The sequence below is a fragment of the Acinetobacter venetianus RAG-1 = CIP 110063 genome (assembly GCF_000368585.1).
In the GTDB taxonomy this organism is placed as follows: domain Bacteria; phylum Pseudomonadota; class Gammaproteobacteria; order Pseudomonadales; family Moraxellaceae; genus Acinetobacter; species Acinetobacter venetianus.
In genome coordinates this window covers 415615-471583 of record NZ_KB849557.1, presented here as the reverse complement: position 1 = coordinate 471583, position 55969 = coordinate 415615, and the positions used below count along the sequence as shown (strand labels likewise).

Below are 55969 nucleotides of genomic sequence, written 5' to 3'. Positions count from 1 at the left end.
GTGGAAAGTGCGCAATATCAATGTGTCAGGTATTGATTTAGGTTTACAGTTCCGTAATCAGTTTGCGGCGACAGTGCAACGTAATGGTGGTGACATCAACAAAGCGATTGCAACGTTTAAACCAGATGCAGACTCTGCTGTTAGCAAAAAATAAGGTAACGATGGATGATTCAGTATATTGATCAGCAACTCGTCGTTTCTAAAACGATTAACTTTGTAAATGCAGAAGAGATTTACCAAGCAGGCTTAAAGCATATCCAACAACATAAGACATTTCCTTTAGTTGTTGATCTAGGTCAGCTTGAGCAAGGAAATACGCTATCTTTGGCTGTTTTGGTGCAATGGTTGCGCCAAACACCTGAGAGTAAAGGTCTACATTTCAAAAATGTTTCTGAGAAAATGTTAAAAATCATTCAAGCTTGCCATCTACAGGATGATTTGAAATTGATTTAAATGATTCTTGTAGATAAAAAAGAGAGCTATTTATAGCTCTTTTTTTATTCCTATAGTTTGGGGAACGCAGAAAAAAGCGCGTCACAGGTTGGATATTTTTGATGTAGCTTTTTTAGATAATAGGTTTGATCATGTTCTAAAAAAACATCTAATAGTTTCATCGGTATGCTTTGATTATTGCATCGTTGGGTTTTTCTATTCCATGCGCTAAAAGGTGAAATTGGATGATCAATTGTTATGATGTTTTTATCGCAGTGTAATAATGCCAATGAACTGATTTGATAATTTTGAGGTGTCGTCTTATCTGGTGGATACGCTAGACCAATGACTAAATCATTACTTTTTATTGTTTTGATTGAAAAATCACTATGCCATTGTTTAGGCTTGGACGAGAAAATCTTTGTTAGCAAACTTTGAAAGATAAAGTGAGGGTGCTGAAAGGTGAGCTGCTTATGGTTGCTTGAAGATAGTTGCTGAACAGATTGAAGCCGTGCAATAAACACATCATTTGGGGAGTGCGGTGCGCAGGCAAAAGCTAGGTTTATCGAAAGGGTTATATTCAAAACTAGAAAGAACCCTTTCATTTTAGATCCATTTCTTCCATCTAAAGTAGATCATTGGTAATACTAAAAATGCCATTAAAATTGCGGTAACGATCCAAAAGCTCAAACTACCGTGTGCAAAAGGGAGTTCTTCCGTATTCATACCATAAATGCTGGCAATCAACATAGGTGGCGCAAGCATACTTGGTAGGATCGAGAATCGACGAATCGTATCATTCTGTTCAGTGTTAATGAATCCAGACGTAGTATCCAATAAGAATCGTACTTTCTGGAATAAAAAGGCATCATGTTCGACCAGCGAGCGTACATCTTCACTCAGTTCTCGAATATCAGCATCATAAATATGACTGCCCAAAGCACGCGGGCGTGATAAAAACGTTAATACACGACGTAAATCGATTAAACAGAGTTGTGCCTTTCCAAGCATGTCTTCTTGCTGAGCGAGTCGGGTAATCATGTCGTCCAGATCTAAAATCTTTTCTCGATGATGATTATTTAGGACTTCTGTAGAATATCTTTCTAAGTCCTTGTGGATATCTTCTAAGATATCCGCAAGTTCATCTAACTTTGCTTCGAGCAATCCGAGTAAGATCCAAGTGGGATCTTTATAGTCCATATCGTAGTCATTGCGGCGCGCTCGTGCACGAAAAGCACGGAACGCAACAAGCTTTTCACCACGCATGGTAAATAAACGGTCTTTATGCAAAATAAAGGCAACGGTTTGCACCATAGCAAGCATATGAGACGTGTCTTCAGTGTCGCCATCGACCTGATAATTTTTATTCTTTGTTAAAAAATATGTACTGATATGCAAAATTCCATCATCATCACGATAGAAGCGAGCGGATGAGGAAATGTCTTCAAGTGATTTTAATGTGGGTAAATTTCGATCATAGGCATCGAGAACCCATTGTTGTTCTTCTTGAGATGGAGCGATCAAATCAATCCATACGAGTTCAGGGTGTAGATCAAAGCCCCCATTGATCGTTGCATCTTCTAGACTACCGCGCTCAGTGGCATAAAAGGCTTCAAGCATGTCTTTTTTCCTCGCGCAGTTGATGTAAAGCTTTCATCATTTTGAGGAAAGCCAGCGTGTATTTTAGACAAGGATCGAATGAAAAACACTTGCCTAAACGATATTTTCTAAAAAATCTTGTTTCTTAGCCTACTTTAACAGCATGACAGTTATATAAAACGGTTTTAATTGTATGAATTCTATATGTGTTTTCTGCGGCTCCTCCCTTGGTAACGATCCTATTTACAAACAAATCGCACAAGCGACAGGCCAAGCAATAGCAGAACAGGGTCTCACTTTGGTTTATGGTGGTGGTCGCTCTGGATTGATGGGCGTTGTTGCTGACAGCGCGATACAGGCTGGAGGGCAAGTGATCGGTGTGATTCCAAATGCTTTAGTTGATCGTGAGTTAGCTCATACAGGGTTGACAGCGTTACATGTAGTGAATGACATGCACGAGCGAAAAACTAAAATGGCGGAATTGGCCGATGCTTTTATCGCTTTACCTGGTGGAGCAGGTACTTTGGAAGAAATTTTTGAACAATGGACATGGAGTCAGTTAGGGATTCATCAAAAGCCTTGTGCATTTTTAAATATAGATGGTTTTTATGATGGGTTGATTCAAACAATACAGGATTCGGTTAATCGAGGGTTTAGTCAGGCTCGTTTTGTCGAAAAGCTGATTGTTGCTGATAATATTGGTGACATTTTAAAAGCATTTACAGCATATGAACCTGCTATACCTAAATGGATGTCAACTGCTGAAATTCAGGCGTGAGAGAGAAAAGTGAAAACAATTACTGTGGCTGCGGCTGTTATTTTGAACGAAAAAAATCAATTATTATTGGTGCGTAAAAAAAATACACAAGCTTTTATGCAAGTTGGTGGAAAATTAGAGCTGAATGAAGCACCTGAACTTGCGATTCAGCGTGAAATACTGGAAGAGATAGGTTGTCATTCGGAAATCAAAAAGTTTATTGGGCAGTTCCATACACAGGCGGCCAATGAACCTGATCATCTTTTAGTGAGTTATGTTTATTTAGTTGAGCTAAAACAATCTCCCCAGATTGCAGCTGAGATTGCTGAAATGAAGTGGATTCAATTAGATGATCAAATCACTGTATTAGCTCCTTTGACGAAAGAGGTGGTGATTCCATGGTGTCGTAAAAATCAACCACTTATGCAGATGGCTTAACACCGCCAGCAGCGAGACAAATGGCATGAATTTTTTGGCAGCCCAATTGTTTCAGTATTTCTGAAAGTGCATGGATTGAGCTGCCCGTCGTCACCACGTCATCCACGATCATGACATTCCGATAACGGATTTTATTTGGTGGGCATGCAATAAATTGTTGTTCAATATGATCAAGCCGCTCTAAGCGAGTTAGACCTTTCTGTGAATGCTGTGCTAAGCGTTGTATAGGTTGCCAGATTGGAACATTCAGGTGCAGGCTCAGTGTTTTTGCGAGCAGAAATGACTGATTATAGCCTCGTTCAATCAAGCGATCTGTTGAAATTGGCATAGGTACAATGGCCTGTATTTTAGGCAATTTGAGTTGTAATAAAAGCCCTGCTAATAGCCGTTCATATTCAAGTTTTTGCTCATATTTAAACTGTTGAATAATACGATCAATCGGGTATTGATAATGGCAAGCAACGTAAATATGCTGTTCATGACGTTGAATTTGTTGTTTTAACCAAGGTAATTGTTGCCAACAATTTGAACAAACGCCAAACTGTTGCTTGATGCCCACATCACATAAATCACATGGCGTAAAATAATCAAACAACTGTCGGGTTTGTTTACGTAATAAATTAAACATAGGCATAACGTGGTGCTTCAGGTAACCAGCGTTTCAGCAAGCCTTCTGCATGTTGTGGGTAATCTTTGAGAATGTGTTCAGCCACATAATGTGCTTGACTCAGTAGATGATCATCACGTTCTAAGCGTGCAACACGAAAGCCCATATCACCTGTTTGTTTAGTACCGAGTAATTCACCGGGGCCACGTATTTCTAAATCTTTTTCTGCAATCACAAAACCATCATTACTTTCTCTTAAAATTGAAAGTCGTTCCTGCCCATTTTGTGAGAGTGGTGTTTTATAAAGTAATGCGCAGAAACTAGCCGTTGCGCCACGTCCCACACGACCACGAAGTTGATGTAGTTGAGATAGGCCAAGCCGCTCGGCATTCTCAATCACCATAATTGAAGCATTGGGAACATCAACACCGACCTCTATCACCGTCGTTGCAATCAGGAGTTGTGATTGATTGTCTTTGAAAGCTTGCATAACGGCTTGCTTTTCATCAGCCTTCATTTTTCCATGAACCAATCCAATTTTAAGATCAGGAAAGCGTTCTTTGATTTCCTGATAAGTTGCTTCAGCGGCTTGTGCATCTAAGGTTTCGGATTGTTCGACTAGCGTGCAGACCCAGTAAGCTTGCTTGCCTTCAAGACAATTCTTAGCGATACGTTGCAACACTTCTTCACGGCGATCCAAAGGAATAGTCACGGTTTGAATCGGTGTTCGTCCCGGTGGGAGTTCATCAATGATAGAAGTATCAAGGTCACCATAGGCACTCATTGCAAGCGTACGAGGAATGGGGGTTGCGGTCATGACTAGTTGATGCGGTGTGAATTGATCAACCCCTTTGTTGCGTAAAGCGAGGCGTTGGTCAACACCGAAACGATGCTGCTCATCAATAATAACCAGTCCTAATTTTGAAAATTCCACATTGTCTTGAAATAATGCATGCGTACCAACAACCAGTTGGGCGTGACCCTCTTTGATGTGTTGCTCAGCTTGCGCACGCGCTTTGCCCTTTTGTTTACCTGAAAGCCAAGCCACTTCAATACCCAGCGGTTCAAACCAACGTTTAAAATTCAAGTAATGTTGTTCCGCTAAAATTTCAGTTGGTGCCATTAACGCAACTTGCCAATCTGCTTCAAGCGCATGACATGCGGCAACGGCAGCAACCAAGGTTTTACCTGCACCGACATCACCTTGAACCAAACGTAACATTGGTTGATCTTGTTTTAGATCTTGTAGAATTTCTTTCGAGACGCGCTTTTGAGCATTGGTCATTTGAAAGGGTAATGCTTCTAATAGTTTTTTAGCGAGTATTTTACTGCTACTAAATCGAGGTGCGGCAATCTGACGGATATAAGCACGACGCGTCAATAAGCTAATCTGATGCGCTACGAGTTCTTCAAAAATCAAGCGTTGTTGTGCAGGATGTGAACCTTGATTGAGTTGTAACATATTGGCATCAATCGGTGGTTCATGAATGTAGTGTAGAGCTTGTTTTAACTCATAACCGTTGCTGTACTTACTTGGCAATAATTCAGGGAGATCATCACTATGATGTTGCAACGCTTGGCGAACATATTCGCGTAGCTTAGGTTGAGTGAGTCCTTCTGTACTCGGATAAATTGCTGTGAGCTGAGTTTTTGGAAGAGGTGTGTGTTGTTGAATGACTTGGATTTCAGGATGATAGAGTTCTAAACCGCGGGCCCCGACACGGACTTCACCGAAAATCCGTAAACGTTGTCCCATTTTGATGCGATCAGTTAAGCCTTTATAAATATGATAAAAACGTAAAGTCACTTTGCCAAAATCATCTTGGAGCAATGCGGCAAGAGACTTCTTTTTTCCAGGTGGGAAATCAACAGAACGCACTTCACCTTCAAGTAAATAACTTCGTCCAACAACCAGCTGATTCATTGGAATAATAGTGCTACGATCTTCATAGTCACGGGGAAGATGAAATAGCAAATCATCCGTGCTAAAAATATGAAGCTTTTCTAATAGGGTCGCTGCGGCAGCACCAACGCCTTGTAATTGCTGGACTGAAGTCATCTTTGATCAAGGATATGTATGCATATTTTATTTATTGGTTATGGTAAAACATCTCAGCGTGTCGCTAAACACTTATTTGAGCAAGGCCACCACATTAGCACAATTAGTCGCAGTCCAAAAACAGATTGTTACGCTACTCATTATATTCAAGATGTTCAGCAACTTGATTTAACATCATTTCCGCCGATTGATATGGTTTATGTGATTTTAGCGCCTGCTGAAAGTGGCGTTGCAGCCTATCGACAGACCTATGTAGAGAGTGTTCAGCCGATTGCGGAAGCATTAAAGCAGCATCCTGTTCAGCGTATTGTGATTGTTTCTTCAACTCGTGTTTATGGTGAAAGCGAAGGTCAGCTTATCGATGATGAATCGGTGATTCAACCCGTCGATGAGCAAGGACATTTACTTCGAAAAATGGAGTTGTTGTGGCAGGATTATTATCCTCAACAAAGTATTATTGTTCGTCCTACAGGAATTTATGGGACTTCAATTGCTCGATTAAAACGACTCGCAGAGCAGACACAAACTTATCCAGTGATTCATTTTAGTAATCGTATCCATGTGGATGATTTAGCTAGATTCTTGGCATTTTTAGTCGATATTCAAACCTTTGAATCGAGTTATATTGTGACGAACAACATCCCGATTCCGATGCATGAGATTTTACTTTGGTTTCAACAAAAACTGGGATTACCACTGCTAAAGCTTAGCTCAGACCATCAGACAGGTAAGCAAATTTTTGCAACCCGATTGGCCAAGACTAATTTCAAACTCAATCATCCCATTTGCTTTAATGACTATGCTGAGTTGTTACACGTACATAGTAATGAAAAATAATTAGGCTAGACTGCAAGTATGCTTTGAATTGTTGGTATGGATTTTGAATTTTAAATATCAACAAATTCCGTAAAGGAACTGCCTGAATTATGCACGAGGTTTGCAGTTGGGCGTAAAAGGTTGGATATGAGAAAAATAATCTGTTTAATGTTGTTAGGATTGATATCTGTTGAGGGCTGGGCCGGTGAGCAGACATGGTGTGTGTTCGACCCACTAGGTGCGAAAGGTGATATTAGTCGTCGTTTGCAAGATGTACGTTTGACTGCATTACAAAATCGAGTCGACTTAAAATTTCAATTTTTCAAAAATGAAAAGGATGCAATCCAAGCCTTTGACCAAAAAAAATGTTCGGGATTAGCAGCTTCTAACTTTAATACTTATCGTTATAACCATTTCATCGGTAGCACGGGTGGAATTGGTTTAATTTCAAATAATCGAGTTGCGCGGATGTTTTTGCAACTTTTAAATAATGTGCATGTCGAAAAACGTATGATTGGTCAAGACTATGAGGCAATTGGAATGATTCCAATTGGCACAGCGTATATGATCATGAATACACAGCAGATCAACAAAGTATCTCAATTAAAAAATAAGCGTATCGGTATTCTTGAAGATAATCCGCCACAACAGGCGTTGGTGCAAAGTGTTGCTGCAAAGGCAGCATATGTAGATTTCTCTGATGCGGTTGATTTGTTCAAGCAAAAGAAAATCGACATTTTGGCTGCTCCGGCTTATGGTGTCTTGCCGTATAACATTAAGAAAGAGTTTGGTGAGTCGACGCAGGTGGTTAATTTTCCTGTCGCCTATTTTGCGATTAGCATTGTTATTCGGCCCAAAGATTATCCAGCTGGTTTCGGGCATCAAATTAGAAATTGGTTTGTTAAAAATAACAATGTCTTAGCAGCGCAAGCAATTCAATGGGAAAATCACCTTCCTGCATACTATTGGGCAGATATTTCTAACTTTGAAAAGCAGGGATATGAAGCGATGGTGGCTAAGATTCGCAATCGTTATGTTGATCTTGGCTATTATGATGCGTATTTCGTTGAATTAATCAAACGTTTGAGATGTATTGATGACCCTCAATATTTAGAGTGTCGAAAGTAAAATAAAAGGCAACCGAAGTTGCCTTTTTTATGATTTAAGCTTTCTTACGCTTTAATCGGCGTTTTGCTTGTTGTGAAGCCATAGCCTCTAACGCTTCTGCAAGTTCTTCATCACTAAAAGTCGTGATGTGTTGCAACATTTGTAATGTTGCTTCATCCAGTACAAGTTGTGCCCCAGCTGCCATTTCACTGAAGTTATCATCATATTCAATAAAACCTTGATCGTTGTTACGGATATAGTTTTGTTGAGTTAAGACTTTAATGAAACTTTGGAATAATGCTTTATCGAAGAATTCAGGTGAATTGAATTCATATAACACAGATAGGCGTTGACCGAGTAGGTGGCTAAGCTCTTCGACTTGCTTGGTTGAAATATTGCCTGAACCACGTTGCGTAATCAGTGCTAAGGTCATGTAATAGCGTTCTAAACTTTGTTTAACAGGCATTGCAAGCGTTAAGAGTTTTTGATGCTCTTCACTGTTTGGTGTTGGGCTGAAAAGATTGCCTTCTTGATCTTGGAAAATCAGACCTATCTCAGCCAATGCATTGATATAGCTATCAATATGTTGCTGTAACTCAGAAGGTTGCCATTTCATAAACAATTCAGCTTTCAAGAATGGATACAAGGTACGAATCACATTACTCAAATCTGTTTTATGGATTTTACCATTGTGCTCAACTAATGAAGCAACTAATGAAGGTAAAACAAAGGCATGCAAAATATTGTTACGGAAGTAAGTGAGTAGAACCGCTTGGTTATCCTCAATCGCAATAATGTCACCCAGTACGTGTTGAACACGTTTGATGAGCTTTAACTTCAAGCCATAAGCAATAATTTCTTTACCCGATAATGGCGTTACTTGAGTGCGCTCATCGTAAGGATGTTCTGTCACTAGATCTCGATAAATATCGAGTTGTTTCGCACAGATTTCTTCATCCAAAGTGTGTTTTGGTGTTGCTAATAAAATTAAAGCCAATAGCGAAACAGGATTGATCACCACTGCACGGTTAATATTTTCTAAAATGACATTTGCAGAACTTGAAACCACATTCGAGAGTTCAGTTGAGCTTGCCGTTTCGAGTTGGATATTATCGGCATTGTTTTGCTTCAAAATATCATCAAGGAATACTGGCTCACCAAAATTCACATGTACTTTACCGAAGATACGTTCAATTTTTCGTAAGGTTTTTACGATACCAAAAATTGATTCAGCTTCTTTTGGTTTGCCTTGCATTTCACCAACATAGGTTGAGCCTTCCATTAAACGCTCATAACCAATATAAGTTGGAACAAAAACAATTGGTTTTGCAGGGCCACGTAAATGACCTTGGATGGTCATTGCTAACATACCCGTTTTTGGCGGAAGTAAGCGACCAGTACGTGAACGACCGCCTTCAATAAAGTACTCGATTGGTGTATTGCGTGACAAAATGCTATACAAATATTCTTTAAATACAGAAGTATAAAGTGCATTGCCACGGAATGAACGACGAATAAAGAATGCGCCGCCGCCACGGAGTAGTTGACCTACAAAAGGTAAATTCAAGTTATCGCCGGCAGCAATATAAGGGATCATCAAACCACGTTTATAAATGACATACGACAATAATAAATAGTCGATATGGCTTCGATGACAAGGTGTATAAACGATCTCGTAGTCTTTTGCTAATTCACGGACTGTACTGAAGTTATGTACTTCAACGCCGTCATAGAGCTGCGTCCATAAACGAGTTAATGCCATATCCGCAAAACGTACCGCGGAAGCAGAATAATCAGAAACGATTTCATTGACATAACCAATAGCACGACGTTCGGCTTCAAGCATACTGATTTTGTGCTGAATGCTTTCACGACGAATGGCATCTTGTACCTCAGGTGATTTGATCACTGACTGCATGACATTACGACGGTCAGACAAGTCAGGGCCAAGTACCACTTCACGTTGCTGATCCAAATACGTATCTAACGAGCTGGCAATATATGTTGCTGGAGAGATATTTGGATGGTTAGTCTTGGCATAATCTACCAATTCACGTAGAGATTGCGGCTCGTGAAACTCTAAATAAGATTGACGACCATGCAGACCAATGTTGACGAGTTGTTTAACTGTACCTGGTGTTGCCCAAGTATCTGAGAATAATAATTTGAACCAAGAATCTTCTTTATCTGGTGAACGTCCCCAAAGCACAGTCACAGGAACTAATTCCACTTCCACTTCTGGATTTTGCTCTAGCGCTTCGATGAGTTGTAAAAGGCGTGGGGGGTAGGTTTGGGTATTGAAGAAATTGTTTTCGTTATGGTGTAAAAAGAGAACTGAATTTTTTTCTTGATAAGTCCCAAAAGCCAAAGGGTCTAGGGCTGGTTTTAAATGTAGACGTCTCGTTTCTCCATCAACCACAAGCGCATTACTACGAGAGTAATTTTGTAAAACATAGCACACCAGTTTATTTGAATCAGTTGTGCTTTGCTCTGCTGTGGTGGATTCTGTAGGAACTTCACCAAGAACATGTGGGGTAACCACAAGGTCAAGTAACTTACTCGAAAGTTGGCGATACATTTGACCAAATCCAGTCTTGGACATTACAAACTCCTAAATAATAATCCTGACATCGAGTCATGATGAACACGACATTCTGCGATATTCTTACATAAAACGGTATGTTATTTTCTGACAAAATATAGCGTATTTGGTAGATTTTATCGTTAAAAATCGTATTTTTAGCAGGTATAACTAAATACGAATGTGACGGACGAATCATTTTATCCTGAGCATCTTTATTGGAATTTATGGCACAATCAAAATATTAACCCCACAAGGATGGGTTAATTTCTCCTGATTGATGTTGGAAGGTTGTTATATGAATGCTTTGACTCAAGAACTCGTTGAACTGTTGACCCTAGAAAGGATTGAAGATCATATTTTTAGAGGCAATAGCCGTAATTTAGTCGGGAAACGAGTGTTTGGTGGGCAAGTGCTTGGTCAAGCATTACGCGCTGCATCATATACAACTGACCGTCCAGCACATTCCTTACATGCATATTTTTTGTATGGAGGGGATGTAAATGCCCCGATTATTTATGAGGTTGAACCACTTCGAGATGGTAAAAGTTTTGCAAGCCGTCAAGTCAAAGCCATTCAACATGGGCGTGTAATCTTTTCTGCGATGGTATCTTTTGCCTATCCTGAAGAGGGTTTGAATTATCAACATAAAGAACCAGAATACCCAGCACCTGAGACATTAAAGTCAGAAAATGAACTCAAAGAAAGTCTAATTAATTTTGTGCCTGAAAATGTGCGCGCGAGTTTTATGCGTGAACGTCATGTCGAAATTCGACCAACGCAATTGATTAATCCATTTCAGCCACAACCAGAAGCGCCGTTTTACGCGCACTATATTCGGACTCATGGCACGATTCCATCAGAGCTAGATGAAATTTCATTGCATCAAGCAATTGTTGCCTTCTATTCAGACTTTACGTTGATGACCACAGCATTACGCCCGCATGGTTTGTCGTGGATTTCACCAAACTTACAATGTGCAAGTATCGATCATACGATTTACTTCCACAGACCATTACGTGCAGATGATTGGATGCTATACGATATGGAAGCAACGGTGAGTGCGAGTTCTCGTGGTTTGAACTTTGGTAAGATGTGGCAGAATGGTCAGCTTGTTTGTAGTACTGTACAAGAAGGCTTGATTCGGCTCAGAGAAATTGAAACGCAGTAATATTAAAAGAAAAAAATAACTAATTTGGAGTGTATGTGGTGTTTCAATCTCATATTTCTACATTGACAAAGCAACACTCCTTTAAATCTTTGGTTGCAGCCAGTTTGTGTTTAATTGTTTTTGGGTGTTCACGTAATGAATCACTGTCTGCCGAGTATCAAGAAGCTTGTCATGGTGAGCCTTTGACAACAGTGGCTCAACGTAATCAAGCTTTAGAAGATGGTTTTGTTATAAACCAGCAATTCAAATGTATTGATAAAGCTTCATACTTGGCTATGCAAGAAGCTGAGGCACGTGATGCTCAGATTGCAAGACAAAGAGAGCAGAGAGGTTATGAATCAGAAGCCGATCCTACTCCGAAGTATGAGTTGCGTTATGTCGAAATTAACTCGGCGTCAGTTGCGGAGTTAACGCATGTTTGTAATATTAAAAATGGGACAGCTGAAGACATTGTAAAAGAGCGCGAACGTAATGGTCAGTTCGGAGATTGGGTTGATGTTGTTCACCGTGTATTTGCGATGAGTGCAGCGCAAAATGTGGTATATGCTTCGGTATGTGGTTTAACTGTTAATGGTCAGAGTTTTGATGGAGCGCCCGCAGATCAGGCGGTAGCTCAACAGATTTATCAGCGTTATTCTCATTATAAGTAAAAAATTCATAAAGCCTTTTTCTATATTTTACCCGTGATTACTGTGACAAAAAATTGCTCGAATCTTCAATAAGCACATGCCATAGTATTGATAGTTCATCAATTCCTTATTTTTAGAATGAATTTAAATACACAAATTTTAATTGCCGCAATCTTTGGTGTGCTATTTGGACTTTTGCTCACGGCACAGCCAGATACCGTCTTTGCTGCAAATAGTTTATATGGACTTGGAATTTTAAGTAGCATTTTTATTGGCTTGTTAAAAATGTTATTGATCCCACTGATTTTTAGTTCGATTGTCGTGGGTGTTTCCAATTTACAAGCAGGTGGACAGTTTGGTCGTGTTTGGAAAGTGACCGCACTGAGTTGCTTAACGACAACGACACTAGCTCTCATTCTTGGAATTAGCTGTGCGCATATTTTTGAGGTCGGAAAGGGAATTGATATTATGGTATTTCAGGCTGCGATGCAGAGCCATGAAACACCAGCTACGCTGACACCATCCAGCTTTTTAACGAACTTTATTCAAAATACTTTAATTAATCCTTTCAAGGCATTCAGTGATGGCAATGTGCTGGCTGTTGTGGTATTCGCGCTATTCCTTGGCGTTGCTTTGGTAAGAGGAGGTGAGCGGTTCAATTCAGTTCGGCAAATCAGTCAGCAGTTTTTTGAAATAATGATGATGTTGGTGGGCTGGGTAATGAAGCTTGCACCGATTGGAATTTTTGCCTTACTTGCGAAATTAATTGCAACCGAAGACCTCTCTGTTTTGAGTCGACTGTTCGAGTTTGCAGTTGTGGTGACAGGTACTACTATCTTTCATGGTCTCGTGGTACTACCGGTGTTGCTCTGGGTATTTGGAAAGATGAATCCAATAACCTTTTTCAGAGGGGCTAGAGCTGCATTGGTGACTGCATTTGCGACCAGTTCAAGTTCGGCAACGATGCCGCTTAGTTTGAAGTGTGCACAGGAGAATTTAGGCGTTCGTCCACAAACAGCGGGTTTTGTAATTCCTTTGGGTACGCAGTTAAATATGGATGGAACAGCCCTTTATGAGGCTGCCGCTGCATTGTTTATTGCAAATCTGATGGGGCTAGATTTAAGTTTAACGCAGCAAATTATTGTATGTTTGACTGCGATTATCGCATCTTTGGGTGCGCCAGGAATTCCAAGTGCAGGGATGGTGACGATGATTATGGTGCTGCAATCTGTCGGATTACCAGCAGAGGCAATCGCAATCTTACTTCCAATTGACCGTTTGTTGGATACGGTGCGAACCGTTGTGAATGTACAGGGCGATATGATGATTAGTGTGGTTGTTGATCGCTATGCGAAGCAAGTAGAAACAGAACCAAGCTGATTTTCCCGCTATACATCAGGCGTAAAAAAAAGCAGGAGATAACTCCTGCTTTTTTTATTAACTTGAATTACGCAGCTTGTTGTAAAGCGCGTTTTGCAGCTGGTGAGTTATTGAGGTAATTCACAGCATCTTGAGTATTCCCTTCTTTTACAGGGTCATACCAAGGCATTAAGTAATCAATTTGCTGAGCAACCAACCAAATTGGATTTGGAAGAATTTGGTTATCCTTGCTGCCGATCTTATACCATTCTAGCCAAACCCAAGGTTTGAAGAGACTTGGTTTCTTATCAGCAAAGCGTGGATCTTGGCTCATGATATGCGCTGCACCATCAACCCAAAGTCCTAGAACGCCAACAATTACGGCAACGCTAAGGTAGTAACGTGCAATATAGCCACCGCCTAAATGACGGTAGAGATCAAATGCAACTGTACGATGTTCGATTTCTTCTGAACCATGCCATTTGATCAAATCGATCATCTCAGGATCAGCACCGAGCTCTTCCCAGCGTTTGTTATAGAGGGCATATTTACCAAGAACACAGGTCATATGTTCAACGGTAGCGATCACACCTAAGCGGAATAAATCCCATTGATGGTCAAGTATCTTAGGTACTTCTTTGCCGAAAGGTTTGTCAGCCAAAGCGTTGGTAAATAAGAAATCCATGATGTCTAAATTACGTTGAATATCAATATTGCGCTGGCTTAGATATTCTTTATTTGCAGATGTATGCGCAACAGCGTGCATTGCTTCCTGACGAATAAAAGCTTGAACATCTTCTTTTAATTTCTCATCAGTAATTTCTGGCAGTACTTTGTTGTATAGACGGCAAAACCAAAATTCACCAGCAGGCAAAATATTGTTAATTTCATTAATAAAATAGCTGGCAAAAGGCTGATTGGGAATCCAATCTACAGGTGTTTTTTCCCAATCAAATTTTACTTTTCGAGGGAGGATTTTATAGTCAATCGAAGAACCAAGAACTTTGTTCTTCACAAATGATAGTAATTTCATCGTTTAGTCCTAATCGATAGTGCAATGAACCAACACTAAGCAGTATATGCAAACGACCTAGTGTTTGTGTTTAGCAATTCGGGACAATTAAAATTTATTTAATGCATCAAGTTGCATGAAATGCATTTTTTATTCTTCAATGTCTGTTTCAGACACTTCTGGGATTTCATTTAAGTCAAACTCAGACGGTTGTTCGAGCGTATAATTCAAACGACCAGCCATCACGCTTGAGAGTTCCTCTAAACCGATACGGTTGAGTGATGAGAACAATTGAATTGAGAAATCAAGTTTCATTTTCTTCAACTGTTGTTTGACTTCCAGCAAAGTCTTATTTGCAGGACCACGGTTGAGTTTGTCCGCTTTTGTTAGAAGAATATGTACAAATAAATGACGTGAATGAGCCCATTCCAACATCATTAAATCAAAGTGTTGTAATGGATGGCGAATATCCATCAACAGTACGAGACCTTGTAAACTCTTACGATGGATCAAGTAGTTTTCAAGTTCTTTTTGCCATACGATTTTCATTGCTTCAGGAACAGCAGCATAGCCATAACCAGGTAGGTCGACTAAGCGTTGGTCAGGATTTCCTAAGCTAAAAAAGTTGATCATTTGAGTACGACCAGGTTTTTTAGAAGCGCGTGCAAGTTGCTTTTGATTGGTTAGTGCATTGATTGCACTTGATTTACCAGCATTCGAACGTCCTGCAAATGCAATTTCATAGCCTGTATCTTCTACGCATAAAGCGAGCTTAGGCGCACTCATTAAAAACTCAGCTTGGCGTAACCAATTTAAAGACTGTACCGCATACTCCGTTAATGCAGGATCAGTTTTCTTTTCATAACTGATTTTTTGTTTAGGTGCGAGTTTGGCTTTGGTGTCTTTAGATTGTTGACGCTGACGCATAGAAGCTTACTTTTGAATTGAAATAGCAAAGCTATTATAAAGGATGTCAGGGAATCGTGCGAATGTGATGGTTAAGCTTTTTGAGTGAGTTGTAAAAAATCAATATGAGAGCTTTGAGAGGACGGTAGAATACCGTGTTGCAAAACTTCGCCTAAAGTATAGCGGTCAAGACTTTGATAAAAGCTTTCTAGAGCTTGATCTAAGATACCTTTCAGGCCACATTGAGAGCGTAATACACAAGGTGGAGTATTGCATTCTACGATTTGGTGATTACCTTGCAAAATACGAACAATTTCACCAAGTTTGATATTGCGTGCATCTGGATTTAGGCGAATTCCACCGCCTTTGCCGCGGATGGTGACAATCCAATGTTGTTTCCCCATAAAGTGAACCACTTTCACCAAATGGTTTTGTGAGACATGGAGGTCTTTGGCTATATCGGCGATTGTATAAGGCACATCGTTTGGACGAGCGACATACAATAAAATCCTTAATGCATAATCAGTAAATTTATTGAGTTGCATAACTTCGCCCAATCTATTGTTATAGATAGAAAAGGCTAGTCTATCTCACCGACTAGCCTTATGTAAAACACTGATCGAGATCAGCTTAGTTTTACGCCGCCTGTTCCAAATGCTTCGCTATGAATGTTCTCAGCTGGAATGCCACGAGCTATCAGTGCCTTGTGCTGTTCTGCCATAAATGGCATAGGACCACATAAATAGTAATCGGCATTTGCTGGCAAGATCGCCGTGTCGATTGAGCTCAAATCTAAACGTCCTGCGAGATCATAATCCTCACCTAGTACATCATTTTGATGTGGGAATTCATAGGCTGTGAATGTGCTCAAGCGAGGATATTGTGATTTAAGCGCATGAATATGCTTTTTCATGGCATGAACATGGCTACTGCGACATGCATGGATAAAGCTAACTGGTTGCGGCATATCCAGTGTTACGAGTTGATTTAGCATCGCGATCATTGGAGTTAAGCCAACACCACCGCTAATAAATACATTGCGTTTACTGCTATCAATCAGATAGAAATTACCTGTAGGTGCGGATACTTCAATTTCAGCACCTTCTGCCAAACTATGTAAAGTGCTAGATACCCAACCACTTGCGAGATCACCTTTTTCATCTTCTCGTTTGACTGAGATACGAAGGTAATCGCTTTGCGGGCAAGTTGATAAAGTATATTGACGAGGTTGTTTTAAGTTGAGTTCAGGAACAAATACACGAACTGAAATGTATTGGCCTGCTTCATATTTTGGTAAATCGCCACCGTCGACAGGTTCGAGATAGAACGAAGTGATTTCTTCACTTTCGATAACTTTTTTCGCAATTTTAAAATTACGCCAACCTAACCAACTACCTTTGGTTTGTTGGTGTTGATCATAAATTGCTTTTTCTGTGCTAATGAAAAGATCAGCTAATTGACCATAAGCCGCAGCCCAAGCATCAATGAGTGGATCATCCATAGAAATGCTGAGAACTTCACTAATTGAATGCAGAAGATTTTCACCCACAATATTGTAGTCAGGTGCTTGAATATTCAGGCTGACATGTTTGTGTGCGATTAACTCGACGACAGGGAGTAGCACAGAGGGGTCTTCAATATTTTCTGCATAAGCTAAAACAGCACCTGCGAGTGCTTGAGCCTGAGCACCGCTACGTTGATGTCCCATATTAAAGGTTTCTTTTAATTCAGGATTATTGCCCAGCATACGGTTATAGAAGTACCCCGTTAGCGCGACACCATTTTCACGGAGAACAGGAACAGTAGCTTTTACTAGGTCGATTTGCTGCGGAGTCATGAGTGATCTCTCTTGGCTAAGATTTATAAGATGCATTTAAAATACATCTTATAAAATGTATTTGCAATACATCTTAGAATAAATTCCATAAAAAAAATAAGGGATAATAAATTATCCCTTGATTAATCATTGGAAAAGCTTTTATTTCTTGCCAAATAGTGAACCGAGCAAGCCACGCACAATTTTTTGACCTGTGCTGCCGCCTAAGCTTCTTGCCGCACTTTTGGCGAATGTTCCAACAATATCTTGTGTTAATTTTTCGCGATCACGTTGTGCTTTCTCCGCCGCTTTTTGCTGCTCTTTAGCAAAACGTTCTTGTTCTTTTGCTTGTTGTTTGGCTAAAATTTCTTGTTCTTTACTTTGCTGTTTAGCGAGAGCATCAGCTTCTTTTTGTTGAGCTTGTTGAAGTACTTTCTGTTGTAGTAATTCATAAGCGCTATCACGATCTACCGCTTGATCATAGACACCCGCCACAATGCTTTGCGCAATAATCACTTGTCGCTCTTCAGGTGTAATTGGGTTAAATGCGGAGTAGGGGGGCATAACCCAGCCGCGTTCTACAATTTGTGGCGTACCTTGTTCATCTAAGCAGCTAATCAGTGCTTCACCGACAGCAAGTTCAGTGATCGCTTGATCAACCTTAAAATCTGGGTTAGCGCGAAAGGTATCTGCAGCGGTCTTTACTGCTTTTTGGTCTTTTGGTGTGAATGCTCTTAACGCATGCTGTACACGGTTACCAAGTTGTCCTAAGACGCTTTCAGGTAAGTCGAGTGGATTTTGGGTGATGAAGTAAATCCCAACCCCTTTAGAACGAATCAGGCGAACCACTTGCTCAATTTTTTCTTGTAAATTTTGGCTGGCATTGTCAAAGAGTAAATGCGCCTCATCGAAGAAAAATACCAGTTTAGGTTTATCCATATCACCGACTTCGGGTAGCTGTTCAAAAAGTTCAGAGAGCATCCAAAGTAGGAATGTGGCATAAAGCTTGGGGGTGTTCATGAGTTTGTCAGCAGCTAAAATATTAATATAGCCATGACCATTCGAATCGGTTTGAATGAAATCTAAAATATTGAGGCTCGGCTCACCAAAGAATTGTTCGCCCCCTTGATCGCCAAGCGCCAGTAAGTTGCGTTGGATTGCACCAAGACTTGCAGGTGAGAGGTTGCCATATTCTGCTTTAAGATCAGCCGCATTTTCACTGACATAGGTCAGCATAGCTTTTAAATCTTTAAAGTCGATGAGCAATAGGCCTTGATCATCTGCAATTCTGAAGACTGCTGATAGCACACCTTCTTGCGTGTCATTTAGATTCAGCATCCGAGCTAATAATAGTGGACCAATTTCTGAAATCGTTGTGCGAATGGGGTGTCCTTGTTGGCCAAATAAATCCCAAAAAATCACAGGTGAAGCTGCAAATGGAACTGACTCTATGCCTAAAAGTTTCAAGCGCTCATCAAATTTAGGGCTGCTTGTTCCTGCTTTTGCAAGACTGGAAACATCACCTTTGGCATCGGCTAAAAATACAGGCACACCAAGACGCGAAAAGCTTTCAGCAAGAACTTTGAGTGTGACGGTTTTACCCGTACCCGTCGCGCCTGCAATCAAGCCATGTCGGTTTGCAAATTGTGAATGTAAAACGATATCTTGTGTTGTATCTGTAGTTTTCTTAGCAATAACAATTGGTGTATTCATTCTTCACCTATTTTTGATTTCATTCGAGCTGTTTTAATGCGTTTTGAATATCTTGAATTAAATCTTCTGGATGTTCTAGTCCTATACAGAAGCGAACCAATAAACCTTGTTGTAAATGTGTATTGCTAAGCGAACGCATCTGTTTTAAATCGTAGAGCATCGCCAAGCTCACAGGCCCACCCCAGCTAAAACCCAGTTTAAATAATTGGAGGCTGTCGCAAAATTTACGGACAGCTGTTAAATCATAATCTGGCTTAAAAATAACACTTACTAAACCTGCACTTTTACCTGTAGTACAAACTTCGGCCCAAAATTGATGACCCGCAGCATTGTTTAAGCTTGGGTGTAATATCTGGCTAAATTGCGGTTGCTGTTTTAACCAATCTAAGACTTTGATTGCATTAAGCGATTGATGGTCATAACGTAGCGACATATGTGCCAAACTACGTTGGATTTGGGCGCTATCATCTCCTGAAACGCAGATGCCTTGCGTCGCATGCATTTTGAAAAGCTTGTGATGTAATTGTTGATCTCTGGTCACTACTGAACCCATTAAAATATCGCCGCCACCGCTTGGGTATTTGGTGAGTGCATGCACAGTTAAATCTACTGATAAATGTTCATCTGAAAAATCAAATGCATTAAATGCTAGACCAGCTCCCCAAGTATTGTCTAAGGCAGTGATGACATTAGCTTGTTGTGCTTTTTTGACTAAATTTTTTAGATCAGGAAATTCGAGTGTCACTGAACCCGCTGCCTCTAGCCAAATAAGTTTGCTTTTTTCAGTAGGCTGAAAGCTATCGGCATCAATAGGATTATAAATTTTGACGGAAATACCGTAACGATCTTGTAGGTTGTTTAAATGCTCAAGGTTAGGCCCATAAATGTTGTCGGCTACCCAGACTTCATCACCTGAACTTAATAAAGTGCTATTGACCAAATTAATTGCAGATAGACCACTAGGCGCAAGTAAGCTGAAAATGCCGCCTTCGATTTGAGCGATGTTGTCGCCTAAAGTAAATGTTGTCGGTGTCCCATGTGTGCCGTAACTATAATCATAGCGATCGGTCCAGTGACGATCAAAAAGGTGCGATGTGCTTTTAAAAATAATGGTCGACGCACGATATAGGGGAGGTTGAATCGTTTCTATATATTGAGGAGCTGTTCGTGGTGCATGAATTAAATCAGTTTGTGCATTCTTATGTTTAGTCATGGTGCAAAATCAAAGCAATATAATAATTTAGGTTAAGAGAAAATAACAAAAGCTGCCAGTGGTTTGCATCTTTTGTACAGAATCGTTACAGATAAAGCGCTTGGAGAAAAACTGGCTTTATTTTTGCTAAGACTTACTTATCATTCTAACGATAATAGGTTTGAGCGCATGAAGTCGCATTTAAGAGTGCATTATTTTCAGCACATTGCAGGCGAAGGTTATGGGAGTTGTTATGACTTCTTAAAGGCACATAAGGCAAAGATTACGGCAACCGAATTTTTTGCCTTACCTGTAGATTTGCCATTAGAGCTAGAAGCATTACCTCGAGTGGATGAAGTTGATTTACTCATTATCATGGGAGGAACCATGAGTGTGAATGATGAAGCGAATTATCCATGGTTAAAACTAGAAAAAAGATGGTTACGTCGTTATTTAGCGGCAGGTAAGCCTGCAATCGGTTTGTGCCTTGGTGGACAACTTATAGCAAATGCATTAGGCGCTGCGGTGAGCCGTAATCGTCATCAGGAATTAGGTTGGATGGATGTTGGTAGAGCTTCACATATTCCAGAAGAATGCTTTCAGATCCCTGAAAAGATTAATATCATGCAATGGCATAGTGAAACTTTTGAAATTCCAAAAGGCGGTGTGCGTTTGGCTGAAAATAAAGTATGCCGTAATCAACTCTATCAAATTGGTCGAAATGTATTGGGGTTTCAATTTCATCCTGAAATGACACCGCATGCTTTACAGCTATTAATTGAAAATGAAGAGGACTTGGCAATTTTTGATGGAGAGTATGTTCAGTCAATGAGTGATTTAAAACGATCAAATCAAACTAAATTTGAGCAGGGGAATACGTTGTTAAACCAAGCGATTGAATATGTAGTAAGTGCTTAACAAAACTTTAAAGTTAAAAAATTAAAAGAAGAATTGCATAAGACTTAAACAATAGTTATAATAAGCGACCCTCAAATGGAGGGCGTTTTCTACGAAGAAAGTAGTTAACGCATTACAGTCGTGGCATCGATCACGACCTTAGTGAATTTCACTGCCCTTGACACTTGCCAAATGGTGAGGTGCGTCATGGGTGATTCTTTATATATTTGGCTTGGAGTTTACTGGTATGTCTAACCAGAGAATTCGTATCCGTTTGAAGTCTTTTGATCATCGTCTGATCGATCAATCTGCTCAAGAGATCGTAGAAACCGCTAAGCGTACTGGCGCACAAGTGTGTGGTCCAATCCCGATGCCTACTCGCATCGAACGCTTCAACGTTCTTACTTCACCACACGTCAACAAAGACGCTCGTGACCAGTATGAAATCCGCACTTATAAACGTTTGATCGACATCGTTCAACCTACAGATAAAACTGTTGATGCATTGATGAAGTTGGATCTTGCTGCTGGTGTAGATGTTCAGATCGCTTTGGGTTAAGGCTTTCGGTTGATTAACGTTTAAGTTAATTAGGCCGCTTTATTAGAGGTTTATGCACATGGCTATTGGTTTAGTCGGTCGCAAATGTGGTATGACTCGCGTCTTTACAGATGCTGGTGTATCTGTACCTGTTACAGTTATCGAAGTCGATCCAAACCGCATTACGCAAATCAAAACACTTGAGACTGATGGTTATCAAGCAATTCAAGTAACTACTGGTGAACGTCGCGAATCGCGCGTAACTAACGCTCAGAAAGGTCACTTCGCTAAAGCGGGTGTTGCTGCTGGTCGTTTAGTTAAAGAGTTCCGTGTTACTGAAGCTGAGCTTGAAGGCCGTGAAGTTGGTGGTTCTATCGGTGTTGACTTGTTCACAGTTGGTCAAATTGTTGACGTAACTGGTCAGTCTAAAGGTAAAGGCTTCCAAGGTGGTGTTAAGCGTTGGAACTTCCGTACGCAAGATGCTACTCATGGTAACTCTGTATCTCACCGTGTATTAGGTTCTACAGGTCAAAACCAAACACCTGGTCGCGTGTTCAAAGGCAAGAAAATGGCTGGTCACTTAGGTGATGAACGCGTAACAGTTCAAGGTCTTGAAATCGTATCTATTGACGCTGAACGTTCTGTTTTAGTTGTTAAAGGTGCAATCCCTGGTGCAACGAATGGTGACGTGATTGTACGTCCTACCATCAAAGCGTAAGGTGAAATAGAATGAATTTAAAAACTGTTTCTGGCGCTGCGGTTGAATTATCAGAAGTTGCTTTTGGTCGTGAATTTAACGAAGCTCTTGTACACCAAGTTGTTACAGCTTACTTAGCTGGTGGTCGTCAAGGTACTCGTGCTCAAAAATCACGTGCAGACGTTTCTGGTGGTGGTAAGAAGCCATTCCGTCAAAAAGGTACTGGTCGCGCTCGTGCGGGTTCTATTCGTAGCCCGATCTGGGTTGGTGGTGGTAAAACTTTTGCTGCTCGTCCACAAGATTGGTCTCAAAAAGTAAACCGTAAGATGTACCGCGGTGCAATGCAATGTATCTTAGCTGAACTTGTTCGCCAAGATCGTCTTGTATTAGTTGAAGAGTTTGCTGTTGCAGCTCCTAAGACTAAAGAATTGCTTGCTAAATTGAACGACTTGAATGCAACTCGTGCATTGATCGTTACAGATGCTGTAGATGAGAACTTGTATCTTGCAGCGCGCAACATTCCACACGTTGATGTGGTTGATGCAACTGCAATTGATCCTGTTAGCTTGATCGCATTCGATAAAGTTGTCATGTCTGTAGCTGCTGCTAAGAAAATTGAGGTAGAACTCGGATGAACAACGAACGTTTATATCAAGTCCTACAAGGACCAGTATTCTCAGAAAAAGCGCAAGTTTTAGGTGATACTGCTGGTGTTCAAGTATTTAAAGTTGCATTAAATGCAAATAAACTTGAAATCAAAAAAGCAGTTGAGCAACTCTTTGGTGTTGAAGTTGTGAAAGTAAATACAACGATCACTAAAGGTAAAACAAAACGCTTTGGTCGTACATTAGGACGTCGTTCTGATGTTAAAAAAGCATACGTCACCCTGAAAGCTGGCCAAGATGTTGAAATGGCTGACTTGGGCGATACCGCTGAAAACGCAGCGGAATAAGGACGAAAACTATGCCTATTCAAAAATGTAAGCCAACGTCTCCAGGACGTCGCTTTGTAGAGAAAGTGGTTCATGACCACCTTCACAAAGGCGCTCCTTATGCACCGTTGGTAGAAGCTAAAAAACGTACTGGTGGTCGTAATAACAATGGTCACATCACTACACGTCACGTGGGTGGTGGTCATAAGCAAAACTACCGTATCGTAGATTTTAAACGTAACAAAGATGGTATTCCAGCGACTGTTGAGCGCATCGAATACGATCCTAACCGTACAGCTCATATTGCTTTGTTGAAATATGCTGACGGTGAGCGTCGTTACATCATTGCGCCGAAAGGCTTACGTGCTGGTGATAAAGTTCAATCTGGTAACGATGCTCCAATTCGTCCAGGTAACTGCTTACCACTTCGTAACATGCCAATCGGTTCTACACTTCACAATCTTGAACTTAAAATCGGTAAAGGTGCTCAATTAGCGCGTTCTGCTGGTACTTCAGTTCAATTGTTGGGTCGTGATGGTTCTTACGCTATCGTTCGTTTACGTTCTGGTGAAATGCGTAAAGTTCACGTTGAATGTCGCGCTGTAATTGGTGAAGTTTCTAACCAAGAAAGCAACCTTCGTTCATTGGGTAAAGCTGGTGCTGCGCGCTGGCGTGGTGTTCGTCCTACCGTTCGTGGTATGGCGATGAACCCGGTAGATCACCCGCACGGTGGTGGTGAAGGACGTAGTAAAGGTATTCAACCTGTAAGTCCATGGGGTCAAAAAGCTAAAGGGTACAAGACACGTACCAACAAGCGTACGACTAAGATGATTATTCGCGACCGTCGCGTCAAGTAAGGGAATCTGAATAATGCCTCGTTCATTAAAAAAAGGTCCATTCGTCGACGCGCATTTGTTCGCTAAGGTTGAAGCTGCGATTGCTGCTAACAACCGTAAGCCGATCAAAACATGGTCACGTCGTTCAATGATCCTTCCAGACTTTGTTGGTTTAACAATTTCTGTTCACAATGGCCGTAACCACGTTCCAGTAATTGTTACTGAGCACATGGTTGGTCATAAATTGGGTGAATTCGCGCCAACTCGTACCTATCGTGGTCACGGTGTTGATAAGAAGTCTAAACGTTAATAGGTGCTATGATGGAAGTAACTGCTAAATTACGCGGTGCCGCTATCTCGGCACAAAAAGCACGTTTAGTTGCTGATTTGATCCGTGGTAAGTCGGTTGCACGTGCGATAGACATTTTAAACTTCAGCAACAAGAAAGCAGCTGTGCTTGTTAAAAAAGCACTTGAATCTGCAATCGCGAATGCTGAACACAACAACAGCTTAGATGTTGATGACCTTAAAGTAACTACGATTTACGTTGATGAAGGCATGAGCCTTAAACGTATCATGCCACGTGCTAAAGGCCGTGCAGATCGTATTACTAAGCGTACTTGTCACATCACCGTTAAGGTAGGGGTTTGATATGGGTCAGAAGGTTCATCCAATCGGTATCCGCCTAGGTGTTGTGAAACGCCATAACGCTAACTGGTATGCGAATCCGAAACAATACGCTGAATACTTGCTTAAAGATCTTCAAGTTCGTGAGTTTTTAACTAAAAAACTTAAGAACGCGATGGTAAGCAATATTCTTATCGAACGTCCTACTGGCGCTGCTAAAGTAACGATTAGCACTGCTCGTCCTGGTATCGTTATCGGTAAAAAAGGCGAAGACATTGAAAAATTACAGCGCGAACTCACTAACATTATGGGTGTTCCTGCGCAAGTTAGCATCAACGAAATCGATCGCCCTGACTTAGACGCTCGTTTAGTTGCTGAAGCAATTGCTTCTCAATTAGAAAAGCGTGTTATGTTCCGTCGTGCTATGAAGCGTGCGGTTCAAAACACGATGCGTGCTGGCGCTAAAGGTATCAAAGTTGAAGTTTCTGGCCGTTTAGGTGGTGCAGAGATTGCTCGTACTGAATGGTATCGTGAAGGTCGTGTACCTTTGCATACACTTCGTGCGGATATCGACTACTCTACTTTCCGTGCAGAAACTACTTACGGTACGATCGGTGTTAAAGTTTGGATTTTCCGTGGCGAGATCTTAGGTGGCATGAAACAAGTCATGAACCCTGCTCCTGCTGAAGAGCGTCCAGCTAAACGTGGTCGTGGTCGTGGTGAAGGTCAAGAGCGTCGTGGTCGTCGCAATGACCGTGCTGCTGACAAGGGAGAATAATCCATGTTGCAACCTAAACGTACCAAATTCCGTAAAGTGCACAAAGGCCGTAACACTGGTCTAGCGCATCGTGGTAGTACAGTATCATTTGGTTCGATTGCAATTAAAGCAACTGAACGTGGTCGTATGACTGCTCGTCAGATTGAAGCTTGCCGTCGTACCATCAGCCGTCGTATTAAGCGTGGTGGTAAAATCTTCATCCGCGTATTCCCGGACAAACCAATTACCGAAAAACCATTAGAAGTTCGTATGGGTAAAGGTAAAGGTAGCGTGGAATACTGGGTTTGTCAGATCCAGCCAGGTAAGATCCTGTACGAAATTGAAGGTGTTAACGATGAGTTAGCGCGTGAAGCATTTGCTTTAGCTGCTGCTAAACTTCCGTTTAAAACCACTATCGTGACTCGGACGGTAATGTAATGAAAACTAAAGATCTACGTGAAAAATCGGTAGAAGAGTTGAAGGCTTTGCTTGATGAGCAACAGCTTAACCAATTCCGTCTTCGTATGGCGAAAGCAACTGGTCAATTAGGCAAATCGCATGAAGTGCAAATTGCTCGTAAGACAATTGCTCGTATCAAGACACTCCTTACCGAAAAACAGGGGAACGGACAATGAGTGAAAAAACAGTCCGCACGTTAACCGGCAAAGTCGTAAGCGACAAAATGGACAAGTCTATTGTTGTGCTTATTGAACGCCGCGTTCAACACCCGTTGTATGGCAAATCAATCCGCCGTTCAACTAAATTACACGCTCACGATGAGAACAATGTTGCTAAAACTGGCGACTTAGTGACCATCAAAGAAAGCCGCCCAATTTCTAAAACTAAAGCTTGGACTTTAGTGGAAGTAGTTGAAGCTGCTGCTGAGTAATTAGACGTTCTTGTTGCATCATCGGACAATTTCGAGTACTCTTTGAGCCTTTCGAAATTGTGACCGGTGATGCTCGGTTTTGGAGTAGGGCAATGATTCAAACCGAAAGTATGCTCGACGTAGCAGACAACAGTGGTGCACGCCGCGTACAATGTATTAAAGTACTTGGTGGTTCACATCGTCGTTATGCTTCTGTTGGCGACATTATTAAAGTTACTGTAAAAGAAGCAATCCCACGCGCACGTGTTAAAAAAGGTGACGTGATGAATGCTGTAGTTGTTCGTACAAAATTCGGCATCCGTCGTCCAGATGGTTCAGTTATTCGTTTCGACGATAACGCAGCTGTTATTTTGAATAACAACAAAGCTCCGATTGCTACTCGTATCTTCGGACCAGTGACTCGTGAACTTCGTACTGAACAGTTCATGAAAATCATTTCATTGGCTCCTGAAGTTCTATAAGAGGCAATCATGGCTAAGATTAAAAAAGGCGATCAAGTAATCGTGATCGCAGGTAAAGAAAAAGGCAAACAGGGTACTGTTTTGTCTGTTTCTGAAGATCGAGTTAAGGTCGAAGGTCTTAACTTAGTGAAGAAGCACCAAAAGCCAAACCGTGTAACTGGCGCTGAAGGCGGTATCGTTACTCAAGAGGCTACGCTTCATATCTCAAACGTGGCAATTTTTAATGCTACAACCCAAAAGGCTGACCGTGTTGGTTACCAAGTGATTGATGGCGCGAAAACTCGTGTTTATAAATCAAATGGTGAATCAGTGGCGGCAGCGAAGTAATAGGTTGAAAAGGCAATGGCCAGACTTAAAGCACGTTACAATGACGAACTTAAAGCGAAGTTAAAAGAAGAACTTGGCGTTAAGAACGTGATGGATATTCCACGCATCACTAAAATCACCCTTAACATGGGTGTAGGCGCAGCTGCAACTGATAAGAAATTATTAGATGGTGCTGTTGCTGACATGCAACTCATTGCTGGTCAAAAACCAGTTGTGACTCTTGCTCGTAAATCAATCGCAGGTTTCAAAATCCGTGATGGTTGGCCGATCGGTTGTAAAGTTACTTTACGCGGCGACCAAATGTACGAATTCTTGGATCGTTTGATCTCGATCGCAATCCCTCGTATCCGTGACTTCCGTGGTTTCTCTGCGAAATCATTTGATGGTCGTGGTAACTACTCTATGGGTTTAAAAGAGCAAATCGTTTTCCCTGAAATCGATTTTGACAAAATTGATCGTATCCGTGGTTTAGACATCACGATTACGACAACTGCTCGTAGCGATGACGAAGGCCGTGCGCTTATGCGTGCATTCGGCTTCCCGTTCAAATAAGAGGTCGATATGGCTAAGAAAGGTATGATTAATCGCGAATTGAAACGCGAAAAGACAGTTGCAAAATACGCTGCAAAACGTGCTGAATTAAAAGCTGTTATTGCAAATGTAAACGCAAGTGACGAAGAACGTTTCGAAGCGATGTTAAAGTTACAAGCATTGCCACGTAATGCATCTCCAGTACGTCTTCGTAACCGCTGTGGTTTAACTGGTCGTCCTCATGGTTACTTCCGTAAGTTCGGTTTAAGCCGTAACAAATTACGTGACACAGTAATGCAGGGTGATGTACCAGGCGTTGTTAAGGCAAGCTGGTAAGGAGCGACTAAATGAGTATGCAAGATACCGTTGCCGACATGTTAACACGTGTTCGTAACGCACAAATGGCAAAGAAACAAACTGTTTCTATGCCTTCTTCTAAGTTGAAAGTTGCAATTGCAAACGTACTTCAACAAGAAGGTTATATTTCAAATGTAGAAGTGGTTCAAGAAGACACTAAATCTACTTTGACTATTACGTTAAAATATTTCGAAGGCAAGCCAGTTATCGAAATGGTTAAGCGCGTAAGCCGTCCAGGTCTTCGCCAATACCGTGGTAAAGATAAACTTCCTAGCGTTAAGCAAGGTTTAGGCGTTGCAATTGTTTCTACAAGCAAAGGCATCATGACTGATCGCGCTGCACGTGCTGCGGGCATCGGTGGTGAAGTTATTGCTTTTGTTTCTTAATAGGTGATTCCTCATGTCTCGTGTGGCTAAAGCCCCAGTAACTGTACCTAATGGTGTAACAGTTACTCAGAACGGCCGGCAGGTCGAAGTGAAAGGCAGCAAAGGTACATTGTCTTTCAACCTGCATGCGCTGGTCGAGCTAAAACAGGAAGAAGGTAAACTTCAACTTGCTCCAGCTAAAGAGTCGAAAGACGCTTGGATGCAAGCTGGTACTGCTCGCGCTGTATTGAATAACCTTGTAAAAGGTGTTAGTGAAGGCTTCGAACGTAAGTTACAGCTCGTTGGTGTTGGTTATAAAGCTGCAGTTAAAGGTTCAGTTGTGAACCTTGCACTCGGTTACTCACACCCAATTGACTACGCTTTACCTGAAGGTGTAACAGCGGAAACTCCAACTGCAACTGAAATCATTTTGAAATCAGCAAACAAGCAGTTGTTAGGTCAAGTGGCAGCGGAAATCCGTGCATACCGTTCTCCTGAACCATATAAAGGTAAAGGTGTTCGTTATTCGGATGAAGTTATTCTTCGTAAAGAAGCTAAGAAGAAATAAGGCGCGAGGTTCTTATGAACGAAAAGAAACAAACCCGTTTGCGTCGTGCGAAAAGCACACGCTTGCACATTCGTGCATTGGGTGCGACTCGTTTGTGTGTAAACCGCACGCCGCGTCACATCTATGCTCAAGTTATTTCAGCAGATGGTGGCAAAGTTTTAGCGCAAGCTTCTACTTTGGATGCATCTTTACGTAGTGGTACTACTGGTAATGTTGAAGCTGCGACGAAAGTTGGTGCTTTGATCGCAGAACGTGCTAAAGCAGCTGGTGTTACTAAAGTTGCATTTGACCGTTCTGGTTTTAAATATCATGGTCGTATCAAAGCCTTGGCTGATGCTGCTCGTGAAGGCGGCTTGGAGTTCTAATCATGGCGAAAGTTGAACAAAACGAAGGTCTCGTTGAAAAGCTGGTTGCCGTTGATCGTGTAGCCAAGGTTGTTAAAGGTGGACGTATCTTCTCTTTCACAGCATTAACTGTTGTGGGCGATGGTAACGGTCGTGTAGGTTTTGGTCGTGGTAAAGCACGTGAAGTTCCAGCTGCTATTTCTAAAGCACTTGAAGCTGCTCGTCGTAACATGATTACTGTAGACCTCGCGGGTACTACTTTACAACACCCTGTGAATGCTCGTCATGGTGCAAGCCGTGTATACATGCAACCTGCTTCAGAAGGTACTGGCGTAATCGCTGGTGGCGCTATGCGTGCTGTTCTTGAAGCTGCAGGTGTACATAACGTACTTGCTAAATGTTATGGTTCTACTAATGCTGCTAACGTAGTAAACGCAACTTTTAAAGGTTTGCGTGATATGACTTCTCCTGAGAAAGTCGCTGCGAAACGTGGTCTTTCAGTAGAACAAATTCAAGGGTAATCAATCATGAAAACGATTAAAGTTACCCAGACTAAATCTTCTTCGCATCGTTTAAAAAATCATAAACTTTGCTTACAAGGTCTAGGTCTGCGTCGTATTGGTCATACTGTAGAAGTGCAAGATACGCCTTCTAACCGTGGTATGATCAACAAAGTTTACTATATGGTTAGTGTAGAGGAATAAGCCATGACTCTGCGTTTAAATGAACTTTCACCTGCAGAAGGTGCAAAGCGTGAAAACCGTCGTCTAGGCCGTGGTATCGGTTCTGGCGTTGGTAAGACTGGTGGTCGTGGTATCAAAGGTCAAAACTCACGTAAAAGTGGTGGTACTCGTCCAGGCTTTGAAGGTGGTCAAACAGCGTTATATCGTCGTTTACCTAAATTCGGCTTCACTAGCCAAATCGCTTTGAAAACTGCTGAAGTACGCTTGTCTGAGTTAAATAAAGTTGAAGGCGACGTAGTTAGCCTTGAAACTTTAAAAGCTGCGAATGTTGTTCGTCGTGACCAAATTCGTGCTCGCATCGTGCTTTCTGGTGAAATCACTCGTGCATTCACTGTACAAGGTGTTGCGTTGACTAAAGGCGCTAAAGCAGCTGTTGAAGCTGCTGGCGGTAAAGTCGAGGAGTAATCTCGAGTGTCTATGACTCCTAGTTCTTCAGGTCATGTTAACATGATGAAAGGTCAGCCATTTCATGTGAAATATCGTGAAATTATCCGCCGATTAATGTTCTTGATTGGCGCGTTGTTGGTCTTTCGACTAGGAGCGCATATTCCGTTGCCGGGTATTGATAATGTGGCGCTAGCACGGTTTTTTAAAGCTAATGAAGGTACCTTCTTAGGTTTATTTAACATGTTCTCTGGCGGTGCATTAGAACGTATGTCGATTCTAGCGCTTGGTATCATGCCTTACATTTCTGCATCGATTATCGTGCAGTTAATGTCTACGGTAGTTCCTTCGCTAGAAGCTTTGAAAAAAGAAGGCGAGCAAGGCAAACGTAAAATCAATCAATACACACGCTACGGCACTTTGCTACTTGCACTTGTGCAAGGTGTAGGGATGTGTGCAGGCTTGATCAGTCAAGGTATTACCTTAACCTCAGGCCTTGCATTTTATATTCCAGCTGTAACTTCTTTAGTTGCAGGCACAATGTTTTTGATGTGGTTGGGTGAACAGATTACCGAACGTGGTGTTGGTAACGGGATCTCAATGATCATTTTTGCAGGTATTGTTGCTGGTTTGCCAAACTTGGTGATTCAGTCATTTACATCAGTGCAGAATGGTCAAGGTAGTTTAATTGGTTTAGTTGTATTTGGTTTATTATCACTAGCTGTTTTAGCTGCGATCGTGTTTATTGAAAAAGCACAGCGTCGTATTCCAGTAAACTATGCTCAGAAACAACAAGGTCGTCGTGTATTTACTGCACAGCAAACACATTTGCCATTAAAGATTAATATGGCAGGTGTTATTCCTGCGATTTTCGCAAGCTCATTGTTATTATTTCCAGCGAGCTTGGGTCAATGGTTAGGTAGTGCTGATCCAAATGCAGGGATTGTAAAACGTAGTCTGCAAGACTTGGCATTGGTATTATCGCCTGGACAGCCGTTATATTTAATGCTCTTTGGCGCGTTAATTATTTTCTTCTGTTATTTTTATACGGCACTTGTTTTTAGTCCGAAAGAAGTATCAGAGAATTTAAAGCGCAGTGGAGCTTATGTGCCTGGTATCCGCCCAGGTGAGCAAACGGCTCGTTATTTAGATCATATTCTTAACCGTTTGACGTTTATTGGTGCAATTTACATCACTGTTGTATGTTTAATGCCAATGATTCTACAAAGTTCATTCGGTATTCCATTCCATTTGGGTGGAACATCGTTGCTGATCGTAGTTGTTGTAGTGATGGACTTTATGGCGCAACTTCAAGCGCACTTAACTTCGCATCAATATGATAATCAAACGTTAATGAGAAAAACGACTGCTCATCCTCAGGGATAAGCGCACTTAGAGGTTTTCATCATGAAAGTACAAGCTTCTGTAAAGAAAATTTGTGGTAGCTGTAAAGTTATCCGTCGTAATGGGGTTATTCGCGTAATTTGTAGCGCAGAACCTCGTCATAAGCAGCGTCAAGGTTAATTTAATTAAGACCTGTTGATTTCAGTAGGCTAATTAGGTTATTATCCGCCCCTCAAGATTTTTGTGGGGCGGTTGATTATCTTAACTGCCTTTTTGGAGAAAATTGAATGGCTCGTATTGCCGGTGTAAACATTCCGGATAACAAGCATGCTGTTATCTCTCTCACGTATATTTTTGGTATCGGTCGCCACACTGCTAAGAATATCTTAGCTGCTGTAGGTATCACTGAAACTACAAAGATTCGTGAATTAGATGATGCTCAGCTTGATGCGATTCGTGCAGAAGTTGCTAAGGTTCCGACCGAAGGTGATTTACGTCGCGAAATTTCCATGAACATTAAACGTTTAATGGATTTAGGCTGCTACCGCGGTCTTCGTCATCGTCGCAGCTTGCCTGTTCGCGGACAACGCACCAAAACTAACGCACGTACCCGTAAAGGTCCGCGCAAACCGATTAAAAAGTAAGATTTCTGGAAGCTAAAAGATGGCTAAAGATACTCGCACACGCAAGAAGGTCACTCGTACCGTCTCTGAAGGTGTTGCACACATTCACGCGTCTTTTAATAACACCATTGTAACGATTACCGATCGTCAAGGTAATGCATTGGCTTGGGCTACCTCAGGTGGACAAGGCTTCCGTGGTTCACGTAAATCAACTCCGTTCGCTGCTCAGGTAGCTGCTGAAGTTGCTGGTAAAGCAGCTTTGGATTACGGTTTGAAAAACCTAGACGTCCTTGTAAAAGGTCCTGGTCCAGGTCGTGAGTCTGCGGTTCGTGCATTAGGCGCAGTGGGTTATAAGATTAACAGCATTACCGATGTGACTCCAATTCCTCACAACGGTTGCCGTCCACCTAAAAAACGTCGCGTGTAAGGAGAAACATTCATGGCTCGTTATATTGGTCCAAAATGCAAACTCTCTCGCCGCGAAGGGACAGACCTGCAACTTAAATCTGGCGTTAAACCATTTGACGTCAAAACTAAAAAAGCTAACAAAGCACCTGGTCAACATGGTCAGGCACGCGGTGGTAAGCAATCTGAGTACTCACTACAATTACGTGAAAAACAAAAAGTACGTCGTATGTACGGTGTGTTAGAGCGTCAATTTAGTAATTACTATAAAGAAGCAGCTCGTGTTAAAGGCGCAACAGGTGAGAACTTGTTGAAATTGCTTGAAAGCCGTCTTGATAACGTAGTTTATCGCATGGGTTTTGGTTCTACACGCGCAGAAGCTCGCCAGTTAGTAAGTCACCGTTCTATTACTTTAAATGGTCGTCGTGTAAACATTGCGTCTATTCAAGTTAAAGCGGGCGATGTAATTGCAGTTCATGAAGGTGCTAAGCAACAATTGCGTATTAAAAATGCAATTGAGTTAGCTGCTCAACGTGGTACCCCAGCTTGGATGGAAGTTGACCATTCTAAGTTAGAAGGTACGTTCAAAGCTGCACCAGATCGTTCTGATTTACCTGCTGAAATCAACGAAAGCTTGATTGTAGAATTGTATTCTAAATAATCCTTGAGGTAGCAATAAATGACGCGTACTGCAAACGAGTTTCTAACTCCGCAAGCGATCAAGGTCGAAGCGGTGAGCGGGACCTCGGCAAAAGTGATTCTGGAACCTTTGGAGCGTGGCTTTGGTCATACTCTAGGCAATGCTTTACGTCGCATTCTATTGTCTTCTTTACCTGGCGCTGCTGTGGTTGAAGTAGAAATAGAAGGTGTCGAGCACGAGTACAGTACTTTAGAAGGCTTGCAGCAGGACATCGTCGAGCTCTTGCTGAACCTAAAAGGATTGTCTATTAAGCTGTTCGATCAAAATGAAGCATATTTAACATTAGAGAAACAAGGTGCAGGTGATGTAACAGCTGCTGATCTTCGTTTACCTCATAATGTTGAAGTGGTTAATCCTGATCATTTAATTGGTACTTTGAGTTCAACTGGTTCATTAAAAATGCGCCTTAAAGTTGCTCAAGGTCGTGGTTATGAAACATCTGACTCACGCTTCCCAGAAGGTGAAACACGTCCAGTAGGTCGTTTACAGTTAGATGCTTCATATAGCCCGATCAAGCGTGTTTCTTACACAGTAGAAAATGCTCGTGTGGAACAACGTACCGATCTTGATAAGTTAGTGATCGATCTTGAGACTAACGGAACTGTTGATCCTGAAGAAGCAATCCGCAAAGCGGCAACAATCTTGCAACAACAAATTGCAATCTTTGTTGACCTTCAGAAAGATCAAACTCCTGTTGCTCAAGAACCTCGCGAAGAAGTTGACCCAATTTTGCTTCGTCCAGTAGATGATCTCGAGCTTACTGTTCGTTCTGCTAACTGTTTGAAGGCAGAAAATATTTACTACATTGGTGATCTTGTTCAACGTACAGAAGTTGAGTTGTTAAAAACTCCTAACTTAGGTAAAAAATCGTTAACAGAGATCAAAGATGTTTTGGCATCGAAAGGTTTACAACTCGGCATGCGTTTAGAGAACTGGCCACCAGCTAGTCTCCGTATGGATGACCGATTTGCCTATCGTAGCCGTTAATTAAGTAGGACTATCACCATGCGTCATCGTAATAGTGGTGTGAAATTAGGCCGTACAAGCAGCCACCGTAAGGCGTTGTTCCAAAATTTAACGAATGCTTTAGTTGAGCATGAGTTAATTAAAACAACTTTGCCTAAAGCGAAAGAACTTCGCCGCGTTGCTGAGCCTTTAATCACTTTAGCTAAAAACGATACAGTAGCAAACCGTCGTTTAGCGTTTGCTCGTACTCGTTCTGCAGCAACTGTTGGTAAATTATTTACCGTTCTTGGCCCTCGTTACAAAGAGCGTAACGGCGGTTATCTACGTGTTCTTAAAGCGGGCTTCCGTGCAGGTGATGCTGCACCGATGGCTTACGTTGAACTTGTAGATCGTGAAGTAAAATAATACTTCTATACAAGAGCAGCTCAGTTGTTCAAAAAGGTCGGTGTAATAACCGACCTTTTTTATTGCTTGGATATTGTGTGAAGTGATATTTAAAAGGGCTGTATGGTCTATTTAAATGACTTAATTAGGTTTCAATGATTTCTTTCACTAAGGGGTAAGTAGATCAAGAAAGCTTCAATGAACTGATCTGAATGTTCTGCTGAGTATGCTATTCTATAGTTTGTTTCAATCTCCACAGGAATAATTTCACCAGCTTGATTGCTATCTTCTGTAAATTCAAGATAGTGCCTGTCACCTTCAAAATAAAAATTATATTGGTTTTTGACCGAATCTAATCTATCACCTATTCCTAATAAGCCTAATAACTTTCCTTGATACCCCTTTGCTACATAGATGAATTCTAATTTTTGGGTATCTGCATTGAATGTTAGAGTGACGGTTTTATTCCAGTAACAACATATTTCATTAATGGACTCTCCCCATGGTAGTATTAAATTCCGATATAAAATCAGCCACTTATCTTTCTCATAACAGAGGTTTTCAGATTCATTATAATCATGAATGATTTGATAATCGGATATTGCTCTAAAAGTGTTGAAATCTAATCCTAAGTTAATTCCAGCAGCAGATTTTGCAGGTATGATTTCGGCAGATAAATTTGGAATCAATTGTTTATACTCTATTAACAGCTTGTTTTATAACATTATGATTGCTAAAGGTTAACTCGATGCTTTGTATGTGAGTGTATTGAGCTTTCTATTTACATCAAAATTTTATAACAAATTATTTATACATTCATTGTGATTAACATATTTTTCATACTTTACACATATTACTTAAATTAAGTTTTTTGGTTATACGGAAAAAATGAATTTTTCTTAAACTCTGATCCTTTAATAAATTGCAAATCCAAGCAAAAATCTCAGGATTTTTTACACTCTCTTTTTCTAAAAATGTCCCGAAGTGACATGAAAAAACCGATGAATGACTAAACTTGACATTGTGTATTGTCAAATTTGTGCTTTAATAAAGTCATGGTTTATACAGGGTATAAAAAAAATGGAAAAGCAAGTTGATGTATTGATTATTGGTGCAGGTATCTCTGGGATTGGGTTAGCTGTACATCTCTCTAAAAATTGTCCACAACGCAAATTTGAAATCTTAGAGCGTCGTGAAAGCTTTGGTGGAACTTGGGATTTATTCCGCTATCCTGGTATTCGTTCAGATTCTGATATGTCAACGTTTGGTTTTAACTTCAAGCCATGGGCAAAAGACAAAGTGTTGGCTAGCGGTGCTGAGATCAAAGGCTATTTAAGTGATGTGATTAGTGAAAATCAGTTAAAAGACAAAATTCACTTTGGTCATCGTGTACTTTCTGCGAACTATGATTCTACAAAGAAAAAATGGTTAGTTGAGATCGAAGATAACAACAAGAAAAAACAAACGTGGTCTGCAAACTTCGTAATGGGTTGTACAGGGTACTATAACTACGATCAAGGTTATGCACCTAAGTTCCCGAAACAAGAAGATTTCAAAGGTCAGTTTATTCATCCACAGCACTGGCCAGAAAATTTAGATTACACAGGTAAAAAAGTTGTGATCATCGGCAGTGGTGCAACTGCAATTACCCTTGTACCTTCTATGGTCAAAGGTGGTGCAGGTCATGTGACGATGTTACAACGTTCGCCAACGTATATTGCGACGATTCCTTCTATCGACTTTATTTATGAAAAAACACGTAAATTTATGTCTGAAGAAACGGCTTATAAATTTACTCGTGCACGTAATATTGGTATGCAACGTGGTATTTATGCGCTAGCGCAAAAGTATCCAAAAACTGTACGTCGTTTATTGTTGAAAGGCATTGAGTTGCAGTTGAAAGGCAAAGTGGATATGAAACACTTTACTCCAAGTTACAATCCTTGGGATCAACGTTTATGTGTTGTGCCAGATGGTGATTTATTCAAAGCATTGCGTGAAGGTCAGGCAAGTGTTGAGACAGATCAAATCGAGAAATTCACCGCAAATGGTATTCAATTGAAATCTGGTAAACATTTAGAGGCTGATATTGTGATTTCAGCAACTGGTTTAGAGATTCAGATTTTAGGTGGTGTCCAAGGTTCAATCGATGGTAAACCAATGAATACATCTCAACATATGCTTTATCAAGGCGTTATGGTGAGCGATGTGCCTAATATGGCAATGATCATTGGTTATATCAATGCGTCATGGACTTTGAAGGTTGATATTGCTGCTGATTATATTTGCCGTTTGATTAATCATATGGATAAAAATGGTTTTGATGAGGTGATTGCACACGCCGATCCTTCACAGCGCGAAAATGACACCATCATGGGTAAAATGTCATCTGGTTATATCGCCCGCGCAGCGGATGTGATGCCAAAACAAGGTAAGCAAGCACCTTGGAAGATCACAAATAATTACCTTGCAGATCGTAAGGAGTTAAAAGATGCTAAGTTTAATGATGGTGTTTTAGAATTCCATAAGCGCGGTGAGCAAACAGCAAACCGTAAGCCAAAATTAGTATCATAATTTTTGCTTGAATAATTTGAAACCCTATGCATGGCATAGGGTTTTTTATTTGTGCTCAGGGTTTAAATCTTAGAAATATCGCGTATATTGAGCACATTAGAAAATTTATATTAGGGATAATACGATGAGAAAAATCATCATTTTGGGGACTATCTTACTTAGTACATTCAGTTATGCTGATGATGTTAAACAAAAGACAGCAATTGCTGAGAAGTTGGTTTCGGTTGATGGTACTGAACAAGGACTTGAAAATACGGATAAAATGATTCTTGAACAAATTCGTATGCGCTTACCAAAAGATATGCCAGCTAATTTTTTCACTGATTTAACTAAAAACTTAAATAGTGAACAACGTAAACAATTTATTGTTCAGCGTTATGTGGAAACGTTTAGCCAGAAAGAGTTACAAGCCGCTTTAAACTTTTATCAGTCAAATGAAGGGAAGGCGTGGGCAAAGAAAGCAAGTGAAATTGGAGGAGAGGTTGCTCATTTCACAACGCAAAATGCTCGTAATGCTTTAAACACTACCATGCAAGAACATGTTGAGAATCCTACCGTAAAACAGTTAATGGCTCGTATGAACCCAGCACCAGTAGCTGCGGTAGAAAAAGCTGAACAGAAATAATCAATCAAAAAGGGATCATAATGATGATCCCTTTTTTATGCTATTTATTTTTATAGAGTACGAGAAATAAGTTCTTTCATGATCTCATTGGTACCCGCATAAATACGGTTGGCGCGATTGTCGATATATGCGCGTGCAATTGGATACTCAAGCATATAACCATAGCCACCGTGTAGTTGTAAGCAGTCATCTACAACTTTAGAAAACATATCCGAAATCTTATATTTAGCTGCCGCTGCTGCATCAACGCCTAAACTTTCTTCGAGTTGTCGTTCCATACAACGATCTAAATAAGTACGACAGAAGTCGATTTCAGTACGTAACTCAGCCAATTTAAAGCGCGTATTTTGGAATGTGCCGATTGGCTTGCCGAATGCTTTACGATCTTTAGTGTATTGAATAGTATGTGCAAAAGCTGCTTCAGCACCTGCTTGGCAAATAATCGCAACCAGCATACGTTCCCAAGCAAGTTCTTTCATCAACATCATGAAGCCCATGCCTTCCATACCAAGCAGATTTTCTTTTGGTACACGAACATTGTCAAAGAACAGTTCACAAGTATCTTGACCTTTCATCCCGATTTTATTTAAAGGTTTTCCTTTACTAAAACCAGCACGATCAGCTTCTACAATGATTAAAGAAAGATTTGCTGAACCTTTCTCCGTGTTGCCTGTTTTACAGACGACAATTGCCATATCGCAAAGATAGCCATTGGTAATAAAGATTTTAGAACCATTGATTACATATTCATCACCATCAAGTACGGCAGTCGTGCGGACAGCTTGAAGGTCTGAACCTGTACCTGGTTCCGTCATGGCAATCGCAGTTACAGTTTCACCTGTTGCCATTTTTGGCAACCAATGTTGCTTTTGTTCTTCATTACCAAAGTTGTTGATATAGTTCGCAACAATGTCAGAATGGAGCGAAAACCCTGTGCTTGAATCCATTGCATAGGCTTGTTCTTCGATCAAAATCATACTGTAAAGACGATCTACACCTGATCCACCATATTGTTCAGGCATAGTGGTACATAACAGACCAAGTTCGCCAGCTTTATTCCATAAGTCACGGTCAACATGTTGTTGTTTCTCATATTTTTCAATATTTGGAACAACTTCTTTTTCATAGAATTTACGTACAGTTTCACGGAAAGCTTCATGATCAGATGTAAAAAGCTTACGTGGTAACATGTTTGGAATTGGACGAATAGCACCTGATTGCATTTGTTATTTTTTCCCTAGTTTATGGATTAAAAATCATCATCGTCACCATACAAGAAATCGAAAATATTGAACAATGTGATCAATGCTCAATTTGATTGATGTATTTGGTCACTTAGGAAAAATGTTGACGAAAGTTATAGTGCGATCGGGTACACTATGCACAAATAGTTGCATAGCGGAACATAAGATGTCTGATGAAATGACGTTAGAAGAACGTAAGGTAATTTACCGTGCTCGTCGTGGGTTAAAAGAAATTGATGTGTATTTCGACCCTTATGTGAAGAATTGCTATTTGAGTGCTGAGCCTGCTGAAAAAGCTTTATTTGCTGAGTTGGTAGATCAAGAAGATCCAGATTTGCTTGACTGGTTTATGGAAGTGGGTGAACCGCCTCGGACTGAGCTAAAAGAATTTATCTTAAAATTAAAACATAATGTACATGGCTAATCAGCGAGTTTTTGAGTTGCAATACAGTCGGTTTTCGATTGTTTTGCAACTTTTGATTTTTCTTGGAATCAGTTTTTTATCCTATCTATTATTAAAACCTTTATTTTTCTTTATCAGTTTTCTTTTCATGTGTGGTGCATGGGTACTATTTTTTAAACAATCGCAAATTAAAAAGATCGAGAATTTAGAAAAGAATTTATGGTCAGTCGAATTTTCTGATCCAAATTTAGATATTCAACAACGGGAAATTGTTAAAATAATTGATCATCATTGCTACATCGTGATCTATTTTTCTGATCCTCAACATAAAAATTTAGTCATTTGGTGGGATCAGTTAGCCTACTTTCACTGGAAAAACCTGAAAATACTCGTAAAACTAGCATAATTGTTCGACAATTCTACAGTTGTATATTTTTATTAAGATAATATTTTTCAGTTGGTTATGTGTTTTTCTCATCTTTTTACTTTGAATTGTTAGATTAAATACTCTAAAAAATACTGAAAATATGGATTGTCAGACAATTCAGCCTTTAACCTGAGTTCATTTTCGTTAAAGTACAAACACCAACGTAAAGTGTGGTGGAGGTCCTAAGATGATGGAAATTCCAACATGGTCGTTTCTGGTGATTGCAACTATTCTTGCAATCGTTATAGGAAGAGCAGGAACTTTACTCAGGGAACTTCTTGAATCACAGCAGCATCATGTTGTAGTGACCAAGAGAAAGAGATTGAAGGTGTCATCAATATATCACAATCCCGTGAATGCTGATGATGAACGTCGATCTGGTATCTATCAAAAGTAGATACAAAAGTGTAGGAGGTCTCTATGGAGATTTCAATGTGGATGTTTCTAGTAATTGCAGTCGTTATGGCGATTGTTGTAGGAAGAGCTGGAACATTACTCAAGGATTATTTTTGATAAAAACTAAAAGATAAAGAGTTTCACGTTTTAACCAGTTAATAAGTAGCATGTGCTGAACCGTCGCAATGCTACTTTTTTTTGCCTGAAATTTATGTATTCTGAATTCTATGTCAATTCGCTTATCTGTGAATTGTGTCAAAATGTCCATGTTAAAATTAGAGCAATTACTCTTTAATTCAAGTATTGCATCTGATAATGTACATCTAAAAGGAAAAACAAATTAAAGAGGACAGGAAGAATGTCTAAGCTCCACAAAATGGGAAAGGGTGTGGCGGTTGCTTTGCTTACAACATCAATGTTATCTGGATGTTCGTATGTGATAAAAACAGGGGCGAATGTTGCATTAGGTTTTAGTGAAAATCATATTGTTCCACCAATTTTAGCGATGGATGATGCTGAAATGGTGTGTAATTCAGGGAATGCTTTAACCCCTGCAATTATGTCAACAAAAGATATGGGTGCAGACCCGACCCGTATGGCGGTATTGTTATATACCGCTGCGGGTATTTGTGCTGAAAATGAAGCACTTGAAGCTGAATTACGCTATTTACGTGCAGCTAAAGCTGGTCAAGTGACCGAAGCTCAGGATGCTCGAGTTGAGCAAAAACGCTGGGCTGGGATTGCTGCTGAACGTCAATATGCAAGTTATAAGCTTTTTGCCAATCGTTGGGAAGCAAAATACAATTATAAATTAGGTGACTCTTGCCCAACCATGCGCAACGACCTTGATCAAACTGTTTATTTGCTCGGTATGATTAATGGTTTGCAAGCAATGACCAATGATATTAACTCAGGCGGTGCGATTAACGTTCCTAAAGATATTGCAGGTATTGTTGAGCGCGGCATGGTTTGTCTAGATAATGAAAAATTCTGGGGTGCTCCAATGGCAACCCGCGCGGTCATTTGGACATTATTGCCAGGTGCAGGTGACGGTAAGCCAGAACCGTATGCGACGCTGAAACAGTCGATGGCTATTGGTGAGAAGAAGGGTGTGCGTTTAGCACATGCTTTGTATGCTGTTGCAGCACAAGCAAGTGGTGATGATGCCAAACTTCGTGATGCGTTCCGTTCATACGCCGCTGCAACGGGTGATGATAAACCTGCTAATCCTCAATTTAGATTGATTGATAAAATGGCTGGTTTAATGGTTCGTGGTATTGCTGATCGTTATTGGACAGAAAATACGGGTGTAAGATCGACACGAGAAGGTTTATCAACGTTCTGGGATGATCAGCCAGAAACTTCTTCTGAACTCGATGATTTATTTGATGGTGGTGGAGATGAAGCATCTGCACCAGCTGAAGAACAACCAGCTCAGTAACCTGAATTAAACGACCTTTTACAACATTAAAAATGAAGTGATTTATTATTTTTAAATCGTAAAAGGTGTGTTTTGAAGAAAGGGGCATAAATGAAAGATCAAATATGGATAGGGAAAGTCATTTTGATCGCGGTATGTGTTTCAGTATCAGCGTGTCTTCAGGTTTTTCCCGATCTTTTTATTTACTGGAGACCGAGTTTACTCGCTGAGTTTTGGCGATTGTGGACTGCGCATTGGGTACATGTGGGATGGATGCATTTCTTTTTGAATATGTTGGCATTCGCTTGTTTACCATTTATCTTTCCTCATGCACGTAATTGGCATTTATGTGTATTACTGCTGTTACTTCCGCCATTTATCAGTCTCATTTTTTATTTCTATTTACCTTATATTGAAGCATATGCTGGGCTTTCAGGTGTATTACATGGTTTATATACCGCAGTTGGTCTAGTGTATCTGCAATATCCGAAAGAAAGAAAGTTTGCCATTTTAGTGCTGCTACTTATTGCCACAAAACTAGTTTGGGAAAATACCTTTGGACAAACAGGTACGGCACAGCTGATAGGTAGCCCTGTACTTACTGAGGCGCATTTGATTGGTGCGATTGGTGGTGTGTTATGTGGGCTCAGTTATTTATTGTTTAGAAGGGTAGAGAGAACAGATTAATTGATAAAAACAACCAATAAAAAAGTGAATGTAGTCATTCTTTTTTGAAAAAGTTTGCTGCAAATTTAGGCGGTTTGAAAAAGGGATTGGTTACCAAGAGGGTAAATTCATTTATCTATCAACCATGGACTTCGCATGAATCAACATCTTTGGATGGATGTTGCTAACAAAAATTGGAATAGACATGCAAAATGATCAAGAGAAAAAGTCTGGATTAGGTCTACTGAGTTATATTTGGACGGAGTGGATATCGACATTTGTCATCCTCGTCTTATTACTAATGACGTTGGTCATTGGTACAGGTGAGATGATTCATGGTCAATTATTGCGTATGGGGGAGCGTCTGTATGGCGATCCTGATACAGGAATGCAATACTCATTTCTTCGTGCTGAACCAGAAAAGCCAAGCTGTGATCGACATCCGAATATCGATGCACAAGTTCAAGAGCAGATGAAAATCAATGCTGCTGATGAATTTGCAAGTATGTTTGGCGTTGCATCTGAAGCTGATGTCCGTGCGTCATTGATTGCTGCTCGTGAGCAGTGTGATGAAAAGTATCAGTTCTATGATAAAGCTATGAAGCATATGGAGGCTCATCCGAGTATCCGTACTTATCGTAAAATTGAAACGAGCTTCTTTGGTATCTTTAAATTTGGTACTGAGAATCGTGCATTATTTTTGGTGATCATGGTTGTCTTCGCCGCAATCAGTGCGACCCTAAAAACACATCATATTGGTTTACGTAGTCCAGCGACTAAAATTGACTTCCGTGTCTACAGCGTTGCGATGCTACTCGGTAATGGTTTTCTTACATCATCTGTGATTAGCCAATATAATTCTGTCATGAATTCTGGCGTGCCAATGTCTCCAGAAATGAAGATTATTTATTGGCTATGGATGGTGCTATTTGGCTGTTTAACTTTAATTAGTTTATTCCAGTTAGCGAAGCCTCCAACACCAACACGTCAGGGCGGCAATATTGGTTTAGCATTCCTCAGTGTGCCGCTATATGCATATATGGCGATCATCACCGGTGTTGCATTTACCATCTTTATGGATTACCCAATGGGGCAAGGTATTTATCTTGGTCAGTTGGTCGAGTTCTCAAATATCTTCTTGAATCTTGCCTTGTTTATCTGGGCGGGTATGTTGCTGAAGCAAACTCGTATTGTAGATTTATTCTTAAATATTCTACGTCCATGGAATTTGGCGCCTGAAACATTAACTTGGTTAATCTTAATTGCAGCAGCATTACCAACAGCCTACACAGGTGCATCTGGTATTTTCGTTATTGCGGCTGGTGCAATTATTTATAAAGAAGTATGGAATGCAGGTGGTCGTCGTCAATTTGCTTTAGCAGCGACAGCACTATCTGGTTCGATGGGTGTTGTACTTCGTCCATGTTTATTGATTGTCGTGGTTGCTTCATTGAACAAAGAAGTAACAACTGATTTACTTTATCAATATGGTTTATACACTTTCTTATTAACCTCGACTTTATTTTTGATCATTGCATTGATCTTTGCGGAGCAGAAATTCCGAATTGCACCGCTTAACATTGCTTTGCCAAAATCTTTACGTGCATTCGTGCCAGTATCTCCATATATCGTAATTTTCGTTTTAATCTGGTTGTTCTACAAACATGCTTTAGCGACTGATTTAAATGAATTTACAGCACCAGTGATGATGCCAATCATCTTATTAATGATGGTGTTGTTTGATAAATTACGTAAAGAGCCTGCACCATTAGCACCAGTAGGGCATTGGGATAGTACGTTAAATACCTATACTGCACCTGTAGATGGTACGCAACCTGCACCTCAGATCAACCCTGAAGATGACCCTCGCAAGCCAGAACGTAATGTTTCGTTTGGTAAAGCATTGCATTTAGCGACAAGTGAAACGGTTGGGCACATTGGTGCGCTTGTGATCTTGATGGCACTTTCAGTTAGTGTTGGTGGTTTCCTTGAGCATATCCAAATCATGGAAGCTTTCCCTAAAGATATTAGCAGTACCTTTGTTGTTATTAGCTTAATCGTAATGCTAATGATCTTCGTGGGTATGATCATGGATCCATTTGGTGCAGTTATTTTGATTACGGCAACTGTTGCACCTGTTGCATATCAATACGGTATTGACCCTGTTCACTTCTGGATGATTGCATTGGTTGGGTTCGAATTGGGTTATATCACACCACCAGTTGCATTGAACCACTTATTGGCAAGGCAGGCGATTGGTGATGCAGAAGTCGCGGAAGCGGATGCAGAAGTTCGTCATTTATCCTTCTTCTACCGTTATGAACGTTGGATCTTCCCATTGTTAGTGATGGTTCCTGCAATCTTGATTATTGCGTATGTTCCTTACTTCTTTAAGTTGTTTGGTTGGTATCACTAATTAAGTGTGAGACTTATTAAAAAAGCACCTTCGGGTGCTTTTTTTTCTGTATATCAAAATAGGAATGACTATAAGTAGATGAAAGCTATGCTAATAATTTTGCAATATTTTCCCATCCCATTTTATGAGCTAAATCTGAGGCGGTCATAGATTGGTTATTCAGCGCTGACTTATCTAGATTATGTTGCAGTAATGCTTGAATAATTAAGAAATTACCCGCAATAGCTTCTCGGTGTAATAATTGATTACCGCGATTATCTCTTTCATGAATTACAGTTGGATTGGTTTGGATAAAGTGTAAAAAACTATCTAACATCTTTTCGCACATGGGATGTTCAATTAAGTTTTCTGGATGTTCCTCTTGATCATAGACAAATAAGATATTGTTGGGGTCACCAAAATTTATTCCCCATGACGCATCATATTCTTTTCGCTCAGAATCATTTAATTGTTTACGATATTCTTGAATCGTAAAGCCACCATAAACTTGATCTTGAGTTAAAAACATCCAGTCGACGATCGTCTCAAATGGTTGCTCTATAATTTCACCAGCTTGTACATTGTCGATATAGTTTGGTTGATTCATTAACTGACCAGAGATCGTAGTTCCATCAAAATCAATTTGGCTTATCCACATATATTCAACTAGTGGTGAATCAGATGAGTCGCTGTGTTCTTGGATAAATGCACATTTAACATAAGCAAGATCAAAAACAGGAATTATTCTGCGATATTCCCAAGAAAGCTCTCGCCAAAAGTATTTAAAAGTTTCTTGCGCTTTGTTGAAGGCTGAAATCATTTCAGAAGATTCGTTTGTAAAAATGGTATTTCTTATATTCATGAATTTGAATTTTCCTAATTTGTATTGTTGCAAATTTATTCAAAAGAATGGCGTATTGTTAAAGTTTTAAACGCCATTTCTTATCTCTTTGTGTAAGTGGGCTACATAATAAAATTGCCAACAAAATAATGCAAAAACCAATAATGCTATATAGGTCAGGGACTTCATTCCATAGTAAAAATCCCCAAATTCCTGCGAAAATAATTGCCATATAATTGACGGGTGCAATCTGTCCAGCAGGTGCTAGGCGGTAGGCATGAGACATGAAAATCTGACTCACATTTGCAAGTACGCCTGCTGCAATCAGGAAAAATAATTCATGTAAATGATATGGACGCCATACCCAAAACATGGGAATGACTGAGATCAGCGAGCCGATAAGGCAGAAGTAAAAAACAATGCGTTCGGGTGGTTCTGTTTGGGTCAGTGCTCGTACCGTGACGAAAGCCATTGATGCAAATAAACTTGATGCGATTCCGATAATCGAAATCCAGTTCAATAATCCTTGATCAGGTTTGGCCACACAAAAAACACCGATAAAGCCTAAGCCTGCTGCACATAACATCGCCGTTGTAATTTTTTCTTTTAGGAATAACCATGCGATCAGCGGAATGAAGATGGGGGATGAGTAGGTAAAGACCATAGCATTGGAAAGCTTTAGATGTGCAATTGCATAGAAAAAGCCATACATTGCTGCTAAGCCAATGAGGCTTCGCCATGTATGCATCCAGAGTTTTTCCGTTTTTACAAAATGAACTCCTTGTTTGAAAATAAATGGTAGAAAAAGAACTAATCCAACTAAATTGCGGAAAAATACAATCGTGTAATTATCGACACTTTGTGAAGCATATCGAATGCAAATCCCCATGACTGAGAACAAGAGTGCTGAAATCGTTAGGCAACCAATCGCTAGAAATAAATTACGATTAGTTTGTATAAGCGTCATATGCTTTGAGGAGATTTGGATAATGCGTTCATTTTAAGCTGCTCAGTCATTGAAAGAAATCTCATTTAGCTCTTAGAAGATGAAATAAGTATTTATCAATGTGTTCACATTGTTTATTGAGTGGTGGGAAACTGACAAGCATAGCCACTTGGTGTCATGCCTGTTTCTCGCTTAAACATAGCACTAAACGCACTTGGACTATCATAACCAAGCTCTAAGGCGACATTCAAAATGGGTTTATTCATTGCTAGATCTATCATTGCTTGCATTAATTTGGCTTGTCGAACCCAATGGGAAAAATGCAAACCCGTTTCTTTTTGGAAATGTCGAGCAAGCGTCTTACTGCTCATATGTAAGTAGTCCGCCGTATCTTCCAAATTCCAATTGATACTGAGGTTCGCTTTGACTTCTTGGCATAATAATTTCAGCTTTTGACTTTGTGGTTCAGGCAAGTTAAACGCGAGTGTTGGTAGTAATTCAATTTCATCCAAGATCATTTCAAGCAATCTTTGATTCCTACTATTCGGTTGTATTGCGGTTTGAATTTCCATGGCGCTGCTCATTAACTCCCGTAGTAAAGCAGGGATGGCGATCACACGGCATTCGTTGACAAGATTTTCACGGGCACAGGGAGAGATAAATACACCTCGTGCTTTAACGCCGCCACTACTTAATAAGGCATGTGGTTTGTTGGCAGGAATCCAAACTCCACGTCCAGGAGGTGTAATCCAAATACCCTCATCTGTTTGAATGCGTATTACGCCTGAAAGCGTATGGATCATTTGAATACGATCATGATGATGCCAATCCTCGACATGACCATGAGGGTAATTCTCAGAAAATGCATAGACAGGATAATCTAAAAAACCATGTTGAAAATTCTTTCCCATAGATTGGATATCCACGATTAGATTGTCTGTTTCTCGATAGTTATCGTCTTTTTATCGAGAAACTTTAAATAAATAGTTTTTTAGCATGATTGTCACCGTAATGCATAGGTTGAGATCATGTTTCAAAAAGCTTCTTTGTATCCATTATTTGCCATTTTATTTTGGGCGGGCAATGTCGTTGTATCCAAAATGGCAAGTCATAACATTTCACCAGTCGCGATTACTTTTTATCGTTTAGTGTTAGCGCTAGCAGTCATGAGTACTTTTGTACTGATTCCTGTTTGGAAAAATCGACATACGATTCAACTCTATTGGAAGCAATTGGCCTTAGGTGGTTTTCTATCTGTATCATTATTTCAGTTTTTGTCTTATCAGGCTGCCGCGACTACGACAGCGACCAATATGGCGATTGTTACCGCGCTTATTCCATTATTAACAATGATCCTGAGTAGTTTGATATTAAAAGATAAAATAAGTTATGGCATGTTGTTTGGCGGCACTTTATCTTTTTACGGCATTTTATATTTGCTTAGTCATGGTTCTATTTTAAATATATGGGATCAAGGTGTTCATCTTGGTGATGGTTTAATGCTGGTTGCTGCATTGGGTTATGCTTTGTATGGTGTTTTGCTCAAACATTGGAAAATGCCGATTCCCGCTTGGCAATCGAACTTTGTGCAATCGAGTTTTGCCATTCTATATGTGCTGCCTTTTTTTATCTTTTTACCTGCGGCTGATATGCAACTGAATCAAACTACAATTCCTTTGATTTTGTATGCAAGTATATTCTCCTCGATCTTGCTTTCTTATTTGTGGATCGAAGGGGTAAGACATTTAGGACCGAATCGGAACAGCATTTTTATGAATCTACTTCCATTGTTTACGGCATTGATTGCTGTCGTCTTATTGGGGGAACATCTACAAGCTTTTCATTACCTAGGCGGTGGTTTAACGTTAATAGGTATTTTAATTGCACAAACGATTCAAAAACCGATTCAGTTCAAAGCTCGCTCTAATCAGGTTGTGGATTAAGATATTAATAAAAAAGGCTTTAATATGGATTAAAGCCTTTGATCATTAAGATTTATTCTGCGCCGCAAGTTGAGCTTCGAGTAACTTGATTTGCTCTTCTTTTAACTTGAGTAATGTGTCTGCATCCGTATGTTGCTGCTTTAACTCTTGCTGTTGATCTTGCAGCTGGTGATGAATGTCATCAAGTTTTGCAATTTCTTCTTTTGCTAACGCATCATTTGAAGGGATTGGGTCTTTAATAATTGACTCTTCAACCAATTGAATTGGTGCAGCAACTTCACTTGCAGCATGCGTCGTTTCTGCCGTTGCGATAGGTGCTTCTGGTTTTGCGGTAACGGCTTTCTCAGCAACAGGTTTTGTTGATGCTGTCGGTGTTACTGCTTTATCTGTATTATTTTGAGATAGGAACCATTGAACAGCAAAGATCAGCACCACAACAATGCTGATCCCACCGATTATCATCCATAATAATTTTGAGTTTTCATTTTGATATGAGGACATCATCTTCTAACCTTCTAGTCAAAATGACGAGGTTTGAATTGTATCACCCCAATTTCATCTGGCTCGGCAGCTTGTTGCTCTTCCACATGGGTCGGGCGTTTTTCACTATAAGCACAGTCGATACATTCAATCCACTCGTCATCCACAGTGATGATCTTAACGACACGATCTAAGGCTCCGCATTTTGGGCATTTAGCACCCGCGATGAACTGTCTTTTCATGTCAGTTAATTACACCCTGTGAACAATATTGACGTAGTTTAAGCGCTTTTATTGGTGTTCGTCCAACCTTGATGACGTAATAATGCATCTATTTTTGGTTCTCTTTTTCGGAAATTGCGAAACGCATCAAGTGCTGTATCTTTTCCGCCAACTGCTAGAATAAACTTTCTAAATTCTTTTCCAGTCTCGGTGTTAAAAATACCTTCACTTTCGAAGCGATCGAAGGCATCACTCGCCAAAACCTCTGCCCATTTGTAAGAGTAATAACCTGCAGCATAGCCACCAGCAAAGATATGGCTAAAACTATGTTGGAAACGGTTATATGGTACAGTAGGTACAACAGCAAATTTCGCTCGAATGTCATCTAAAGTCGCTTGGATTTGCTCACTATTTAAAGCTGGCGATTGACGGTGAATAGTGAGGTCAAATAGTGCAAATTCGATTTGACGTAGTGTTTGCATACCTGATTGGAAGAAACGCGCATTTAACAATGCAGATAACAATTCTTGCGGTAAGGTTTGTTTAGTTTCAGTATGCTCACTGAGGACATCTAAACTTTCATTATCCCATGCCCAAAATTCCATGAACTGACTTGGTAACTCGACTGCATCCCATGCTACGCCGTGTGTTCCAGCCACAGAGATATTGTCCACCTCTGTCAGCATGTGGTGTAAACCATGACCAAATTCATGGAATAAGGTAATGACTTCATCGTGCGTGAGTAGCGCAGGTTGATCGCCAATCGGTGGAGTAAAGTTACATACCATGTAGCAAATCGGTTTTTGTAGACCACTCTCTGTTTGCACACGAGAACGGAAACCACTCATCCATGCACCGCCACGTTTGCCGTTGCGTGCATATAAGTCGAAGTAGAAACCACCGACCACTTGACCTTGATCTTCAATTTCAAAATAACGAACATCATTCTGCCAAACAGGTACTTGGCGCTCGATAATTTGGATACCGTAGAGACGTTGAACAATTTGGAATAAACCCTCCACCACTTTTGGCGCTGGGAAGTATGGTTTCAATGCTTCTTGAGACAGATTGAATTGTTGCTGTTTTAACTTTTCAGAATAGTAGGTTGCATCCCACGGCTTTAATTCTTCAATGCCATCCTGTTGTGCGATTGTTTTTAATTCTGCAATTTCAGCAAGCGCAGGGGTACGTGCATGTTCAGCTAAATCTACAAGGAATTGATTTACTGTTTCAACATCAGGTGCCATCTTGCTGGCAAGAGAATATTCAGCAAAATTATTGAAACCAAGTAGTTGGGCCATTTCTTGACGCAAGCTCAGAATTTCTTCCATCACTGGGGTATTATCGAACTCGGCTTTATCAGATTGTTCTGATGCACGAGTGACATAAGCCTTATACAGTTCTTCTCTCAATTCACGATCATCTGCATAGGTCATAATCGCAAAATAAGCAGGGAAATCCAGTGTCGCAACGGCTTGTTCAAGCTCACGTTGTTGCCCGTATTGCTTTAATAATTCAACACTGCTTTGCGGTAGTCCTTTGAGCTGTGCTTCATCTAAAGGTTTAAAGTAGGCTTGGGTTGCATCAAGTACATGATTGGAAAAGTCAGAAGAAAGCTGAGATAAACGTGCAGAGATTTCTGCATAACGTTTTTTTGCTTCACCTTCGAGTGCAACACCTGATAGTTTAAAATCACGTAATGCTAGTTTAATCGCACTTTGTTGCGCTTCACTTAATGTTTGAAATACATTGCTATCATGAATATGTTGATAGGTTTGATACAGCGCTGTGTGCTGTCCAAGCTGAGTGTAGTATTCGCTTAAACTGGGTAAAAGTGATTGGTAAACTTCACGGGTTTCAGCATTATTCATGACTGCATTTAAGTGCGACAAGATGCCCCATGACTCACTCATATTGTTTTCAAGTTGATCGACTTGATTCAGTATTTGCAATTGTGCTTCAGCTAGCTGAGGAACTTCTGTGAGTTGATTTAAAAAGTTTTGTCCGTCTTGGATGCTTTGTTCAATTTGTTGTTTTAAGTCGGCGAGTTGGATTTTGTCAAACTGTGGGGTAGGGAGTGTTGCTTGCTGAAGTGTCATTGTATTTTTTGCCATATCATCTTTAAACATAGTTATAGATGTAGGGGTTTGGAGAGGGGAAATCAAGGTTGATTTATTATTTATTCGTTAGGTTTTGCGTTGTGATTTGAATTTCATCAATTGATAGAATATATGTACCGAAGTGACTTTGGCGAGTACTTAACTTTAATTTGAGATGATGGTTTTTATACGCTTCATATTCATTCAAAGTAATTCTAAAAATAGGAATTCCTGCATAAACTGTTTGGAAAGAATAAAAATCTGTATTTCGGGAGCGTTTTTTTACGGCAGTGGCTGATACTTCCACGATTTGAGGTTGTCCACCATATACGTCCATATCATTGGGAAAGTGCCTGCTAAGTTGAGCCAGAGTAACGGAATAATAAATAAAGGAAAAATAACTAACACGTGAAGTTTAGGCTGCATTTGTACGCGTCGCCATTGTCGTGGAATCACCCACTCCTGATTCATTTTCAAATTGAGAAAGTAAAGCATGAGCAATACATAGAAAAAGCTAGCAATTACCAAGGCGACAAACTTTACTGTTAATGTAGGTGAAAAGTTCCCTTTAAATATATAAATAGTTGTACTAATACTTAAAAAGAATAAACAAGCGAGTACATAGTAATGATAATAATATTTTGTGATTTGGTAATGAGTCATTAGAATTTTTTTATATCTTTAAATAGTCTATCTATTCATTATATAACAAAAAATAAGGGAGCCGAAGCGCCCTTATCTCTGATCAATTACTCAGTTTTTGCTTTCGCATTCGACTTTTTCTTTTTCACTTTTTTCTTTGCCTTTTCTTTAGTTTCAGTCTTAGCAGACGCTTTTTTAGCAGGTTTCTTAGTATAAGAACTTGGTTTGTTCTTATCTTTTTTCTTACGTACAGGTTTTTCACCATCCTCACTGACTTTCGCTTTCGTAGATGATGGGGCTTTACCAAACACTTCTTCAGTTGTTGATGCGCGGTTTGAGCTAGAAGAATTCGCAGTACGAGGTGCTTTTTGACGAATCACACGACCTAAATGTGTCAATTGTTGTATCAATTGGAAGTCGATCTTACGCTCTTCCAAATTCACACCTGCCACTTGAATCTTCACTTCATCACCGAGGCTAAAAGATTGCCCACGATTCTGACCAATTAAGCTTTGACTCGCTTGATCATAAAGGAAGAAGTCTTCACCGAGCTGGCTGACATGAATCATGCCATCAACATAAAGATCTTTGAGTGTTACAAATAGACCAAATTCAGTCACTGCACTAATAATGCCGACAAACTCATCACCTAAATGCTGTTGCATATAGTGACATTTCAACCAAGTAGTCACACTGCGTGAGGCTTCATCAGCACGACGTTCAGTTTGTGAGAAATGCTCACCTGCATCATCTAGAGCAGCACCAGAAAGTGGATAAACCTTCTTATCGAGATAAGCTTTAATTGCACGATGTAACAATAAATCTGGGTAACGACGAATTGGCGAAGTGAAGTGTGTATATGCTTCATAAGCGAGACCATAATGGCCTGAGTTTTTTGCGCCGTAGTAAGCTTGCATCATTGAACGTAATAACACAGCATGTATGCTTGGCGCATCCAAACGATCTTTGGTCGCTTCAATAACGGCTTGATAATCCGCTTGTGTTGGTTGTTCAGGGAATGGCAAACCTAATAATTTCACAAAATCACGAACTTTTTGAATACGTGAAAACTCAGGGGCTTCATGCACACGATACAGCATTGGAATATCATGTTCTAACGCATATTCTGCTGCGGCAACGTTCGCTAACAACATACATTCTTCAATGAGTTTATGTGCATCATTACGCGTGCGCGGCAAGATTTCCTTGATTCCGCCTAACTCATCAAAGGTCATGTAAGTTTCAACGGTTTCAAACTCCATCGCATGACGTTTGGCACGTAGCTCTTTTAAAGTTTGATAAAGTTGAAATAGCGTATTCAATGATTTATGAATCGTTTTATCCGCTGGAATGGCATCAGTCGCACCTTCAAAATATTGACCGACTTGGGTATAAGTCAAACGTGCTTTTGAATGCATGACAGAAGGGTAGAATTCATAACCTGTTACTTTGCCCGCGCGGGAAAGTTTCAAGTCACAGACCATACATAAGCGGTCAACGTGAGGATTTAAAGAACATAAGCCATTCGATAATGCTTCAGGTAGCATCGGTAAAACGAAGTGCGGGAAATAAACTGATGTACCGCGTTCTTCAGCTTCTTCATTTAAAGGCGAATCTAAACGAACGTAGTGACTTACATCGGCAATCGCAACCACCACACGATAACCGCCACCAGGACGTTTCTCTGCATAAACAGCATCGTCAAAGTCACGCGCATCTTCACCATCAATTGTCACTAATGGTAAATCACGTAAATCAACGCGTCCTTTAATATCTTGTTCAGAAGGTTCTTTGAAGCTTTCAGCTTCTTTAATGACTGCTTCAGGAAATTCATAAGGCAGACCAAACTCTAAAATCGTTTGCGGAATAATAATTTCCGTATCTGCTTTATCCGCCATTGATTGAATCACATGGCCTGTTGCCAGCTCTTCACGCGTTGGATAATCGTCAATTGCAACACGCAACATATCGCCAACTTTAGCATTGGCATGTTCAATCAACTCTTTTTCAAGGGTAATCGGCTGATGCTGATTAGGATTGCTTGGTTGAATAAAGTATTCGCCCTGATGTTCAGAGACTTTACCAATAATCTGTTTTACACGTCGTTGTACGACTTCAGTGATAAAACCCCAAGCTTTACCTTTACGGTCTACTGAAGTCTGACGCACTTTAACGCGATCACCATTAAAGACGAGACGTAACTCGCGTTCAGGTAACAACACATCATTTTGACCTGCAATATTCGCCGTGCCTAAACCTTTACTATTAATATAAACCGTTGCTTCATGACTAGGTGCATCTGTGGCAGGTTGATATTTAAAGCCATCTTTCATGAGCTGGCCATCACGAACCATAGCACTGAGACGGTGATTCAGCGCATCAATACTTTTTTGATCAGGAATATTAAAGTGGTCTACGAGTTCTGCATGAGACTGTGCAGTTTGTAATTGTTCTAATGTAGTTAAAATAAGAGTTCGGCTAGGAATAGGATTATCGTAACGTTCAGCTTCTGCTTTTGCTTCGGGATCAACCCAATTATTAGTCATATCGTTCCAATTCACATTTGGCAGATCACTTTAGCATAAGACATTCAAACTTGGACTGCACGTCAAAGATTGCAAGATTCTATTTATGCACATGATCTAAATAAAAGAAGAGAAGACTATATTATCAAGCGCGACAACAAAAAATGCTGAAAAAAAACAGAAATTGATTAAAAAATATTTGATTGATTTAAAAAAACATAAAAAATAAGGATCATGGCTTGTGTAATGAGCTTTTAGTTTGTATTATTGCGCTCGTGTTACGGTGAGATGGGTGAGTGGCTGAAACCACATCCCTGCTAAGGATGCATACGGGTAACTGTATCGAGGGTTCGAATCCCTCTCTCACCGCCACTTTACTTAAGGCGCTCATAGCTCAGCTGGATAGAGCACTTGGCTACGAACTAAGGGGTCGGGAGTTCGAATCTCTCTGAGCGCACCAACTTAAAGAAATTAACCGCTTAATTGCGGTTTTTTTACGTCTGAATTTTATATATTTTCGATAGATAATAAAAAAGCCGCTGAGGACAGCGGCTTTTTCGTCTTTGTGAGTTAGAACAAGCTTAAGTTGTGGAATAAGTTGTCAGTTAAGTTGGTTAGAGAAGTTTGAGGAGTAACCGTCTCAGTTAATGAGCTATCACTAGTTGTTGTATCCGCTACAGTTGTAATGGTTGAAGTTGTTCCTGTGATGGCGGTTAGTAAATTATCTACAGTATTATTTGCAAGATCACTATCTGTATTGAGTGTTATGCCAATCAGATCATTAATACTGTCAAATGTAGTATCACTAAACAATGTGCTTACGCTGTCTTGAAGAATATCGATAGTTGTGTTGCCACCGCTAATAATTGTTTGTGTTGGTTCAGCAACGCTTAAAACTAAATCTGCGCTGTCGAATTCAAATCCAAAATTATCGCTAATACCATCAATAGCATCTGTCACATAATTGAGTGAGTCACCACTTAGGGTTCCACTAATTGTATCTGTAAGCTCAGTCAATCCGCCAAGTACACCGCCGTTTAAATCCCCAGTAATGCTTCCAAGTAAGTTGGTTACTGTTCCTAATGAATCTTCTGGATTGATTACATCACTAAGTGCATTGGTCACTAAATCGATAGGACTACCGTCAGTACCACCAGTGATGCCATCAATTGCGCCAGTGACAAGATCAATCGGACTACCATCAGTGCCACCTGTAATGCCATCGATCACGCCAGTGACAAGATCAATTGGGCT

66 protein-coding genes, 2 tRNA genes and 3 pseudogenes (1 of these 71 cut by a window edge) are annotated in these 55969 nt (G+C 40.3%); 49 read left to right on the top strand and 22 right to left on the bottom strand.

The window, feature by feature from the left end; translation table 11 throughout:
• Positions 1-154, top strand: partial view of an MlaC/ttg2D family ABC transporter substrate-binding protein gene (locus F959_RS03735; protein WP_004877677.1) — the 3' end only. It extends 479 nt beyond the left edge of the window; only the last 154 of its 633 coding nucleotides appear in the window; its start codon lies beyond the left edge, outside the window; it ends in the stop codon at positions 152-154.
• 11 nt (positions 155-165) lie between these two features.
• Entirely contained in the window at positions 166-453 is a 288-nt protein-coding gene (locus F959_RS03730; protein ID WP_004877676.1) for an STAS domain-containing protein, read from the top strand.
• Between the two features lie 50 nt (positions 454-503).
• Here F959_RS03730 and F959_RS16835 read toward each other — a convergent pair whose 3' ends face one another.
• Together F959_RS16835 and F959_RS03720 are read right to left on the bottom strand one after the other, a co-directional pair.
• Positions 504-1037 (bottom strand): hypothetical protein, encoded by a 534-nt coding sequence (locus F959_RS16835; RefSeq protein WP_004877675.1) that lies wholly within the window; start codon positions 1035-1037, stop codon positions 504-506.
• A gap of 1 nt (position 1038) precedes the next feature.
• Positions 1039-2052 carry a CorA family divalent cation transporter gene (locus tag F959_RS03720; protein ID WP_004877674.1) on the bottom strand — a complete coding sequence of 338 codons (1014 nt, stop codon included), beginning with the start codon at positions 2050-2052 and terminating at the stop codon, positions 1039-1041.
• A 172-nt stretch (positions 2053-2224) separates the two neighbouring features.
• Here F959_RS03720 and F959_RS03715 point away from each other — a divergent pair, with 172 nt between their 5' ends.
• On the top strand, positions 2225-2809 hold the full coding sequence (locus F959_RS03715; protein WP_004877672.1) for an LOG family protein: 585 nt from the start codon (positions 2225-2227) through the stop codon (positions 2807-2809).
• A gap of 9 nt (positions 2810-2818) precedes the next feature.
• Positions 2819-3226, top strand: coding sequence for an NUDIX hydrolase (locus F959_RS03710; RefSeq protein WP_004877671.1), 408 nt, complete (start codon positions 2819-2821; stop codon positions 3224-3226).
• On the opposite strand, the gene F959_RS03705 is transcribed toward F959_RS03710, so the two are convergent.
• Positions 3210-3860: a ComF family protein gene (locus F959_RS03705; RefSeq protein ID WP_004877668.1), complete on the bottom strand. Its 651-nt coding sequence runs from the start codon at positions 3858-3860 to the stop codon at positions 3210-3212. The two genes, F959_RS03710 and F959_RS03705, sit on opposite strands and share 17 nt — an antisense overlap.
• A complete protein-coding gene (gene recG / locus F959_RS03700) occupies positions 3847-5892 on the bottom strand; it encodes an ATP-dependent DNA helicase RecG (protein WP_004877666.1) in 2046 nt (681 codons plus the stop codon). Before recG ends, F959_RS03705 begins: the two co-directional genes overlap by 14 nt.
• 18 nt (positions 5893-5910) lie before the next feature.
• On the opposite strand from recG, the gene F959_RS03695 reads away from it, so the two are divergent.
• Together F959_RS03695 and F959_RS03690 are read left to right on the top strand one after the other, a co-directional pair.
• A complete protein-coding gene (locus F959_RS03695; protein WP_004877664.1) occupies positions 5911-6729 on the top strand; it encodes an NAD-dependent epimerase/dehydratase family protein in 819 nt (272 codons plus the stop codon).
• 126 nt (positions 6730-6855) lie between these two features.
• Complete coding sequence (locus F959_RS03690; protein WP_004877657.1) at positions 6856-7836, top strand: putative solute-binding protein; 981 nt, start codon at positions 6856-6858, stop codon at positions 7834-7836.
• Positions 7837-7870: 34 nt separating this feature from the next.
• Here the strand turns inward: F959_RS03690 and plsB are convergent, their stop codons facing one another.
• Positions 7871-10417 (bottom strand): glycerol-3-phosphate 1-O-acyltransferase PlsB, encoded by a 2547-nt coding sequence (gene plsB / locus F959_RS03685; protein WP_004877655.1) that lies wholly within the window; start codon positions 10415-10417, stop codon positions 7871-7873.
• Positions 10418-10694: 277 nt separating this feature from the next.
• Here plsB and F959_RS03680 point away from each other — a divergent pair, with 277 nt between their 5' ends.
• From F959_RS03680 to F959_RS03670, 3 genes are all read left to right on the top strand, one after another.
• Positions 10695-11567, top strand: coding sequence for an acyl-CoA thioesterase (locus F959_RS03680; RefSeq protein WP_004877654.1), 873 nt, complete (start codon positions 10695-10697; stop codon positions 11565-11567).
• Positions 11568-11605: 38 nt separating this feature from the next.
• Complete coding sequence (locus tag F959_RS03675; RefSeq protein WP_227499179.1) at positions 11606-12217, top strand: helix-hairpin-helix domain-containing protein; 612 nt, start codon at positions 11606-11608, stop codon at positions 12215-12217.
• A 117-nt stretch (positions 12218-12334) separates the two neighbouring features.
• Positions 12335-13576 (top strand): dicarboxylate/amino acid:cation symporter, encoded by a 1242-nt coding sequence (locus F959_RS03670; RefSeq protein WP_004877650.1) that lies wholly within the window; start codon positions 12335-12337, stop codon positions 13574-13576.
• A gap of 67 nt (positions 13577-13643) precedes the next feature.
• On the opposite strand, the gene F959_RS03665 is transcribed toward F959_RS03670, so the two are convergent.
• The 6 genes from F959_RS03665 to F959_RS03640 form a co-directional block, all read right to left on the bottom strand.
• Complete coding sequence (locus tag F959_RS03665; RefSeq protein WP_004877648.1) at positions 13644-14588, bottom strand: metal-dependent hydrolase; 945 nt, start codon at positions 14586-14588, stop codon at positions 13644-13646.
• Positions 14589-14717: 129 nt separating this feature from the next.
• Positions 14718-15494, bottom strand: coding sequence for a ribosome biogenesis GTP-binding protein YihA/YsxC (gene yihA, locus F959_RS03660; RefSeq protein ID WP_004877646.1), 777 nt, complete (start codon positions 15492-15494; stop codon positions 14718-14720).
• Positions 15495-15565: 71 nt separating this feature from the next.
• Entirely contained in the window at positions 15566-16018 is a 453-nt protein-coding gene (locus tag F959_RS03655; RefSeq protein WP_004877642.1) for an RrF2 family transcriptional regulator, read from the bottom strand.
• A gap of 80 nt (positions 16019-16098) precedes the next feature.
• Positions 16099-17310, bottom strand: coding sequence for an NO-inducible flavohemoprotein (gene hmpA / locus F959_RS03650; RefSeq protein ID WP_004877640.1), 1212 nt, complete (start codon positions 17308-17310; stop codon positions 16099-16101).
• Between the two features lie 141 nt (positions 17311-17451).
• The gene (locus F959_RS03645) at positions 17452-19002 is read right to left on the bottom strand and encodes a helicase HerA-like domain-containing protein (protein WP_004877639.1); all 1551 of its coding nucleotides are present in this window, start codon (positions 19000-19002) and stop codon (positions 17452-17454) included.
• Between the two features lie 19 nt (positions 19003-19021).
• Positions 19022-20215 (bottom strand): PLP-dependent transferase, encoded by a 1194-nt coding sequence (locus F959_RS03640; RefSeq protein WP_004877636.1) that lies wholly within the window; start codon positions 20213-20215, stop codon positions 19022-19024.
• A gap of 168 nt (positions 20216-20383) precedes the next feature.
• Here F959_RS03640 and F959_RS03635 point away from each other — a divergent pair, with 168 nt between their 5' ends.
• The 29 genes and pseudogenes from F959_RS03635 (at position 20384) to rplQ (ending at position 34889) form a co-directional block, all read left to right on the top strand.
• Complete coding sequence (locus F959_RS03635; RefSeq protein WP_004877635.1) at positions 20384-21112, top strand: type 1 glutamine amidotransferase; 729 nt, start codon at positions 20384-20386, stop codon at positions 21110-21112.
• A 226-nt stretch (positions 21113-21338) separates the two neighbouring features.
• Positions 21339-21650 carry a 30S ribosomal protein S10 gene (gene rpsJ / locus F959_RS03630; protein WP_000070912.1) on the top strand — a complete coding sequence of 104 codons (312 nt, stop codon included), beginning with the start codon at positions 21339-21341 and terminating at the stop codon, positions 21648-21650.
• A gap of 58 nt (positions 21651-21708) precedes the next feature.
• The gene (rplC, locus tag F959_RS03625) at positions 21709-22347 is read left to right on the top strand and encodes a 50S ribosomal protein L3 (protein WP_004678595.1); all 639 of its coding nucleotides are present in this window, start codon (positions 21709-21711) and stop codon (positions 22345-22347) included.
• Between the two features lie 11 nt (positions 22348-22358).
• Positions 22359-22961, top strand: a complete 603-nt coding sequence (gene rplD / locus F959_RS03620; protein WP_004877634.1) for a 50S ribosomal protein L4 — start codon at positions 22359-22361, stop codon at positions 22959-22961.
• The gene (rplW, locus tag F959_RS03615; RefSeq protein ID WP_004877633.1) at positions 22958-23278 is read left to right on the top strand and encodes a 50S ribosomal protein L23; all 321 of its coding nucleotides are present in this window, start codon (positions 22958-22960) and stop codon (positions 23276-23278) included. Before rplD ends, rplW begins: the two co-directional genes overlap by 4 nt.
• Before the next feature lie 11 nt (positions 23279-23289).
• Positions 23290-24114: a 50S ribosomal protein L2 gene (gene rplB / locus F959_RS03610; RefSeq protein ID WP_004657675.1), complete on the top strand. Its 825-nt coding sequence runs from the start codon at positions 23290-23292 to the stop codon at positions 24112-24114.
• Between the two features lie 13 nt (positions 24115-24127).
• On the top strand, positions 24128-24403 hold the full coding sequence (gene rpsS, locus F959_RS03605) for a 30S ribosomal protein S19 (RefSeq protein WP_004641066.1): 276 nt from the start codon (positions 24128-24130) through the stop codon (positions 24401-24403).
• Between the two features lie 11 nt (positions 24404-24414).
• Positions 24415-24744: a 50S ribosomal protein L22 gene (rplV, locus tag F959_RS03600; protein ID WP_004657676.1), complete on the top strand. Its 330-nt coding sequence runs from the start codon at positions 24415-24417 to the stop codon at positions 24742-24744.
• Between the two features lies 1 nt (position 24745).
• Positions 24746-25562 (top strand): annotated as a pseudogene (rpsC, locus tag F959_RS03595) (30S ribosomal protein S3).
• Complete coding sequence (gene rplP / locus F959_RS03590) at positions 25502-25915, top strand: 50S ribosomal protein L16 (protein WP_004641059.1); 414 nt, start codon at positions 25502-25504, stop codon at positions 25913-25915. The pseudogene rpsC and the gene rplP overlap by 61 nt, the downstream one beginning before the upstream one ends.
• Positions 25915-26112, top strand: a complete 198-nt coding sequence (gene rpmC / locus F959_RS03585; protein ID WP_000849927.1) for a 50S ribosomal protein L29 — start codon at positions 25915-25917, stop codon at positions 26110-26112. The genes rplP and rpmC overlap by 1 nt, the downstream gene beginning before the upstream one ends.
• Positions 26109-26366 carry a 30S ribosomal protein S17 gene (gene rpsQ / locus F959_RS03580; RefSeq protein ID WP_004641057.1) on the top strand — a complete coding sequence of 86 codons (258 nt, stop codon included), beginning with the start codon at positions 26109-26111 and terminating at the stop codon, positions 26364-26366. The genes rpmC and rpsQ overlap by 4 nt, the downstream gene beginning before the upstream one ends.
• A gap of 92 nt (positions 26367-26458) precedes the next feature.
• On the top strand, positions 26459-26827 hold the full coding sequence (gene rplN, locus F959_RS03575) for a 50S ribosomal protein L14 (protein WP_004657680.1): 369 nt from the start codon (positions 26459-26461) through the stop codon (positions 26825-26827).
• Between the two features lie 9 nt (positions 26828-26836).
• Positions 26837-27154, top strand: a complete 318-nt coding sequence (gene rplX / locus F959_RS03570; RefSeq protein ID WP_004877618.1) for a 50S ribosomal protein L24 — start codon at positions 26837-26839, stop codon at positions 27152-27154.
• Positions 27155-27169: 15 nt separating this feature from the next.
• Positions 27170-27706: a 50S ribosomal protein L5 gene (rplE, locus tag F959_RS03565; RefSeq protein WP_004877617.1), complete on the top strand. Its 537-nt coding sequence runs from the start codon at positions 27170-27172 to the stop codon at positions 27704-27706.
• Between the two features lie 9 nt (positions 27707-27715).
• Positions 27716-28021: a 30S ribosomal protein S14 gene (gene rpsN, locus F959_RS03560; protein WP_004877616.1), complete on the top strand. Its 306-nt coding sequence runs from the start codon at positions 27716-27718 to the stop codon at positions 28019-28021.
• Positions 28022-28032: 11 nt separating this feature from the next.
• The gene (gene rpsH, locus F959_RS03555; RefSeq protein ID WP_004877615.1) at positions 28033-28428 is read left to right on the top strand and encodes a 30S ribosomal protein S8; all 396 of its coding nucleotides are present in this window, start codon (positions 28033-28035) and stop codon (positions 28426-28428) included.
• 13 nt (positions 28429-28441) lie between these two features.
• Complete coding sequence (gene rplF / locus F959_RS03550; protein ID WP_004877614.1) at positions 28442-28975, top strand: 50S ribosomal protein L6; 534 nt, start codon at positions 28442-28444, stop codon at positions 28973-28975.
• A 14-nt stretch (positions 28976-28989) separates the two neighbouring features.
• Positions 28990-29340 (top strand): 50S ribosomal protein L18, encoded by a 351-nt coding sequence (gene rplR / locus F959_RS03545; RefSeq protein WP_004641044.1) that lies wholly within the window; start codon positions 28990-28992, stop codon positions 29338-29340.
• A gap of 2 nt (positions 29341-29342) precedes the next feature.
• The gene (gene rpsE / locus F959_RS03540; protein ID WP_004657688.1) at positions 29343-29840 is read left to right on the top strand and encodes a 30S ribosomal protein S5; all 498 of its coding nucleotides are present in this window, start codon (positions 29343-29345) and stop codon (positions 29838-29840) included.
• A 6-nt stretch (positions 29841-29846) separates the two neighbouring features.
• Positions 29847-30023, top strand: coding sequence for a 50S ribosomal protein L30 (gene rpmD / locus F959_RS03535; RefSeq protein WP_000849088.1), 177 nt, complete (start codon positions 29847-29849; stop codon positions 30021-30023).
• A gap of 3 nt (positions 30024-30026) precedes the next feature.
• Positions 30027-30467: a 50S ribosomal protein L15 gene (gene rplO / locus F959_RS03530; protein ID WP_004877613.1), complete on the top strand. Its 441-nt coding sequence runs from the start codon at positions 30027-30029 to the stop codon at positions 30465-30467.
• A gap of 45 nt (positions 30468-30512) precedes the next feature.
• A complete protein-coding gene (gene secY, locus F959_RS03525; RefSeq protein WP_171056581.1) occupies positions 30513-31832 on the top strand; it encodes a preprotein translocase subunit SecY in 1320 nt (439 codons plus the stop codon).
• A 21-nt stretch (positions 31833-31853) separates the two neighbouring features.
• Positions 31854-31970, top strand: coding sequence for a 50S ribosomal protein L36 (rpmJ, locus tag F959_RS03520; RefSeq protein WP_000867907.1), 117 nt, complete (start codon positions 31854-31856; stop codon positions 31968-31970).
• Between the two features lie 107 nt (positions 31971-32077).
• Positions 32078-32434: a 30S ribosomal protein S13 gene (gene rpsM, locus F959_RS03515; protein ID WP_000090815.1), complete on the top strand. Its 357-nt coding sequence runs from the start codon at positions 32078-32080 to the stop codon at positions 32432-32434.
• A gap of 19 nt (positions 32435-32453) precedes the next feature.
• Complete coding sequence (rpsK, locus tag F959_RS03510; RefSeq protein ID WP_001040166.1) at positions 32454-32840, top strand: 30S ribosomal protein S11; 387 nt, start codon at positions 32454-32456, stop codon at positions 32838-32840.
• Between the two features lie 12 nt (positions 32841-32852).
• A complete protein-coding gene (rpsD, locus tag F959_RS03505; RefSeq protein WP_004877611.1) occupies positions 32853-33479 on the top strand; it encodes a 30S ribosomal protein S4 in 627 nt (208 codons plus the stop codon).
• Between the two features lie 18 nt (positions 33480-33497).
• Positions 33498-34505: a DNA-directed RNA polymerase subunit alpha gene (locus F959_RS03500; protein ID WP_004657700.1), complete on the top strand. Its 1008-nt coding sequence runs from the start codon at positions 33498-33500 to the stop codon at positions 34503-34505.
• An 18-nt stretch (positions 34506-34523) separates the two neighbouring features.
• Complete coding sequence (gene rplQ, locus F959_RS03495) at positions 34524-34889, top strand: 50S ribosomal protein L17 (protein ID WP_004641032.1); 366 nt, start codon at positions 34524-34526, stop codon at positions 34887-34889.
• 131 nt (positions 34890-35020) lie between these two features.
• On the opposite strand, the gene F959_RS03490 is transcribed toward rplQ, so the two are convergent.
• On the bottom strand, positions 35021-35557 hold the full coding sequence (locus tag F959_RS03490; protein ID WP_004877610.1) for a hypothetical protein: 537 nt from the start codon (positions 35555-35557) through the stop codon (positions 35021-35023).
• Positions 35558-35948: 391 nt separating this feature from the next.
• On the opposite strand from F959_RS03490, the gene F959_RS03485 reads away from it, so the two are divergent.
• Positions 35949-37442 carry a flavin-containing monooxygenase gene (locus tag F959_RS03485; protein WP_004877609.1) on the top strand — a complete coding sequence of 498 codons (1494 nt, stop codon included), beginning with the start codon at positions 35949-35951 and terminating at the stop codon, positions 37440-37442.
• Between the two features lie 124 nt (positions 37443-37566).
• Positions 37567-38067 carry a DUF2059 domain-containing protein gene (locus F959_RS03480; RefSeq protein WP_004877608.1) on the top strand — a complete coding sequence of 167 codons (501 nt, stop codon included), beginning with the start codon at positions 37567-37569 and terminating at the stop codon, positions 38065-38067.
• A gap of 50 nt (positions 38068-38117) precedes the next feature.
• On the opposite strand, the gene F959_RS03475 is transcribed toward F959_RS03480, so the two are convergent.
• Positions 38118-39290, bottom strand: coding sequence for an acyl-CoA dehydrogenase family protein (locus F959_RS03475; protein WP_004877605.1), 1173 nt, complete (start codon positions 39288-39290; stop codon positions 38118-38120).
• 187 nt (positions 39291-39477) lie between these two features.
• On the opposite strand from F959_RS03475, the gene F959_RS03470 reads away from it, so the two are divergent.
• The 6 genes from F959_RS03470 (at position 39478) to F959_RS03445 (ending at position 45039) form a co-directional block, all read left to right on the top strand.
• The gene (locus F959_RS03470; RefSeq protein WP_004877603.1) at positions 39478-39735 is read left to right on the top strand and encodes an FAD assembly factor SdhE; all 258 of its coding nucleotides are present in this window, start codon (positions 39478-39480) and stop codon (positions 39733-39735) included.
• Positions 39728-40120, top strand: a complete 393-nt coding sequence (locus F959_RS16830) for a hypothetical protein (RefSeq protein ID WP_004877602.1) — start codon at positions 39728-39730, stop codon at positions 40118-40120. The genes F959_RS03470 and F959_RS16830 overlap by 8 nt, the downstream gene beginning before the upstream one ends.
• Before the next feature lie 208 nt (positions 40121-40328).
• Positions 40329-40538: a hypothetical protein gene (locus F959_RS03460; RefSeq protein WP_004877600.1), complete on the top strand. Its 210-nt coding sequence runs from the start codon at positions 40329-40331 to the stop codon at positions 40536-40538.
• Between the two features lie 357 nt (positions 40539-40895).
• Positions 40896-41978: a hypothetical protein gene (locus F959_RS03455; protein WP_004877596.1), complete on the top strand. Its 1083-nt coding sequence runs from the start codon at positions 40896-40898 to the stop codon at positions 41976-41978.
• A 90-nt stretch (positions 41979-42068) separates the two neighbouring features.
• Positions 42069-42644, top strand: a complete 576-nt coding sequence (gene rrtA, locus F959_RS03450) for a rhombosortase (RefSeq protein WP_004877594.1) — start codon at positions 42069-42071, stop codon at positions 42642-42644.
• 184 nt (positions 42645-42828) lie between these two features.
• Positions 42829-45039 carry a TRAP transporter large permease subunit gene (locus F959_RS03445; protein ID WP_004877589.1) on the top strand — a complete coding sequence of 737 codons (2211 nt, stop codon included), beginning with the start codon at positions 42829-42831 and terminating at the stop codon, positions 45037-45039.
• A gap of 85 nt (positions 45040-45124) precedes the next feature.
• Here the strand turns inward: F959_RS03445 and F959_RS03440 are convergent, their stop codons facing one another.
• The 3 genes from F959_RS03440 to F959_RS03430 form a co-directional block, all read right to left on the bottom strand.
• On the bottom strand, positions 45125-45880 hold the full coding sequence (locus F959_RS03440; RefSeq protein ID WP_004877588.1) for a DUF2314 domain-containing protein: 756 nt from the start codon (positions 45878-45880) through the stop codon (positions 45125-45127).
• A 58-nt stretch (positions 45881-45938) separates the two neighbouring features.
• A complete protein-coding gene (locus tag F959_RS03435; protein WP_004877586.1) occupies positions 45939-46826 on the bottom strand; it encodes a DMT family transporter in 888 nt (295 codons plus the stop codon).
• 113 nt (positions 46827-46939) lie between these two features.
• Positions 46940-47716: an AraC family transcriptional regulator gene (locus F959_RS03430; protein WP_004877584.1), complete on the bottom strand. Its 777-nt coding sequence runs from the start codon at positions 47714-47716 to the stop codon at positions 46940-46942.
• Positions 47717-47833: 117 nt separating this feature from the next.
• Between F959_RS03430 and F959_RS03425 the strand changes: the two genes are divergently transcribed.
• Positions 47834-48748, top strand: coding sequence for a DMT family transporter (locus F959_RS03425; protein WP_004877582.1), 915 nt, complete (start codon positions 47834-47836; stop codon positions 48746-48748).
• A gap of 45 nt (positions 48749-48793) precedes the next feature.
• Here the strand turns inward: F959_RS03425 and F959_RS03420 are convergent, their stop codons facing one another.
• The 5 genes and pseudogenes from F959_RS03420 to rnr form a co-directional block, all read right to left on the bottom strand.
• Complete coding sequence (locus tag F959_RS03420) at positions 48794-49249, bottom strand: hypothetical protein (protein WP_004877580.1); 456 nt, start codon at positions 49247-49249, stop codon at positions 48794-48796.
• Positions 49250-49263: 14 nt separating this feature from the next.
• Entirely contained in the window at positions 49264-49470 is a 207-nt protein-coding gene (locus F959_RS03415; RefSeq protein ID WP_004877578.1) for a YheV family putative metal-binding protein, read from the bottom strand.
• Positions 49471-49508: 38 nt separating this feature from the next.
• Positions 49509-51548 (bottom strand): M3 family metallopeptidase, encoded by a 2040-nt coding sequence (locus tag F959_RS03410; protein WP_029424860.1) that lies wholly within the window; start codon positions 51546-51548, stop codon positions 49509-49511.
• 76 nt (positions 51549-51624) lie between these two features.
• Positions 51625-52211: pseudogene (locus tag F959_RS03405) on the bottom strand (hypothetical protein).
• 86 nt (positions 52212-52297) lie between these two features.
• Positions 52298-54736 (bottom strand): ribonuclease R, encoded by a 2439-nt coding sequence (gene rnr / locus F959_RS03400; protein WP_004877574.1) that lies wholly within the window; start codon positions 54734-54736, stop codon positions 52298-52300.
• 261 nt (positions 54737-54997) lie between these two features.
• On the opposite strand from rnr, the gene F959_RS03395 reads away from it, so the two are divergent.
• Both F959_RS03395 and F959_RS03390 read left to right on the top strand, forming a co-directional pair.
• A tRNA-Ser gene (locus tag F959_RS03395) sits at positions 54998-55087 on the top strand.
• 11 nt (positions 55088-55098) lie between these two features.
• Positions 55099-55175: transfer RNA gene (locus tag F959_RS03390), tRNA-Arg, on the top strand.
• Positions 55176-55285: 110 nt separating this feature from the next.
• On the opposite strand, the pseudogene F959_RS03385 reads toward F959_RS03390, so the two are convergent.
• Positions 55286-55969 (bottom strand): annotated as a pseudogene (locus F959_RS03385) (hypothetical protein); the annotation flags it as partial.

Bases quoted from the DNA above. Each gene is read 5' to 3' on its own strand.
- F959_RS03730 (WP_004877676.1), top strand. From the start codon at position 166: ATGATTCAGTATATTGATCAGCAACTCGTCGTTTCTAAAACGATTAAC.
- F959_RS16835 (WP_004877675.1), bottom strand. From the start codon at position 1,037: ATGAAAGGGTTCTTTCTAGTTTTGAATATAACCCTTTCGATAAACCTA.
- F959_RS03720 (WP_004877674.1), bottom strand. From the start codon at position 2,052: ATGCTTGAAGCCTTTTATGCCACTGAGCGCGGTAGTCTAGAAGATGCA.
- F959_RS03715 (WP_004877672.1), top strand. From the start codon at position 2,225: ATGAATTCTATATGTGTTTTCTGCGGCTCCTCCCTTGGTAACGATCCT.
- F959_RS03705 (WP_004877668.1), bottom strand. From the start codon at position 3,860: ATGCCTATGTTTAATTTATTACGTAAACAAACCCGACAGTTGTTTGAT.
- recG (WP_004877666.1), bottom strand. From the start codon at position 5,892: ATGACTTCAGTCCAGCAATTACAAGGCGTTGGTGCTGCCGCAGCGACC.
- F959_RS03695 (WP_004877664.1), top strand. From the start codon at position 5,911: ATGCATATTTTATTTATTGGTTATGGTAAAACATCTCAGCGTGTCGCT.
- F959_RS03690 (WP_004877657.1), top strand. From the start codon at position 6,856: ATGAGAAAAATAATCTGTTTAATGTTGTTAGGATTGATATCTGTTGAG.
- plsB (WP_004877655.1), bottom strand. From the start codon at position 10,417: ATGTCCAAGACTGGATTTGGTCAAATGTATCGCCAACTTTCGAGTAAG.
- F959_RS03680 (WP_004877654.1), top strand. From the start codon at position 10,695: ATGAATGCTTTGACTCAAGAACTCGTTGAACTGTTGACCCTAGAAAGG.
- F959_RS03670 (WP_004877650.1), top strand. From the start codon at position 12,335: ATGAATTTAAATACACAAATTTTAATTGCCGCAATCTTTGGTGTGCTA.
- F959_RS03665 (WP_004877648.1), bottom strand. From the start codon at position 14,588: ATGAAATTACTATCATTTGTGAAGAACAAAGTTCTTGGTTCTTCGATT.
- yihA (WP_004877646.1), bottom strand. From the start codon at position 15,494: ATGCGTCAGCGTCAACAATCTAAAGACACCAAAGCCAAACTCGCACCT.
- F959_RS03655 (WP_004877642.1), bottom strand. From the start codon at position 16,018: ATGCAACTCAATAAATTTACTGATTATGCATTAAGGATTTTATTGTAT.
- hmpA (WP_004877640.1), bottom strand. From the start codon at position 17,310: ATGACTCCGCAGCAAATCGACCTAGTAAAAGCTACTGTTCCTGTTCTC.
- F959_RS03645 (WP_004877639.1), bottom strand. From the start codon at position 19,002: ATGAATACACCAATTGTTATTGCTAAGAAAACTACAGATACAACACAA.
- F959_RS03640 (WP_004877636.1), bottom strand. From the start codon at position 20,215: ATGACTAAACATAAGAATGCACAAACTGATTTAATTCATGCACCACGA.
- F959_RS03635 (WP_004877635.1), top strand. From the start codon at position 20,384: ATGAAGTCGCATTTAAGAGTGCATTATTTTCAGCACATTGCAGGCGAA.
- rpsJ (WP_000070912.1), top strand. From the start codon at position 21,339: ATGTCTAACCAGAGAATTCGTATCCGTTTGAAGTCTTTTGATCATCGT.
- rplC (WP_004678595.1), top strand. From the start codon at position 21,709: ATGGCTATTGGTTTAGTCGGTCGCAAATGTGGTATGACTCGCGTCTTT.
- rplD (WP_004877634.1), top strand. From the start codon at position 22,359: ATGAATTTAAAAACTGTTTCTGGCGCTGCGGTTGAATTATCAGAAGTT.
- rplW (WP_004877633.1), top strand. From the start codon at position 22,958: ATGAACAACGAACGTTTATATCAAGTCCTACAAGGACCAGTATTCTCA.
- rplB (WP_004657675.1), top strand. From the start codon at position 23,290: ATGCCTATTCAAAAATGTAAGCCAACGTCTCCAGGACGTCGCTTTGTA.
- rpsS (WP_004641066.1), top strand. From the start codon at position 24,128: ATGCCTCGTTCATTAAAAAAAGGTCCATTCGTCGACGCGCATTTGTTC.
- rplV (WP_004657676.1), top strand. From the start codon at position 24,415: ATGGAAGTAACTGCTAAATTACGCGGTGCCGCTATCTCGGCACAAAAA.
- rplP (WP_004641059.1), top strand. From the start codon at position 25,502: ATGTTGCAACCTAAACGTACCAAATTCCGTAAAGTGCACAAAGGCCGT.
- rpmC (WP_000849927.1), top strand. From the start codon at position 25,915: ATGAAAACTAAAGATCTACGTGAAAAATCGGTAGAAGAGTTGAAGGCT.
- rpsQ (WP_004641057.1), top strand. From the start codon at position 26,109: ATGAGTGAAAAAACAGTCCGCACGTTAACCGGCAAAGTCGTAAGCGAC.
- rplN (WP_004657680.1), top strand. From the start codon at position 26,459: ATGATTCAAACCGAAAGTATGCTCGACGTAGCAGACAACAGTGGTGCA.
- rplX (WP_004877618.1), top strand. From the start codon at position 26,837: ATGGCTAAGATTAAAAAAGGCGATCAAGTAATCGTGATCGCAGGTAAA.
- rplE (WP_004877617.1), top strand. From the start codon at position 27,170: ATGGCCAGACTTAAAGCACGTTACAATGACGAACTTAAAGCGAAGTTA.
- rpsN (WP_004877616.1), top strand. From the start codon at position 27,716: ATGGCTAAGAAAGGTATGATTAATCGCGAATTGAAACGCGAAAAGACA.
- rpsH (WP_004877615.1), top strand. From the start codon at position 28,033: ATGAGTATGCAAGATACCGTTGCCGACATGTTAACACGTGTTCGTAAC.
- rplF (WP_004877614.1), top strand. From the start codon at position 28,442: ATGTCTCGTGTGGCTAAAGCCCCAGTAACTGTACCTAATGGTGTAACA.
- rplR (WP_004641044.1), top strand. From the start codon at position 28,990: ATGAACGAAAAGAAACAAACCCGTTTGCGTCGTGCGAAAAGCACACGC.
- rpsE (WP_004657688.1), top strand. From the start codon at position 29,343: ATGGCGAAAGTTGAACAAAACGAAGGTCTCGTTGAAAAGCTGGTTGCC.
- rpmD (WP_000849088.1), top strand. From the start codon at position 29,847: ATGAAAACGATTAAAGTTACCCAGACTAAATCTTCTTCGCATCGTTTA.
- rplO (WP_004877613.1), top strand. From the start codon at position 30,027: ATGACTCTGCGTTTAAATGAACTTTCACCTGCAGAAGGTGCAAAGCGT.
- secY (WP_171056581.1), top strand. From the start codon at position 30,513: ATGAAAGGTCAGCCATTTCATGTGAAATATCGTGAAATTATCCGCCGA.
- rpmJ (WP_000867907.1), top strand. From the start codon at position 31,854: ATGAAAGTACAAGCTTCTGTAAAGAAAATTTGTGGTAGCTGTAAAGTT.
- rpsM (WP_000090815.1), top strand. From the start codon at position 32,078: ATGGCTCGTATTGCCGGTGTAAACATTCCGGATAACAAGCATGCTGTT.
- rpsK (WP_001040166.1), top strand. From the start codon at position 32,454: ATGGCTAAAGATACTCGCACACGCAAGAAGGTCACTCGTACCGTCTCT.
- rpsD (WP_004877611.1), top strand. From the start codon at position 32,853: ATGGCTCGTTATATTGGTCCAAAATGCAAACTCTCTCGCCGCGAAGGG.
- F959_RS03500 (WP_004657700.1), top strand. From the start codon at position 33,498: ATGACGCGTACTGCAAACGAGTTTCTAACTCCGCAAGCGATCAAGGTC.
- rplQ (WP_004641032.1), top strand. From the start codon at position 34,524: ATGCGTCATCGTAATAGTGGTGTGAAATTAGGCCGTACAAGCAGCCAC.
- F959_RS03485 (WP_004877609.1), top strand. From the start codon at position 35,949: ATGGAAAAGCAAGTTGATGTATTGATTATTGGTGCAGGTATCTCTGGG.
- F959_RS03480 (WP_004877608.1), top strand. From the start codon at position 37,567: ATGAGAAAAATCATCATTTTGGGGACTATCTTACTTAGTACATTCAGT.
- F959_RS03475 (WP_004877605.1), bottom strand. From the start codon at position 39,290: ATGCAATCAGGTGCTATTCGTCCAATTCCAAACATGTTACCACGTAAG.
- F959_RS03470 (WP_004877603.1), top strand. From the start codon at position 39,478: ATGTCTGATGAAATGACGTTAGAAGAACGTAAGGTAATTTACCGTGCT.
- F959_RS16830 (WP_004877602.1), top strand. From the start codon at position 39,728: ATGGCTAATCAGCGAGTTTTTGAGTTGCAATACAGTCGGTTTTCGATT.
- F959_RS03460 (WP_004877600.1), top strand. From the start codon at position 40,329: ATGATGGAAATTCCAACATGGTCGTTTCTGGTGATTGCAACTATTCTT.
- F959_RS03455 (WP_004877596.1), top strand. From the start codon at position 40,896: ATGTCTAAGCTCCACAAAATGGGAAAGGGTGTGGCGGTTGCTTTGCTT.
- rrtA (WP_004877594.1), top strand. From the start codon at position 42,069: ATGAAAGATCAAATATGGATAGGGAAAGTCATTTTGATCGCGGTATGT.
- F959_RS03445 (WP_004877589.1), top strand. From the start codon at position 42,829: ATGCAAAATGATCAAGAGAAAAAGTCTGGATTAGGTCTACTGAGTTAT.
- F959_RS03440 (WP_004877588.1), bottom strand. From the start codon at position 45,880: ATGAATATAAGAAATACCATTTTTACAAACGAATCTTCTGAAATGATT.
- F959_RS03435 (WP_004877586.1), bottom strand. From the start codon at position 46,826: ATGACGCTTATACAAACTAATCGTAATTTATTTCTAGCGATTGGTTGC.
- F959_RS03430 (WP_004877584.1), bottom strand. From the start codon at position 47,716: ATGGGAAAGAATTTTCAACATGGTTTTTTAGATTATCCTGTCTATGCA.
- F959_RS03425 (WP_004877582.1), top strand. From the start codon at position 47,834: ATGTTTCAAAAAGCTTCTTTGTATCCATTATTTGCCATTTTATTTTGG.
- F959_RS03420 (WP_004877580.1), bottom strand. From the start codon at position 49,249: ATGTCCTCATATCAAAATGAAAACTCAAAATTATTATGGATGATAATC.
- F959_RS03415 (WP_004877578.1), bottom strand. From the start codon at position 49,470: ATGAAAAGACAGTTCATCGCGGGTGCTAAATGCCCAAAATGCGGAGCC.
- F959_RS03410 (WP_029424860.1), bottom strand. From the start codon at position 51,548: ATGACACTTCAGCAAGCAACACTCCCTACCCCACAGTTTGACAAAATC.
- rnr (WP_004877574.1), bottom strand. From the start codon at position 54,736: ATGACTAATAATTGGGTTGATCCCGAAGCAAAAGCAGAAGCTGAACGT.